The 57,671-nt window shown below is 54.0% G+C and carries 49 protein-coding genes and 4 tRNA genes (2 of these 53 cut by a window edge); 13 read left to right on the top strand and 40 right to left on the bottom strand.

Features of this window, described 5'->3' with window-relative positions; all coding sequences use genetic code 11:
* The 5 genes from K0H63_RS05370 to torD form a co-directional block, all read left to right on the top strand.
* Positions 1–174: the end of a CBS domain-containing protein gene (locus K0H63_RS05370; RefSeq protein ID WP_220067050.1), read on the top strand. The gene continues 249 nt to the left of window position 1, outside the view; the window shows 174 of its 423 coding nt (coding positions 250–423); its start codon lies beyond the left edge, outside the window; it ends in the stop codon at positions 172–174.
* A gap of 111 nt (positions 175–285) precedes the next feature.
* Positions 286–450 (top strand): periplasmic nitrate reductase, NapE protein, encoded by a 165-nt coding sequence (locus K0H63_RS05365; RefSeq protein WP_220067049.1) that lies wholly within the window; start codon positions 286–288, stop codon positions 448–450.
* 18 nt (positions 451–468) lie between these two features.
* Entirely contained in the window at positions 469–1,644 is a 1,176-nt protein-coding gene (torC, locus tag K0H63_RS05360) for a pentaheme c-type cytochrome TorC (protein WP_220067048.1), read from the top strand.
* 14 nt (positions 1,645–1,658) lie between these two features.
* Positions 1,659–4,145, top strand: coding sequence for a trimethylamine-N-oxide reductase TorA (torA, locus tag K0H63_RS05355; RefSeq protein WP_220067047.1), 2,487 nt, complete (start codon positions 1,659–1,661; stop codon positions 4,143–4,145).
* 41 nt (positions 4,146–4,186) lie between these two features.
* Positions 4,187–4,870, top strand: coding sequence for a molecular chaperone TorD (torD, locus tag K0H63_RS05350; RefSeq protein ID WP_220067046.1), 684 nt, complete (start codon positions 4,187–4,189; stop codon positions 4,868–4,870).
* Positions 4,871–4,960: 90 nt separating this feature from the next.
* Here the strand turns inward: torD and torS are convergent, their stop codons facing one another.
* Positions 4,961–7,897 (bottom strand): TMAO reductase system sensor histidine kinase/response regulator TorS, encoded by a 2,937-nt coding sequence (gene torS / locus K0H63_RS05345; protein ID WP_220067045.1) that lies wholly within the window; start codon positions 7,895–7,897, stop codon positions 4,961–4,963.
* Between the two features lie 55 nt (positions 7,898–7,952).
* Here torS and torT point away from each other — a divergent pair, with 55 nt between their 5' ends.
* Complete coding sequence (gene torT, locus K0H63_RS05340) at positions 7,953–8,990, top strand: TMAO reductase system periplasmic protein TorT (protein ID WP_220067044.1); 1,038 nt, start codon at positions 7,953–7,955, stop codon at positions 8,988–8,990.
* Here the strand turns inward: torT and torR are convergent.
* Positions 8,980–9,690 (bottom strand): two-component system response regulator TorR, encoded by a 711-nt coding sequence (gene torR / locus K0H63_RS05335; RefSeq protein ID WP_220067043.1) that lies wholly within the window; start codon positions 9,688–9,690, stop codon positions 8,980–8,982. The two genes, torT and torR, sit on opposite strands and share 11 nt — an antisense overlap.
* 204 nt (positions 9,691–9,894) lie before the next feature.
* Here torR and K0H63_RS05330 point away from each other — a divergent pair, with 204 nt between their 5' ends.
* Entirely contained in the window at positions 9,895–10,266 is a 372-nt protein-coding gene (locus K0H63_RS05330) for a PilZ domain-containing protein (protein WP_220067042.1), read from the top strand.
* A 32-nt stretch (positions 10,267–10,298) separates the two neighbouring features.
* On the opposite strand, the gene radA is transcribed toward K0H63_RS05330, so the two are convergent.
* Positions 10,299–11,663, bottom strand: coding sequence for a DNA repair protein RadA (gene radA / locus K0H63_RS05325; RefSeq protein WP_220067041.1), 1,365 nt, complete (start codon positions 11,661–11,663; stop codon positions 10,299–10,301).
* A 104-nt stretch (positions 11,664–11,767) separates the two neighbouring features.
* Between radA and K0H63_RS05320 the strand changes: the two genes are divergently transcribed.
* Positions 11,768–14,146, top strand: coding sequence for a PilZ domain-containing protein (locus K0H63_RS05320; RefSeq protein WP_220067040.1), 2,379 nt, complete (start codon positions 11,768–11,770; stop codon positions 14,144–14,146).
* A gap of 8 nt (positions 14,147–14,154) precedes the next feature.
* On the opposite strand, the gene K0H63_RS05315 is transcribed toward K0H63_RS05320, so the two are convergent.
* Complete coding sequence (locus K0H63_RS05315; RefSeq protein ID WP_220067821.1) at positions 14,155–15,132, bottom strand: alpha/beta fold hydrolase; 978 nt, start codon at positions 15,130–15,132, stop codon at positions 14,155–14,157.
* Between the two features lie 92 nt (positions 15,133–15,224).
* Entirely contained in the window at positions 15,225–16,175 is a 951-nt protein-coding gene (gene serB, locus K0H63_RS05310; protein ID WP_220067039.1) for a phosphoserine phosphatase SerB, read from the bottom strand.
* Between the two features lie 78 nt (positions 16,176–16,253).
* Here serB and K0H63_RS05305 point away from each other — a divergent pair, with 78 nt between their 5' ends.
* Entirely contained in the window at positions 16,254–17,069 is an 816-nt protein-coding gene (locus K0H63_RS05305; protein ID WP_220067038.1) for an AhpA/YtjB family protein, read from the top strand.
* 138 nt (positions 17,070–17,207) lie between these two features.
* Here the strand turns inward: K0H63_RS05305 and deoD are convergent, their stop codons facing one another.
* The 11 genes from deoD to pnp all read right to left on the bottom strand — a co-directional run bounded on the left by deoD (position 17,208) and on the right by pnp (position 30,406).
* Entirely contained in the window at positions 17,208–17,918 is a 711-nt protein-coding gene (gene deoD / locus K0H63_RS05300) for a purine-nucleoside phosphorylase (protein ID WP_126166104.1), read from the bottom strand.
* A 92-nt stretch (positions 17,919–18,010) separates the two neighbouring features.
* The gene (locus K0H63_RS05295) at positions 18,011–19,234 is read right to left on the bottom strand and encodes a phosphopentomutase (RefSeq protein ID WP_220067037.1); all 1,224 of its coding nucleotides are present in this window, start codon (positions 19,232–19,234) and stop codon (positions 18,011–18,013) included.
* Between the two features lie 11 nt (positions 19,235–19,245).
* The gene (deoA, locus tag K0H63_RS05290; RefSeq protein ID WP_220067036.1) at positions 19,246–20,577 is read right to left on the bottom strand and encodes a thymidine phosphorylase; all 1,332 of its coding nucleotides are present in this window, start codon (positions 20,575–20,577) and stop codon (positions 19,246–19,248) included.
* A 147-nt stretch (positions 20,578–20,724) separates the two neighbouring features.
* A complete protein-coding gene (gene deoC / locus K0H63_RS05285) occupies positions 20,725–21,498 on the bottom strand; it encodes a deoxyribose-phosphate aldolase (protein ID WP_220067035.1) in 774 nt (257 codons plus the stop codon).
* Between the two features lie 345 nt (positions 21,499–21,843).
* Positions 21,844–22,653, bottom strand: coding sequence for a nucleoside-specific channel-forming Tsx family protein (locus K0H63_RS05280; protein WP_220067034.1), 810 nt, complete (start codon positions 22,651–22,653; stop codon positions 21,844–21,846).
* Positions 22,654–22,941: 288 nt separating this feature from the next.
* Positions 22,942–24,201 (bottom strand): NupC/NupG family nucleoside CNT transporter, encoded by a 1,260-nt coding sequence (locus tag K0H63_RS05275; RefSeq protein ID WP_220067033.1) that lies wholly within the window; start codon positions 24,199–24,201, stop codon positions 22,942–22,944.
* Between the two features lie 176 nt (positions 24,202–24,377).
* Positions 24,378–25,160, bottom strand: coding sequence for a TatD family hydrolase (locus K0H63_RS05270; protein ID WP_220067032.1), 783 nt, complete (start codon positions 25,158–25,160; stop codon positions 24,378–24,380).
* A 75-nt stretch (positions 25,161–25,235) separates the two neighbouring features.
* A complete protein-coding gene (locus K0H63_RS20280; protein WP_491573774.1) occupies positions 25,236–25,466 on the bottom strand; it encodes a DUF5363 family protein in 231 nt (76 codons plus the stop codon).
* A 61-nt stretch (positions 25,467–25,527) separates the two neighbouring features.
* Complete coding sequence (prfC, locus tag K0H63_RS05265; RefSeq protein ID WP_220067031.1) at positions 25,528–27,114, bottom strand: peptide chain release factor 3; 1,587 nt, start codon at positions 27,112–27,114, stop codon at positions 25,528–25,530.
* A 106-nt stretch (positions 27,115–27,220) separates the two neighbouring features.
* Positions 27,221–28,126: a lipoprotein NlpI gene (gene nlpI, locus K0H63_RS05260; protein ID WP_220067030.1), complete on the bottom strand. Its 906-nt coding sequence runs from the start codon at positions 28,124–28,126 to the stop codon at positions 27,221–27,223.
* A gap of 180 nt (positions 28,127–28,306) precedes the next feature.
* On the bottom strand, positions 28,307–30,406 hold the full coding sequence (gene pnp, locus K0H63_RS05255) for a polyribonucleotide nucleotidyltransferase (RefSeq protein WP_220067029.1): 2,100 nt from the start codon (positions 30,404–30,406) through the stop codon (positions 28,307–28,309).
* A 187-nt stretch (positions 30,407–30,593) separates the two neighbouring features.
* Between pnp and K0H63_RS05250 the strand changes: the two genes are divergently transcribed.
* The gene (locus K0H63_RS05250) at positions 30,594–32,636 is read left to right on the top strand and encodes a putative bifunctional diguanylate cyclase/phosphodiesterase (RefSeq protein ID WP_220067028.1); all 2,043 of its coding nucleotides are present in this window, start codon (positions 30,594–30,596) and stop codon (positions 32,634–32,636) included.
* Between the two features lie 67 nt (positions 32,637–32,703).
* Here K0H63_RS05250 and rpsO read toward each other — a convergent pair whose 3' ends face one another.
* The 14 genes from rpsO to rlmE all read right to left on the bottom strand — a co-directional run bounded on the left by rpsO (position 32,704) and on the right by rlmE (position 45,812).
* Positions 32,704–32,973, bottom strand: coding sequence for a 30S ribosomal protein S15 (gene rpsO, locus K0H63_RS05245; protein ID WP_011759080.1), 270 nt, complete (start codon positions 32,971–32,973; stop codon positions 32,704–32,706).
* A 98-nt stretch (positions 32,974–33,071) separates the two neighbouring features.
* On the bottom strand, positions 33,072–34,019 hold the full coding sequence (gene truB, locus K0H63_RS05240; protein ID WP_220067027.1) for a tRNA pseudouridine(55) synthase TruB: 948 nt from the start codon (positions 34,017–34,019) through the stop codon (positions 33,072–33,074).
* Positions 34,019–34,432 (bottom strand): 30S ribosome-binding factor RbfA, encoded by a 414-nt coding sequence (gene rbfA / locus K0H63_RS05235; protein ID WP_220067026.1) that lies wholly within the window; start codon positions 34,430–34,432, stop codon positions 34,019–34,021. The genes truB and rbfA overlap by 1 nt, the downstream gene beginning before the upstream one ends.
* Before the next feature lie 53 nt (positions 34,433–34,485).
* A complete protein-coding gene (infB, locus tag K0H63_RS05230; protein WP_220067025.1) occupies positions 34,486–37,164 on the bottom strand; it encodes a translation initiation factor IF-2 in 2,679 nt (892 codons plus the stop codon).
* 24 nt (positions 37,165–37,188) lie between these two features.
* Entirely contained in the window at positions 37,189–38,688 is a 1,500-nt protein-coding gene (gene nusA, locus K0H63_RS05225) for a transcription termination factor NusA (protein ID WP_220067024.1), read from the bottom strand.
* Between the two features lie 27 nt (positions 38,689–38,715).
* Positions 38,716–39,171: a ribosome maturation factor RimP gene (gene rimP, locus K0H63_RS05220; RefSeq protein WP_220067023.1), complete on the bottom strand. Its 456-nt coding sequence runs from the start codon at positions 39,169–39,171 to the stop codon at positions 38,716–38,718.
* A gap of 170 nt (positions 39,172–39,341) precedes the next feature.
* Positions 39,342–39,418 (bottom strand) — tRNA-Met (locus K0H63_RS05215).
* An 80-nt stretch (positions 39,419–39,498) separates the two neighbouring features.
* Positions 39,499–39,585: transfer RNA gene (locus K0H63_RS05210), tRNA-Leu, on the bottom strand.
* A gap of 12 nt (positions 39,586–39,597) precedes the next feature.
* Entirely contained in the window at positions 39,598–39,924 is a 327-nt protein-coding gene (gene secG / locus K0H63_RS05205; RefSeq protein WP_011759074.1) for a preprotein translocase subunit SecG, read from the bottom strand.
* Position 39,925: 1 nt separating this feature from the next.
* On the bottom strand, positions 39,926–40,708 hold the full coding sequence (gene tpiA, locus K0H63_RS05200; protein ID WP_220067022.1) for a triose-phosphate isomerase: 783 nt from the start codon (positions 40,706–40,708) through the stop codon (positions 39,926–39,928).
* A 169-nt stretch (positions 40,709–40,877) separates the two neighbouring features.
* Positions 40,878–42,215, bottom strand: coding sequence for a phosphoglucosamine mutase (glmM, locus tag K0H63_RS05195; RefSeq protein WP_220067021.1), 1,338 nt, complete (start codon positions 42,213–42,215; stop codon positions 40,878–40,880).
* 62 nt (positions 42,216–42,277) lie between these two features.
* Positions 42,278–43,117: a dihydropteroate synthase gene (gene folP, locus K0H63_RS05190; protein ID WP_220067020.1), complete on the bottom strand. Its 840-nt coding sequence runs from the start codon at positions 43,115–43,117 to the stop codon at positions 42,278–42,280.
* Positions 43,118–43,184: 67 nt separating this feature from the next.
* Positions 43,185–45,128, bottom strand: coding sequence for an ATP-dependent zinc metalloprotease FtsH (ftsH, locus tag K0H63_RS05185; RefSeq protein ID WP_258405659.1), 1,944 nt, complete (start codon positions 45,126–45,128; stop codon positions 43,185–43,187).
* Between the two features lie 54 nt (positions 45,129–45,182).
* The gene (gene rlmE, locus K0H63_RS05180; protein WP_220067018.1) at positions 45,183–45,812 is read right to left on the bottom strand and encodes a 23S rRNA (uridine(2552)-2'-O)-methyltransferase RlmE; all 630 of its coding nucleotides are present in this window, start codon (positions 45,810–45,812) and stop codon (positions 45,183–45,185) included.
* Positions 45,813–45,901: 89 nt separating this feature from the next.
* Here rlmE and yhbY point away from each other — a divergent pair, with 89 nt between their 5' ends.
* Positions 45,902–46,201 (top strand): ribosome assembly RNA-binding protein YhbY, encoded by a 300-nt coding sequence (gene yhbY / locus K0H63_RS05175; protein ID WP_011759068.1) that lies wholly within the window; start codon positions 45,902–45,904, stop codon positions 46,199–46,201.
* An 81-nt stretch (positions 46,202–46,282) separates the two neighbouring features.
* Here yhbY and greA read toward each other — a convergent pair whose 3' ends face one another.
* The 3 genes from greA to K0H63_RS05160 form a co-directional block, all read right to left on the bottom strand.
* Positions 46,283–46,759, bottom strand: coding sequence for a transcription elongation factor GreA (gene greA, locus K0H63_RS05170; RefSeq protein ID WP_011759067.1), 477 nt, complete (start codon positions 46,757–46,759; stop codon positions 46,283–46,285).
* A 169-nt stretch (positions 46,760–46,928) separates the two neighbouring features.
* Positions 46,929–47,501, bottom strand: a complete 573-nt coding sequence (locus K0H63_RS05165) for a YceI family protein (RefSeq protein ID WP_220067017.1) — start codon at positions 47,499–47,501, stop codon at positions 46,929–46,931.
* 2 nt (positions 47,502–47,503) lie between these two features.
* Complete coding sequence (locus K0H63_RS05160; protein ID WP_258405658.1) at positions 47,504–48,085, bottom strand: cytochrome b; 582 nt, start codon at positions 48,083–48,085, stop codon at positions 47,504–47,506.
* A 334-nt stretch (positions 48,086–48,419) separates the two neighbouring features.
* Here K0H63_RS05160 and K0H63_RS05155 point away from each other — a divergent pair.
* A tRNA-Phe gene (locus K0H63_RS05155) sits at positions 48,420–48,495 on the top strand.
* Between the two features lie 8 nt (positions 48,496–48,503).
* Positions 48,504–48,579 (top strand) — tRNA-Thr (locus tag K0H63_RS05150).
* 188 nt (positions 48,580–48,767) lie between these two features.
* Here the strand turns inward: K0H63_RS05150 and K0H63_RS05145 are convergent.
* The 7 genes from K0H63_RS05145 to K0H63_RS05115 form a co-directional block, all read right to left on the bottom strand.
* Positions 48,768–50,093, bottom strand: a complete 1,326-nt coding sequence (locus K0H63_RS05145; RefSeq protein WP_434086746.1) for a sugar MFS transporter — start codon at positions 50,091–50,093, stop codon at positions 48,768–48,770.
* 234 nt (positions 50,094–50,327) lie between these two features.
* Positions 50,328–51,464 carry a transmembrane glucosamine N-acetyltransferase NagX gene (nagX, locus tag K0H63_RS05140; protein WP_220067016.1) on the bottom strand — a complete coding sequence of 379 codons (1,137 nt, stop codon included), beginning with the start codon at positions 51,462–51,464 and terminating at the stop codon, positions 50,328–50,330.
* A gap of 109 nt (positions 51,465–51,573) precedes the next feature.
* On the bottom strand, positions 51,574–52,707 hold the full coding sequence (gene nagA / locus K0H63_RS05135; RefSeq protein WP_220067015.1) for an N-acetylglucosamine-6-phosphate deacetylase: 1,134 nt from the start codon (positions 52,705–52,707) through the stop codon (positions 51,574–51,576).
* Between the two features lie 19 nt (positions 52,708–52,726).
* On the bottom strand, positions 52,727–53,725 hold the full coding sequence (nagB-II, locus tag K0H63_RS05130) for a glucosamine-6-phosphate deaminase NagB-II (protein WP_220067014.1): 999 nt from the start codon (positions 53,723–53,725) through the stop codon (positions 52,727–52,729).
* 44 nt (positions 53,726–53,769) lie between these two features.
* A complete protein-coding gene (gene nagK, locus K0H63_RS05125; RefSeq protein ID WP_220067013.1) occupies positions 53,770–54,675 on the bottom strand; it encodes an N-acetylglucosamine kinase in 906 nt (301 codons plus the stop codon).
* Between the two features lie 219 nt (positions 54,676–54,894).
* Entirely contained in the window at positions 54,895–57,549 is a 2,655-nt protein-coding gene (locus tag K0H63_RS05120) for a beta-N-acetylhexosaminidase (RefSeq protein ID WP_220067012.1), read from the bottom strand.
* 30 nt (positions 57,550–57,579) lie between these two features.
* Positions 57,580–57,671, bottom strand: partial view of a methyl-accepting chemotaxis protein gene (locus K0H63_RS05115; RefSeq protein WP_220067011.1) — the 3' portion only. The gene runs 1,396 nt beyond the window's last position; the window shows 92 of its 1,488 coding nt (coding positions 1,397–1,488); its start codon lies beyond the right edge, outside the window; the stop codon is at positions 57,580–57,582.

Below are 57,671 nucleotides of genomic sequence, written 5' to 3'. Positions count from 1 at the left end.
ATGACCCGCGATCCTGTGACCATAGCCCCCCATAAATCATTGGATGACGCCAGTTTACTGATGCTGGAGTTCGGCATTGGTTCGCTGCCGGTGCTGGAAGACGGCAAGCTCGTCGGCATCATCACCTGGAGGGATTTGCTCAGGGCCTACAGCCACCTTGGTCACCGCCCCTGAGCATTCTGTTCATATTTTTACATAATTTATCAAAAGCCATTCACGCCCGCCCGCAAGGCCATTCACAACCTTTTTTTATAGTGGACGCATCAAAGAAACGGAGATGCGTCCATGTCACACCCCACTCAATCCCCCAAGGAGAGCAGAAGCCGGGAGCTTAACGGCTTAGGCTTTATTGTTTTTCTGCTTTTTCCGGCACTTACCGTCACCTTCATCAGCCTCTACGGTTTGGCGCTCTGGATTTACCAGGCCGTCACCGGCGTTGCGCCCCACTGATTTTCGAGGATATTGCATATGAAATGGTTCTCTTCTATCCGGCAAACCCTCGGTAAGCCCGCACTCAGCCTGAGTCTGGGCTTTATTGCCATCAGCGCCTTTATCATGGGTATCGTGTTCTGGGGCGGCTTTAACACCGCACTGGAAGCCACCAATACCGAAGAGTTTTGTATCAGCTGCCACAGCATGGAAAGCAAGCCGTATCAGGAGCTGCAACAAACTGTGCATTGGTCAAATCACTCCGGCGTGCGTGCCACCTGCCCCGACTGCCACGTGCCCCACGACTGGAGCCGTAAAATCGCCCGCAAGATGGAAGCGTCCCACGATGTGTGGGGCTGGCTGTTCCAGACCGTGAGTACCGACGAAAAGTTTGAGGCCAAGCGTCTTGAGATGGCGAGCCGTGAGTGGAAACGTTTCGATAGAGACAACAGCCTTGCCTGTAAAAACTGTCACAACTACAAGTCGATGAAGTGGGACACCATGTCACCGCTGGCGCAAAAGCAGATGAAACGCGCCGCCGAAATAGACCAGTCCTGTATCGATTGCCACAAAGGTATCGCCCACAAGCTGCCAGATATGGGCACCGCCCGCGCCCCTGAGCTGATTGCCGAAGTGGGCAGTGGCGTCACCCCAAGTGTGGGCGAAAGCTACTTCAGCGCCCTGACCAAGCCTTTGTATCTGGATGCCACCACCGCCGAAGAAGCGGGCACCCTGAACGTGGCCACCAGGGTCAAGGTGCTGGAAACCAGCGGCAAGCGCGTAAAAGTGGCCATCGAAGGCTGGCGCAAGCGCGTGGGCGCAGGCCGGGTGATTTACTTCGACTTTGGGGTGAATATCCTCTCGGCTCAGCTGTCGCTGGATGCCGCCAAAACGCCAGACCTTATCCGCACATTTGAAGAAAAACAGGACCCCATGACGGGCCTGATGTGGGAGCGGGTTGAAGCCGACATCTGGACCGACGCCGACTACCTGCTTGGCGACATTGCCCCGCTGTGGAGCTACGCCAAAACCACCTACAGCAGCAGCTGCAGCGTGTGCCACACCCAGCCAGACGAAGCGCACTTCGATGCCAACACCTGGCCGGGCATGTTCCAGGGCATGTTGGCCTTCGTCAACATGGATCAGGACACCCAGGCACTGGTACAGAAGTACCTGCAGGAACACTCAGCCACCTTTAACAAAGATGCCCACTAAGGGGAGACAGTCAGATGAAAAGACGTGATTTTTTGAAAGGCCTGATGTCAGCCTCCTGTATGGCCATTGGCGGCAGCAGCCTGCTGAGCCCATTGAACGCACTGGCCGCGCCCCGCGGCCGTGACGAGTGGCTCACCACCGGCAGTCACTTCGGCGCCTTTAAAATTCGCCGTAAAAACGGCGTGATTGCCGAGGTCAAACCCTTCGAGCTCGATAAGTATCCAACGGATATGATTAAGGGTATCAAGGGCTTGGTGTACAACCCATCCCGTATTCGCTACCCCATGGTCAGGCTCGACTTTTACAAGAACGGCCACAAGAGCAATACCGCCGAGCGGGGCGACTTCCGCTTTGTGCGGGTGACCTGGGATGAAGCGCTGCAGCTCTTTAAAGAGTCGCTGGATGAAATCCAGACCAAATACGGCCCAAGCGGCCTGCATGCCGGCCAAACCGGCTGGCGCGCCACCGGCCAGCTGCACTCGTCCACCAGCCATATGCAGCGTGCTGTGAGCATGCACGGTAACTTCGTCAAAAAGGTAGGCGACTACTCCACCGGCGCAGGCCAAACCATTCTGCCTTATGTGCTGGGCTCCACCGAGGTGTATGCCCAGGGTACCTCCTGGCCACTTATTCTTAAAAACACCAAGACCCTGATTTTGTGGTCAAACGATCCGGTGAAAAACCTGCAGGTGGGCTGGAACGCCGAGACCCATGAATCCTTCGGCTATCTGGCTGAGCTGAAAGAAAAAGTCGCCAAGGGGGAAATTCGGGTCATCAGCATCGACCCTGTTGAAACCAAGACTCAGGCCTACCTTGGCTGCGAGCGGCTGTATATCAACCCCCAGACCGACGTGGCCATGATGCTCGCCATCGCTTACGAGCTGTATCAGCAAAAGCTGTACGACGCCGAATTTGTTAAGAGCTACAGCCTGGGCTTTGAGGACTTTTTGCCTTACCTGCTTGGCAAAACCGACAACACCCCCAAGACGCCTGAGTGGGCCGAAGCTATTTGCGGCGTGAGCGCGGCAACCATTCGCGACCTCGCCAGGGTGATGGTGAAAGACCGCACCCAAATCATGATGGGCTGGTGTATCCAGCGCCAGCAGCACGGTGAGCAGCCTTACTGGATGGCGGCGGTGCTGGCCACCATGATTGGCCAAATTGGTCTGCCCGGCGGCGGCATCAGCTATGGTCACCACTACTCCAGCATCGGCGTGCCTGCCACCTCGGCGGCAGCCCCCGGCGCCTTCCCCCGTAACCTCGATGAAGGCAAAAAGCCGCTGTTTGACAGCAACGACTTCAAAGGCGCCAGCAGCACCATTCCGGTGGCGCGCTGGGTGGATGCCATCCTTGAGCCTGGCAAAACCATCGACGCCAACGGCAGCCGGGTAACTTACCCCCATATCAAGATGATGGTGTTCTCGGGCAACAACCCCTGGAACCACCACCAGGATAGAAACCGCATGAAGCAGGCGTTCCAGAAACTGGAAGCCGTGGTCACCATAGATGTTAACTGGACCGCCACCGCCCGCTTCAGTGATATAGTGCTGCCCGCCTGCACCACGCTGGAGCGCAACGATATCGACGTCTACGGCAGCTACGCCAACCGCGGGATTCTGGCGATGCACAAGATGGTGGAGCCGCTGTTCGACAGTCTGTCCGACTTTGAAATATTCACCCGCTTCGCCGCCATCCTCGGCCGCGAGCAGGAATACACCCGCGGCATGAACGAAATGCAGTGGATTGAGCACCTGTACAACGACTGTCGTGAGGCCAACAAAGCCAACTACCCTATGCCGGATTTCGCGACTTTCTGGAAAGAAGGCTATGTGCACTTTGGTGAAGGTGAAGAGTGGACCCGTCATGCGGATTTCCGCGCCGACCCGGAAATCAACCCGCTGGGCACGCCATCGGGCCTGATTGAGATTTTCAGCCGCAAGATTGCCGCCTTTAACTACGATGACTGCCCCGGCCACCCCATGTGGATGGAGAAAAAGGAGCGCAGCCATGGTGGCCCCGGCAGCGACAAGCATCCGCTTTGGCTGCAATCCTGTCACCCGGATCAGCGCCTGCACTCACAAATGTGCGAAAGCGAAGCGTACCGCGCCACTTACACAGTCAAGAGCCGCGAGCCGGTGTACATCAGCCCCGAGGATGCCAGGGCCCGTGGCGTACAAGACGGTGATATAGTGCGGGTATTCAATGACCGCGGCCAGCTGCTCGCCGGTGCGGTGATTTCCAAGCGCTTCCCCAAAGGCGTTATCCGCATCCACGAAGGCGCCTGGTACGGCCCGGTGGGCAAGGATGGCAGCAAAGAAGGCGGCAGCGAAATCGGCGCCCTGTGCTCCTACGGTGACCCAAACACCCTGACCATGGACATTGGCACTTCCAAACTGGCGCAGGCCTGTGCGGCCTACACCTGTCTGGTGGACTTTGAGAAGTTTGAAGGCAAACTGCCCGAAGTCAGTTCGTTCACAGGCCCTGTGGAGGTAACACTGTAATGAAAACGTCTCACTCTTCGCTTGTAGAAACAGATGACGGCATGGCCGCGCACGATATGGCTGCTAATGAAATGAATGCCGTGCGTGCCTCTGTGTGGCAGCTTCTAAGCTCACTCTTTGCCAAAGAGTTAAGTGCTGAGCGCATCACTGAACTTGCCGGCGCTGACCTTTGGCAGGCATTTGCCGGGGAAGCCGAGCTTGAGGCGGCCGCCGCGCAAATCCAGAACGCCCTGATTGAAGCCAGCCAGGCTCAGGACAACAATGCCCGTCTCGAGCTTGCCGCGGATTTCTGCAGCGCCTTTTTGCAAAATGCCGAGCACTGCGCCGCGCCCTACGCAAGCCTGTATCTTGGTAATGCTGGCGAAAAAGCGGAGAATGAGACGGATGGTCATGATAAAGCTGCCCAGGCTAAAACCGAGCGCAGCCTCTACGGCGAGAAGCATCAGCTGATGAGTGATTATCTGCGCTCGGCAGGTCTTGGGCTTGCGGATGATTTTCGTGAGCCAAGCGACCACCTGGCGGTGATCCTTGCCTTAATGGCGCACCTTTGTGAGCAGGCAAGTGCTGAAAGCCAGCGGGCGTTTCTTGAAAGTGCCATTTTAAGCTGGCTGCCAGAGTTTAATGCAAGACTTGGCAAGCTTAAGCTTGTAAGCCCGCTCTACGGTGCCCTTGGCGACTTTACCCTCGCCTGGGCAAAGCTCGATGCTGAGATTTTGCGGGGCTGAACCGCATATCCCTGTTCAGTCGCGGTGGTCTGCCGCTGACCATTGAGTCAGTCGCTGATCACTGAGCCAGTCGCTGATCACTGAGCTTAATCAATTGATGGCGTTGAGCCAATCGACCAACGCCTGCAACGACGCCTGCCAAAGCTCCCTGAGTTCTGGCAGGCGATTTTCTTGCCACTCACTTTCCGTTATCTCGCTGCGCTGGAGCGCCTTTTCCTGATCAGCCGTCGCCAGTGCCAGCGCCTCCAAACCCATGCTGGCACTGGCGCCTTTTAGCGCATGCAGGCGTGTTTGACACTCATGCAAAGCCACGCCCCGTTCAAAGGCCGCAAACTGCTCTTCACTTGATGAGTGAAACTGCTGCGCCATTTCATCCAGGGTCTCGCGGCCGAGAATATCCAAATCGAGCTTAAGCTGCTCGGTGTTTAGCAAATCGCAGCTCAACGCCTCAGAGCCAGTGGTCAAGGCTTGCGCCCCGCTGACAGGTGGCGCTTGCATCTGCTTCACTTGTGTCTGCTTCACTTGTGTCAGTGACGCTTGCGTCTGTGAGGCATCCCCCAGCCAATTGCCCAGCGCCGCCAGATTAAGCGGCTTGGCAAGCACTGTCTCTATGCCCGCCTGCTGATAGCCTGCCACCGCATCAATATCAACCTGAGCGGTAAAAGCCGCGACCCAAATGCCCTCTGGCAGCGATGGTAACAGGCTCTGACCATTACCATCGGGAAGTTGCATATCCAGCATCAGGGCATCGAAACGCTCCGATGCAAGCAGTCGCCGCGCCTCGGCCAAATCCCACGCCCAGCATGCCTCGTGGCCAAGGGTGGTGAGATAACCTCGGGCCACCAGCGCATTCACCTGATTGTCTTCCACCAGCAGCACCCGCCTGGGCGATGCCGCCTCAAAGGACTGAACCACCGCCTCGGCCGGGGCTGCACTGTGAACCAACGGCAAACTGAAACTGAAGCGACTGCCAACGCCCAGCTCACTTTCAACCCGAATACCACCCTCATTGCTGCTGCCAGGCTCCTGGTCCGCTGCGGACATCAGCCATACCAGTTCACGGCTGATGGCAAGTCCAAGGCCGGTACCTCGGACCCTGCCCTGCACATCACCGGTTTCATAGGGGATAAAAAGCCGTTGCCGGGTCGCATCATCCATCCCCACACCTGTGTCGGTCACACTGAAATGAAGCCTTTGCCCCTCGGTGCTCACCCGTAACACAACAGTTCCACGCTGAGTAAACTTAATGGCATTGCCAAGCAGGTTTAACAGCACCTGCCTGAGTTTTGGGCCATCGAGGCTCACGTATTGCGGCACATCGGGCGCCAACAACTCGAGCCTGAGCCCGGCAAGGCTGGCACCGGCCAGCATCACACTCATCACCTCATCCAGCAGCCGGGGTAAATCCACAGGCGAGGGCTGAGCCTTAAGCTCACCTTTTTCAAGCCGCGAGAAATCGAGAATGTCTGATAATAGGGTCTGCAGCAGCACCGCGCTGTAACGCGACAGCCCCAGTAACTGATGCTGTGGCTCGGTAAGGCTTTTATCCTTATCGAGCAGCTCCAGAGTGCCCATTAACCCATTAAGCGGCGTGCGAATTTCATGGCTCATGGTGGCAAGGAAGCGGCTCTTGGCCTGACTAGCACTCTCCGCCGCCTCCCGGGCACTGGCAAGCTCGGCGGTGCGCTCTATCACCTTCACTTCCAGCGCCGCCTTATGGCTGGCAAGCTCACGGGCACTTTCCCGCAGTTCGCCCGCCAGTTCCTGATTACGAATGGTTTTGGTTTTAAAGGCCTCTATGGCTTCTGCCATGGCGGTCAGCTCATCGTCGCCGTGGGGGTCGAGACTGATATCGGTATTGCCCCGCGCCAAACTGTGCATGGCGGCAGTGGCTTCCCCGAGGCGCACTGCTATGCCTTTGTAAATCACCCGGTACGACACCAGCAGAATAAGCAGCAACATGGCAAGGCCGGTTCCCCACAGCCCAATGCCCGCCCAGGACAGCTGACGCAGATAGTCTTTGCGGGCCTCCAGCGCTTTGGCACTCTGGGTTTGCAGCGCCCTATCGAGGCGCTGACTGAGACCAAACAGCTTATCCTGCAGCAGCTGTTGCAATGAGTTAACCGAGCGGCTGGCGGTCAGAAACTCGGCTCTGAGTTTCAGCATCTCACCCACCTCCAGCAAACGCCGGGTTTCTTCTTCGAGCGACGCCTGACGTACAGGGTCGCGCACCAGCTGACTGACCCGCTTAAGCGGCCAGAGGCTGTTTTCTACTGCACCATCGCTTGTCCCCTCCCCCAGAATATCGCCAAGGGGCAGGCCCGAGTCTGTGCCCTCATCGGCAAGCTCGGCCACCAGAGCTATGCGGTTAATGAGCGATAAAGCGCGCTGCAACTGGCTTTGAATGTCGAGTTCCGTCTCTATGATGTCATCCAGTAAGCGGGCGCTGCGGCCCTGACCGGCCTGCTGCGGGTACGCCTGACTGAGTTTCGCCAGAATGGCGGCATCCACTACCGCAAGCTCTGCCTGTACCAGCTCACGGGCATGGGCGCTGGCAAGGGCGAGGGTCTTGGCCTGCAGGGTCAGGGTGTCGTGCAGCTCAAGCTTTCGCCCGACCCTGTTGCCAAGCTCGGCAAGGGCCGACACAATTTCACCCGAGTCACGCCCCAGGGTACTGGGGGCGTCCACGGCGGTATCTACCCCAAGGCTTTTAAGCGTCTCGGCGGCGCCCAGCAGATTGCTGGTCTCAATGGACAGCTTGCGGCCAATTAACTCCCGCTGATTTTCTTCGCTGACTCTGGCCAGCAGCTGGGTGTTTTCGGTGAGCGCCGCGGCAGACTGTGCCAACTCCCTCGCCGCATCTGATGCAGGTAACGAGCGCTCGTAGAGCATATGGTCGGCCTGTTTTACCCATTGCAGGCTCACCGAGCCTAAACTCACCAGTAACAGCAACAAGGCGGCCAGCAGCACGAAGGCCAGAATGAGGCGTCCGGACAGACTGGAGAAGGACAATGAAGGAGGGGTCACAGGCTCACCTATAGCTGGTACACTTCGGCTGTGATCATCTTACGGAACTCTTGCCGTGAACATAAGCCCCAGGATCCTTTTACTCTTGATAGCGCTGGGAATTTCGCCCGCCAAGGCCACCCCATGGCCACTAGAGCAGCGCACGCCCTTCAACGCCATCGAACAGCAAAGCAAGGCGCTGATGCTAACGCCCCTTGACCGCGCCCAATCGCCCTGGAAGCTGTGTGTGCTGGTGCCCCACTTAAAGGATGCCTATTGGATTGGCATTAACTATGGCCTCGCGACTCAGGCCAAGAAACTCGGTGTCAGCTTTGAGATGTTCGAAGCCGGAGGCTATCCCAATCACGACCGCCAGCAGACCCAGTTGGCGCATTGTTTACGGGGCGAGTTTGATGCCGTGCTGCTGGGCGCCGTTACCCCTCATTTGCTCAAAGGCTTGCCCGGCGAACTGAATAAACCGGTGCTGGCGCTGGTGAACAAGCTGGATGATCCCCGGGTGGGCACTCATATCGGCGTGAACTGGTATCAAATGGGCAGCCTTATCGGCAATGCCATCAAAAGCCAGTTCACATCAGAGGCCAGTCTGGCGCTGCTCGCCGGCCCCGAGTCTGTGGGCGGAACCGACCTGGTTGAGCAGGGCATTGGGCAGAGTATCAGTGGCAGCAAGCTCAGTATCGGCGCCATTCGCCACGCCGACAACAACCGCCATCTGCAGCGGGAACAACTGCAGCAACTGCTGGAATCGAGCCGTCCCGACGCCATTGTGGGCAGCGCCGTGGCCATTGAAGTAGCGGTCAATCAGTTCGGCCAATCCCCGCCATCCTATCCCATAGTGCTGGGAGCTAGTTATTTCTCTCCGGCCATTGCCCGCGCGCTGCAGCGCAGCAAAATCGTTGCGGCCTGTGACGACAAGGTGGTATTGCAGGGCATGGTGGCGGTGGAATTGGCGGTTAGGCAATTGCAGGGCGAATCTGCCTTTGGCGATATAGGGCCGGCGATTGTGGTCAGAACCGTCGACAACAGCGATGCAGCAGCGCTGACGGATTCATTGCCCCCAGCCGAGTTCTATCCGGTTTACCGCTTTAATCCCTGACGCTGGCAGCAAAGAGATAGCCTTCACCGTGAACAGTCACAAACAGCTCTGGGGTCAGCTTGCCACGCAGGCGGCGGATAATCACATCTATGGTGCGGTCGTTGGCATCCTCGCTGCGATGGCTGGTTTGCTGCATTAAACGCTCCCGCGACAACACCTGCCGTGGGTGCAGCGCAAAGGCCACCAGCAGCTCGAATTCCGCCTTGGTGAGCTTGATAACTTCGTCTCCCCGGGACAACTTGCGACTGCCAAGCTCAAGCACATAATCGTCGAACTCGATTCTGTCGTCGCCCTCATCCATGGCGGCCACGGCCTGCTGTTTTGCCTTGGTGACCAGGGAAATACGCCACAGCAGATTTTTCACCCGCACCAACAATTCTCTCAGCTCAAAGGGCTTGGTGACATAGTCATCGGCGCCCATTTCAAGGCCCACGATTCTATCGACGGTTTCATCCCGGCCACTCACCAGAATGATGCCCACCTCAGAGCGACTTCTCAGCTCACGGGTCAGCGACAGACCGTCGGTTCCCGGCAGATTGATATCCAGCATAATCAAATCCACATGGGCCAGCGCCAGTTGCTGCCACATGTCATCGCCATCGGCGGCCTCCAGCACCCGATAACCTTCCTTGCTGAAATAGCCTTTGAGGCGGGTGCGAATAACCGCCTCATCATCGACGACCAAAACTGTGTAGGCCATGGGGTATCTCCGGAAACTTGAATGGCACCAGTATATTCATAATTTTTCATATTTCACATTCAGGGCGAAAGAACTGAGATCCCGCTTGCAACCCCAATGCTGAAATAACGGATATCATACGTAAAAGTGGGCTTGCACTTTTACAGCAAGTACCGCATGTTTTATGCTTAAACAAGTTTCAGCGGCCAGCCAAAAGGACACACCATGGACGAGAGGCGTAAGTTCTCCCGAATTCTGTTTGATACCGAGGCCCGGCTGTTTACCGATTCCCAGGTCTGGAAAACCCGCATTCTGGACTTGAGTCTCAATGGTGCTCTGGTCGTGTCACCCGATGATTTCTCCCCTCCGGGTAACAGTCTTTCACTGGCATTCTCGCTCCCTGAGTCAGATGTGGAAGTGCAGATGCAAACCCTTATCGCCCATCGAAAACCCGGGATGATTGGGCTTAAATGCGAACATATCGATGTGGAGAGTATCAGCCACCTAAGGCGCATGGTGGAGCTGAATCTGGGGGATGCATCCCTGCTCAACCGAGAGTTGGAACACTTTATCGAGAGCCATGAAAAAGGGGACTGATGTCCCCTTTTTCATATGATTTGCACTTCGGTTTAAAGGGCTGCCAAGGCTTCAGCGAGCTTTGATACGCCTATCACTTCCATGCCCTCGGGCGGCTTTTTCGGCATATTGGCTTTGGGCACTATCGCCCGTTTAAAGCCGTGTTTGGCCGCTTCCACCAATCGTTCCTGGCCGTTGGGCACGGGCCGAATTTCGCCCGAGAGCCCCACTTCACCAAAGGCCACCAGATCCCGAGGCAAGACTTCTCCACGGAAACTGGACACCATGGCCAGCAGCAAGGTCAGATCGGCACTGGTTTCAGTCACCTTCACACCGCCAACCACGTTCACAAACACGTCCTGATCCGACATCTGCAAGCCGCCATGGCGATGCATGACCGCCAATAACATGGCCAGACGGTTGGCATCCATCCCCACCGCCACCCGCCGCGGATTGGAGAGCGCCGAGTTGTCCACCAGCACCTGCAGTTCCACCAGCAGTGGCCGTGTGCCTTCCCACACCACCATGACCAGAGAGCCACTGGAAGCCTCTTCTCCGCGGGAGAGGAAAATTGCCGATGGGTTAGCCACTTCTTTAAGGCCCCGCTCAGTCATGGCGAATACCCCAAGCTCGTTGATGGCGCCAAAGCGGTTTTTATGGGATCGCAGGGTGCGGTAGCGGCTGTCGGAGTCACCTTCAAACATCACAGAGCAGTCGATACAGTGCTCAAGCACCTTGGGGCCGGCGAGACTGCCGTCTTTGGTGACGTGGCCGACCATGATAACGGCGATACCGTTTTGCTTGGCAAACCGGGTAAGGAATGAAGCTGATTCACGCACCTGTGCCACACTGCCCGGGGAGGACTGCACATCACTCATGTGCATCACCTGAATGGAGTCCACCACTATCAGCTTTGGCTGTTCTTTAAGGGCGATGTCACAGAGGGTTTCGACACTGGTTTCTGAGAGCATCTTTAATTTGGAGGTCGGCAGCCCCAGGCGATGGGCCCGCATGGCCACCTGCTGCAGCGACTCTTCGCCGGTAACATAGAGCGCCGGCATGACTTCCGCCAGCTGACACAGGGTCTGCAATAACAGCGTGCTCTTACCCGCCCCCGGATGGCCACCAATCAGGATGGCGCTGCCGGGCACTATGCCGCCGCCCAGAACCCGGTCAAATTCGGTAAAGGAGCTCGGGATTCGGGGCAGCTCATTCAAATCGATTTGGTCGAGGGTTTTAACCTCAGATGCCCCGGCGCCTGCATATCCGCTGAAACGGCTGCTGCGGGTCGTAGTGGCGGCGCCCAGTCGCACTTCGGTAATGGAATTCCATTCCAGACAGGCGCTGCACTGCCCCTGCCAGCGGGGAAAGTCCTGACCACACTCATTGCATACGTACGCGGTTTTATTTTTTGCCATAACTGCCTAAATTCTGTATAAAATTGAGTATAGAACCCAGAAAAGCTGCCGATAATAGACTAGCAATTCCTCTCTCCGATGGCACGGCAAAAAGACAAAGACCCATGAGCCTGACCGAACATTCAGCACTGATAGAACAGCTCAAACCCCTGATGTTGGAACCCAACTTCCCGCAGGTGTTCGAGCAATTGACTGCGGGAGAGTCCAACTCGACCCGCTTTTTGCTGAAGATGGAATTAAATCGCCTCGGCTCAGAGTGCACCCGTCTGATTGATTTGCGTGACAAGTCTGAACTCCCCTGCGAAGAATTGCGTGCAGGGCGTCAAACCCATTTCCTCGACGAGCCTGCCAAACAGATTTTCCAGCAGACTCTGGCCCTGTATCAGGGTAAATACACTCTGGGCGTGTATGAAGAGGTGATGAATGCCCATCGTAAGCGCCGGCAAAAATCCCAGGAAAATCCGTCAGCCGTTTCCCCTGCAGAATCTCAGCCTTTTACTGTGCCCGGTATAGTACTCGGCAACTATTTCAGCCGCACCGAAGAGCGGATGAATTACAGCATGAAAATTCTGGTATCGCAGCCGGGGCGAGGTGAAATCCCCGGGATCACGGCTGACCTGTCGGTGGGCGGTGCCCGCATACGATTGCCATCGAGACACCCGTTTTCCCTCGATATCCCCTTGAAGGTAAAACTGGTTGAACTGAGCCAGGAGTTTTATTACGAGGATCTGCAGCACGGGGTGGAATATCAGATAGTCAGTGCCGAAGGCAATGGCGAATTTACCTGGATGCGACTCAAGCGCCTTGGCGGCTCGGAAGGGCTGTCGGAGATGCTCGCCAATCTCATTCGTGGTTATAAGTTTCGCTATAAGGTCGATATCAACGACGTGCTGGTCACGGCCACAGGTCTCGGGTTTGAGCGCCATTACCTGCCTCATTTGCCACACTTGCCGCTGTTTCTGGACAACAGGGGCGATAAGCCCAGGTTGAGCCATCTACTGTTAAGCCCTGATAATCAGGCAATTTTGCATTACTTCCAGGATGAGAACGACATCAGCCAATTGGAAGGCATGTTGACCCCCGGCAGGCTTGCCATGGCCCTTCGCAATGCCGATGACGCCGAACACCGCACCTTTTTTTGCTTCACCCATAACGCCAACGGCAAACTGTTTTTCTATTCAGCGACCCTGGCTGAGCTTAAACACCGTAAAGAGCGGGAGCTCTTTTTTGGCTTCGGTGCGGGCAAACCCAGTTGGCGGGTGTTTAAGTTAACCCTGGATACCATAGATCACGGCAAGCGATACAAAAGTTCGGTGATCCCCGGAGACCCGGAAAACTATTCCGCCCTGACCGAGCAACAGCTCGCCAGCTTCAGCCACGTACTGCAGCTGATGGACCTGACCCATGACCCCGCGAAGTCGCAATATAAAGGCTGGTACAACAATGCCAACGCCAACGCGCTTAAAGTCTATGGCCAGAAGAAAACGGTTCAAAGCAGCATTAAACAGGTATCACTGGAATTCAGTGAGCGGCGCAGGGAGGCCAGGTTTGCCTTTAAAACCCTGGCAGAAATTCACCAGGGTGGTTTGAAGGTACAGGGACTGAGCAACGACATTTCCAGTCGTGGGCTACAGGTGGTGTTGGATAATGCCAGTGCCTTTGAAGAAGGCAAACCCGTGACCCTCTCACTGCCAAAGCTGCAGGCCATTGCCGGTAAAAGCCGCTTGGTTGACCTGCCCTATCGCCTGGTGAAATCCCGCAAGGACGGCATGGTACTGCACCTTGCAGCTATCATTGGCCATGAAGTACATCCCGGGGTCGAATTTCTCAACAAGCTGATTGTCCATAATCGGGAGAAGCTTACCCAGCTCAGCGAAAACAACAGTGACATTAAAGAGCTGTCGGACGGCCTGAAAAACCTGGTGATGCGCAAGCTTTACGGCGTGCCTTTCTTTATCGAAAAAACCGCCAAGACGCAGGTTGTCAGCTTCCTCGGCACCAGCGTGCAGGGCCATGACATAACCGACATGTTTGCTGCGCTGAGCAGCGAGCCTCAGCATTATAATCTGTCACCACTGCTTGGAAATGGCATACTGAAACAGGCGGTCCTGGACCCCATACGAAACCTGCGCCCCAACGATGAAATGAGCTACGTAGAGCTGTTTGTGCAGGTGATGCGGCAATCCAGAGGCGGCATACTGCTGAAGTTTGTACCTTCCGAAGAGCTGGGGTCAGTCGACACACAACTGAACTTTATCAACCAGAGTAATCAGGTGGGTAAGTTTATGGCTATCCGTCTTTACCGCGGCGCCACAGGTAAACCAGACAACAGCTGCATTCGCCGGGAACTCGAATACATACATATACACGCGCAGCACAAGGCCAAGCAACTTGAAGAACAGTTGTGGCGCATCGTTGGCGTGGGAGAGTTACTGGATGTCACGGACGAAGTTGTGCTTCGTTTCCCGGCGCTGGCCCAGTAAAAAGCGGCCTAGTTAACCGGGTCTTTCAGCGCCGTCACATCAAAGCCAAGCAACCAGTCAGCCACCTCCATAAAATGATCCGACGGGGCATCAAGGTGTGTCAGCATGCCTGCGTGGTCGTAGTCGTGGCGATATCCACTTTCCCGTGACAGCAAGGTATAGCGGGCATCGGCTGCGCAGCATTCTGCCATCATGTCTTTCACATCACTGGGGTTACCCAGCACAGTATCCCGGGCACCCGCAATAAACCAGGCCGGTGGCAGGCCATTGGCCCTGGCCGCGTTGGCATAGTCAAAACCGTCATCATGATCTATCCAGTCACCACGCACCCAGTCGATGCTCTCGCTGAGGGATCTGATACTCTCGTTATCCATCCCGAGTTTCAGGCTATCGGCCGGTAAATATCCGCGCTGTGTGGCGATGGCTGGGGCGAGCCGGTTCCAGAACATGTCCACCATCCACCATTTTTTAAGCGAGCGGGTTCGGATGGTTCTTTTGCTGCCAAAGGTCAGCAAAGACCGCACCCTGGCGGCCATGTCCGGGTATCTCACCAGGCTGCTTGCCATCAGAACTCCGCCCCAGGAGTGGCCACACCAGTGTACACCCTGCGTTAACGGATGGCGCTCGAGAATGAATGCCTGCACCAGAGGTAACTGCTCGCGGATAACCTTGCCCTGCCCCGGGTCAATACCTTTGGACAGCTTTGGGGTACTCAGGCCCCGTCCCGCCGTGTCCAGTACATACACTTCAAACCCCTGCCGGGCCAAAAAGCTCGCCAGTCCCCGCCCAGAGTCGCTGTAAAACACCCGGCCATTGGACATGGCACCGTGAAGCATCAGCAAGGGTGAGCGCGCAGTAGAAGGGGAAGCAGGACTGATATGCCTCAGGTGCAACTGACCGCCGTCGTAAGGTAAAAACAACGATTGCTGGGAAATAGTGTCTTTTTGCTGGGGGCTGAAAGAAGCTTGGGTCGAAAGCGCTGTCATGGTTATCAAGGTCTGTGCCTGGGCCTATATTCAATCAGGCTAAACCAGAGCACAGACAAAACTCAAGAGCAATTACTCAAACCTTCGGGATTTCAGGCTTGTAGCAAGAAGGGAAGCACCCTCAAATCCAGGGTTTGAATACGGGCATCGGCAGCTGCAGCCAGTTTGGGCTTGGCATGATAAGCGATACCAAAGTCGGCTCGCTGCACCATGGGAATATCGTTGGCACCATCACCAATGGCGAGGCGTTGACCGTCTTTAATACCGTATTCATCGCCGAGTCGACTGACTACATCGGCCTTGAAGTTGGCATCGACCACGGTACCTGTCACTTCGCCCACCAGCTTGCCATCGGCAATGACCAGCTCGTTGGCAAAGGCAGCGTCCAACCCAAGCGTGGCCTTGAGATGCCCCACAAACGGCGTGAATCCGCCAGAGGCCACCACCAGCTTCCAGCCATGGGCTTTTAGCTCGGCCAGCATCTCGGTCAACCCGTCCATCAGCGGCAGGCGGGCGCACAGGGTATCGATAATGCCTGAATCGGCACCGGCCAACTTTGCCACCCGTTGACGCAGGCTCTGCTCGAAATCAAGCTCTCCCTGCATGGCCCGCTCGGTAACTTCGGCGACGGCTTCACCAACACCCGCCATGGCAGCAAGCTCATCGATGCACTCAATCTTGATAGCTGTAGAGTCCATATCCATCACCAGCAGTCCCGGATGACGCAGTGAAGGCAGAGATTCGGTGACGGGAAAAACTTCCAGGCTGGCTACGCCATCAAATGCTTTCGGCAGATTGTCCTGTCCGTTGGATACCAACTCCAACCCTTTGAGGGCATTGCTTCTCACCAAGGGGGCGACCGCACAGTTAAGCTCTGCAAGGCGAGTAAAAATCAGCTCCTCAGTGGCTTTGGTTTCCCACACCAATCTCACCCGCTCTCCTTGTGGCGCTTGCCCTTCTTCATACAGGCTCAATTTGCCCTGGCGAGAAGTCGCCAAAGCGTGAAGACGGGTTTGCAGCACATACTCAGAGGTGTTTTCCATGGGTGAGAGTTCTCCGGCTATCCGCTTGATGCCTTATCCTTTATGATTAGCTCAAAGCGTCAATTTTTAAGGGTCAAGGTGTTGTATCTTAAAGGACTAAAGAAAAGCCAGAAAATCAGCCGACTGCTGCAGATTGCCATTGCACTGGCGCTGCTGGCGGGGCTTGTCCAGCTGTGGCAGTCAAGCCTACTACAAGGCCAGCAGCTTCTGAAGTCCCAAACCGAAAAGATGGCAAGATTGTTGGTACAACAGACGGCCTATGGCGCTGCACCGGCGTTGCTGTTACAGAACGATGAGCAGTTGCAGTGGCTGGCCACGGCCTTGGTGGAGGACCCCAAGGTAATGGCGGCGGCCATCTATGGCGAACAGGGCACTCGCCTCTCCTTCGCCCAAAGCTTGTCATCCGAATGGCTGGAGCCCGATTCTGAGGAACTGAAAGACCTGCTCGCCCCCTTTCCGCCCTATGTGGAACCCGTAATGCAGGGAGACAGAAACCTGGGTTATGTTGAGGTTCGCCTGGAACCCAAGTTGTTTTTGGCCGAGATTGAAGAAGCCCACAAACTCAATATGGAGCAGCAGCAAATCATGCTGTTGGTGGCGGGCTTGATTGGCATGCTGTTGTCTCGCTCTATGTCATTTAAGCGTGCCCACTTTGACAGGCGTAAGTTCAAAGCCAAACGACTGCTTGCCACCATGACGGGTGAAAAACCGGAAGAAGTGATGAGCCCGGTTGAGACACAGCCGGAGCAAGGTGAGTCAAAAACGGAGCAAGGTGAGTCAAAGACGGATAAAGCGCTTCAGGCCCCAGGCTCAGCTGAGATGATGAATTCAGAAATCCGCAACGCGATTAATACCGATGCCGATAAAGAGCATGATCGCGGTAAAGGCCGCTGAGAATAGCCGCCCACGCTGGACACATATCGATGCTGCAATCCAGCCAGATGCAACAGCATAAAAAGCACCGCTAACAAAAAGGCTCCCAAGGGAGCCTTTTTCGTGCCTGACAGGCCAAGGCCTGTCGCAGATTCAGCATCAGAGGTTGATGGCCGCATCCAGGGTCATGATGATCATGTCGTTGAAGGTAGTCTGACGCTCATCAGAGGTGGTCTTCTCACCGGTACGGATATGATCAGAGACAGTTACCACACACAGGGCGCGGGCACCGAACTCGTGGGCTACACCGTACAGACCGGCGGCTTCCATTTCTACGCCAAGCACGCCCATCTTTTCCATCACGTCGAACATTTCAGGATCGGGAGTGTAGAAAAGGTCGGCAGAGAATACGTTACCAACGCGGGTCTGGATACCGTGAGTCTTGGCAGACTCAACCACGGCGCTCAGCAGGCTGTAGTCGGCGATGGCGGCAAAGTCCTGGCCCTTGAAGCGCAGACGGTTAACCTGAGAATCGGTACAGGCGCCCATACCGATGATCACGTCACGAACCTTAACGTCAGTGCTGATGGCACCACAGGTACCTACGCGAATAAGGTTCTTCACGCCGTAATCTTTTACCAGCTCAGTGGCGTAGATAGAGCAGCTTGGGATACCCATGCCAGAGCCCATCACAGAGATGCGCTTGCCTTTATAAGTACCGGTGAAGCCCAGCATGTTACGCACATCGGTAACCTGCTCGACGTTTTCGAGGAAGGTTTCGGCAATGTACTTGGCACGCAGCGGGTCGCCCGGGAAAAGTACGGTTTCAGCAAATGCACCTTCTACAGCATTAATGTGTGGTGTAGCCATCTGTATAACCCCTGTATTTTTGATTAAGACTTAAGTCTTTGATAATAGGCGACTCAAAGGAAGTCGCCAAAACGAAACTTTTTCAGCCACCCTTAGCGGGCTGGCATGAATGACTCACCGTATTCCATTGCCGCCAAACCAAAGTAGCTGGCAATAGACTGACCTATATCCGCAAAGCTGCCGCGCTTACCCAGGGACCCCGCCTTGAGACCGGCACCATAAGCCAGCACAGGCACGAATTCACGGGTGTGGTCGGTACCTTGCCAGGTAGGGTCGCAGCCGTGGTCGGCGGTGAGCAGCAGCAGATCGCCTTCTTCCAGAAGCCCCATCAGCTCTGGCAGACGGGCATCGAAGTATTCCAGTGCCTTGGCATAACCGGATACGTCGCGGCGATGGCCGTAGTGGGAGTCAAAATCCACAAAGTTGGTGAACACTATAGTGTTGTCACCCGCCTGTTTGATTTGATCAAGCGTGGCATCGAACAAATCTTCAAGCCCTGATGCCTTCACCTTTTTGGTGATACCGCAGTGGGCGTAAATATCGGAAATCTTACCCACACTCACCACTTCACCACCGGCTTCTTTGAGCTTATCCAGCACGGTTTTTGATGGCGGCTCAACCGCGTAGTCGCGACGGTTGCCGGTGCGGGCAAAGTCGCTTGGACCTGTGCCTACAAATGGACGGGCAATCACACGGCCGATGTTGTAAGGCTCCAGCTCTTCCCGGGCGATTTCACACAGGCGATAGAGGTTCTCAAGCCCGAAGGTTTCTTCGTGGCAGGCAATCTGGAATACGCTGTCGGCAGAGGTGTAGAAAATCGGCTTGCCGGTTTTCATGTGCTCTTCGCCAAGCTCTTCCAAAATGGTGGTGCCAGAGGCGTGGCAGTTACCCAGGAACTCGGTTAAGCCCGCACGCTCAAGAATTTTATCGGTGAGCTCTTTTGGGAATGAGTTTTGATGCTCGCTGAAGTAACCCCACTCAAACAGCACAGGCACACCAGCCATTTCCCAGTGCCCACTGGGGGTGTCTTTACCTGAGCTCAGCTCCTGACAGTGACCGTAAGCGCCGATGATATCGACGTTGCCACCAAAGCCTGGGGCAAATGCACCGGTCGCTTCTTTGGCCGCATGGGCCAGACCCAGACGGCTTAAGTTTGGCAGCTTGAGTTCACCTTCACGGCCGTTGTTGGCTTTACCATCGGCGCACATTTGTGCGATATGACCAAAGGTGTCTGAACCTACGTCGCCGAACTTGTCTGCATCATCTGCAGCACCTATGCCGAAGGAGTCCAGCATCAAAATAATGGTACGTTTCATAACTCTTCCCCTTACAGATCTTCAGCACGGACGTACTGATAGATCTCAGGTGTTTTTTCAGGTTGCTTATCGCTGACCGTGATAGCCCCACGAACGGCCTTGGCGGCTTCTTCGAAAGCGGCCTCAGACTGCGCATGGATTACGGCAAGCGGCGTGTCTTTGTTTATCGACTGGCCAAGGGCACACACGTTGGACAAGCCCACACTGTAATCCAGCGCATCACCGGGCTTACGACGACCACCACCCAGAGTGACCACTGCAAGACCCAGCTCACGGGTCACCATACTATAGGCAAAGCCGTCACGTTCTGCGTACACGGGGCGTACTATGGATGCCTTGGGCAGATACTTATCGTAACTTTCAACAAAATCTGCAGGACCACCCAGGCCAGACACCATCTTGCCGAAAATCTCGGCAGCGCGGCCGTTATCCAGCACTGTGTTGAGCTTGACTCGGGCGTCGGCTTCATTGGCCGCCAGACCACCCAGCACCAACATCTCGGCGCACAGGCCCATGGTGACTTCATAGAGGCGGGGATTACGGTATTTACCGGTCAGGAAATCCACGGCTTCTTTCACTTCCAGCGCGTTACCGGCGCAGGAGGCCAGCACCTGATTCATGTCGGTGAGCAGCGCAGTGGTTTTGGTGCCGGCACCGTTAGCCACGGCGGTAATAGAGCGCGCCAGTTCCAACGAGGCTTCGTAAGTAGGCATAAAGGCGCCGCTGCCTACTTTCACGTCCATCGCCAGCGCATCCAGGCCAGCGGCCAGCTTCTTCGACAGAATCGATGCAGTGATAAGAGAGATAGACTCGACAGTGGCCGTGTTGTCGCGAATGGAATAGAAACGCTTGTCGGCAGGAACCAGATCGCCGGTTTGGCCGATAATGGCAACCCCGGCTTCTTTTACCACTTTGCGAAACAGCTCGCTGGAGGGCTCCGTTTGGTAACCGGGAATGGCGTCAAACTTATCCAGTGTGCCACCGGTATGACCCAGCCCGCGACCTGAAATCATGGGCACATAACCACCACAGGCTGCGGCCATGGGGCCAAGCATCAGCGAAATCACATCGCCGACACCGCCTGTGCTGTGCTTGTCGATGACAGGGCCGTTCAACCCCAGACTATCCCAGTTGAGTACGGTACCTGAATCACGCATGGCCGTGGTCAGCGCTATACGCTCGTCCATGGTCATGTCGTTGAAATATACCGCCATACCCAGCGCGGCAATCTGTCCTTCGGATACGCTGTTGTCGGTAATCCCTTTCACAAAGAATTGAATTTCTTCTTTGCTGAGAGCCTCTGCGTTGCGCTTTTTGCGAATAATCTCTTGTGCCAGAAACATACTGCTGTCTCCAAGAATGTCGGTAGCTTTCAGTTTCTACCGACAATTCGTCCTCTGGAACGTCGAAACTGTAAAAATATTACAGACTCATATTAGCCAAAGATGAAGCTGACCGTTTCGACGCGGATCACAAATCAGACCCCGGGCTCAGTAGCCCTGGGCGCCTTTTGGTGCTTCTGCCAGCTCCAGGGTGTGCAGCAGGCTGCTAAGCAAGCTGGAAGCACCGAAGCGGAAAGTACGTGGTGTCACCCAATCTTCACCGAGGATGCGAGCCGCAGTGCCAAGGAACTCGGCTGCCGCAGCGGCATCACGCACACCACCGGCAGGCTTGAAGCCTACAGCACGGTTCTTTTCGGCAATCACTGTCAGCATGATTTCGGCGGCTTCCAGAGTGGCGTTAACTGGTACTTTACCGGTGGAGGTCTTGATGAAATCAGCACCTGCATCAATAGAAATTTCAGAGGCCTTACGGATAAGGGCTGGATCTTTCAGCTCGCCGGACTCGATGATGACTTTAAGGAGCACATCGTCACCACAGGCTTCTTTACAGGCTTTAACCAGCTCGAAACCCACGGTTTCATCGCCTTCCATCAGGGCGCGGTATGGGAATACCACGTCCACTTCGTCAGCACCGTAAGCCACGGCCGCACGGGTTTCGAGCACAGCAATCGCGATATCGTCGTTACCGTGAGGGAAGTTGGTCACAGTGGCGATTTGGATATCTTCAGCATCAAGTTCAATCAGCGTCTTGCGGGCGATGGGAATAAAACGGGGATAGATGCAGATAGCGGCGGTATGACCGGCTGGAGTAACGGCTTTTTTGCAAAGCTCAATCACTTTTTCGGCTGTATCATCGTCGTTCAGCGTAGTGAGGTCCATCAACTCAATGGCACGCTGGGCTGCTTTTTTAAGATCGCTCATAGTTGTTCTCCGAGACGTAATTCAAATGAAACAGAAATCTAGTCCTGGGCAACGCCGTGAGGTGGCAGGTTGTTGGAATAATTATGGCCGGGCCTTCAGGCGATGCCAGATGTCATGACGACATAGCTACAGGTATTCAGTGTCGATAATGTTTACCACGACTTGAATCCTTGAAGACCGGAAAGGGGAAACAGCGAGTTTCTGCTTTCCGCGAAAAATCCCTTTTAACGCGAGAGCTCACAAACCTTACTTAAACATGCTCTTTGGGATAAAACCATGCTTGAGTAAAGATTAAGACCTAAGCATTAAGCATGGAGCCGTGCAACGCACGGCTCCACAGTACAATTAGAAGTTGTACTTGGCAGTGAAGATAGCCGCATCGTGGTAAGCAGCAGTGCCCAGCTTGTGATCAGCATAGCGATACTGCAGACCGAAGGTCAGCTCTTGAGTGGCGTTCCACCACAGAGATACTGCACCGTTCTGACCGGTAGACTTCAGAGTGTACTGAGTACCGTTGCCACGGAACTGGTCTTCACGGGCGAATTCAGTTTCGTGCCAGTTGGTAACCATGAACTTCTGGCCACCCAGTTCGAAGTTGTAACCCAGAACCCAACCAGCCATGTAGCCGTTGAAGCCTGAACCAGCGAAGGTTTGGTTCTCGTAGTGTACGCCCAGGAATGGCTTGATCCAGAAACCTGAATCAGTGAATACGTCGTAGCTCACACCCACAACCAGGTTCTGGTCGAAGAAACCTTCGCCGGCAACAGTCAGGCTGTACAGGTGAGAGTAAACGTTCCAGTTGCTGCTACCGATGTTGGCAGCGATAGAACCTTTGGCAGCGATACGGAAAGAGTCAGTAACTGGGTTACCGCTGAAGTCACGCTCGCTCTTGTTGATGTTTTCTGGGTTTTCCAGATCGACGAAGCCGTATACGTCACCCCAAGAGTAACCAGCACCGCCTTCGATTTCGAGGTATACGAAATCTTCTTTGGCGCCACCGTAACCGTTGTTAGAACGATCTTCTGCTTTAGCGGTCCAGTCCAGGTAGTTCACGGACATGTTAGAGAAGCCGTAGAACTGTTCAGCTTGAGCAGCACCGGTAGACAGAGCAGCAAAAGTAGCGGCGGCAACAGCCATCATTTTAACGTTTTTCATCATCAACCCCATTTATCTAGGTTTGCTGCTCGAGGCAGCGTTTTTATTTTGCCCGTGTATTCTACCTTGCCCGTGCGAAAGCACAATATTGGCGGCAGAAAACACGAACATTAAATTCTTATTTGTGAACAACGTCGTGAAACGACCCCTTAGCTCAATTAACCATTTTTACAATTGGTTTACATTAAGCCCCATCGCCGATTGTCTCAGTGATGGATAAGTTTCAGACGATTCGTTGGAAAATGGTTGTATTAACAGGAGCCCCGAAATCAGGGCCCCTCTGCGCGATTAAATCGCCAGGAACAGACCTGCGAGAGTCGCACTCATCAGGTTAGCCAGAGAGCCGGCGATAACAGCACGGATACCCAGCTTAGCCAGATCGTGGCGACGGTTAGGCGCCATGGCACCCAGACCACCCAGCAGAATGGCGATAGAAGACAGGTTAGCGAATCCACACAGAGCGAAAGAGATAATCGCTTTGGTACGGTCGGTCATGGCAGCGCCGGTTTCTGCAACCAGCATACCGCCGTCAGCGATGTCCTTCAGGTAAGGAGCAAAGTTCAGGTAGGCTACGAATTCGTTCACAACGATCTTCTGACCGATGAAAGAACCGGCAACCAGGGCTTCGTTCCATGGAACACCGATAAGGAATGCCAGTGGCATGAAGATGTAACCGAGGATCAGCTCGAGGGTCAGACCTTCAACACCGAACCAGCCACCTACACCACCGATGATACCGTTGATCATGGCAATCAGACCCACGAAAGCAATCAGCATCGCGCCTACGTTCAGGGCCAGGTGCATACCAGAAGAAGCACCGGCAGCGGCAGCGTCCAGAACGTTGGCTGGCTTGTCAGGATCTTCTGGCAGCTCATCCATTTCGTTCTTGGCGCTTTCAGTTTCTGGGTGCATCAGCTTGGCCATCAACAGACCACCTGGAGCAGCCATGAATGACGCAGCTACCAGATACTCAATCTTAACGCCCATAGAAGCGTAACCAGCCAGAACAGAACCCGCGATAGAAGCCAGACCGCCCACCATGATGGCGAACAGTTCAGACTGAGTCATGGTTGGGATGAATGGACGCACTACCAGAGGTGCTTCAGTCTGACCTACGAAGATGTTCGCAGTAGCAGACATAGACTCGGTACGGCTGGTGCCCAGGGCTTTTTGCAGAGCGCCACCGATGATACGGATAACCCACTGCATGATGCCCAGGTAGTACAGTACGGCAATCAGAGAAGAGAAGAAAATGATAACTGGCAGTACGTTGATGGCGAAAATGAAGCCAACTTTGAACTGAGCCAGATCACCGAACAGGAAGTTGATACCTTGCTGACCAAATCCGATCACTTTTGAAACGTAGTCTGAAGCACCCTTAAGGATATCTTTACCCCAAGGTACATACAGAACGAAGCCACCGAAGGCAGCCTGAATAGCCAGCGCACCGCCAACGGCACGTACACTGATCGCCTTTTTGTTATTGGAAAGGAGGAAACCTATTCCAAGTAGGACTGCAACGCCTACCAAGCTCATTAATATACTCATTAACCATCACCCTTTTGTTAACACTTTTTAGTTATGTTGTTAACCAACCTATTTCCGAGCAAGATTATACCTTAGCCCTTGCTGAAAATCGTCGTTTTGATCAAATTTTTGAACTTAAATTTCAACTGCTTAGCAACAACAAACATTGCGACAAACACCTGTTTAAGTGAAAAAACCTATAGCTCAAACAGTTGCGCCACATTGCTTAACAGTCGTTCTGATATTAGAACATTGGATTTTTTTTGCAAATGGGCCATTTTGGTGACAATTTGACCAATTAAGAGGGGGGAATTACGACTTCCTCTAGCACTTTTGGGTGCCATTGCAGGCGAATCTGTCTCGCAAATGAAACTTTCTATCGGTAATGTCTCAATAACTTTATGCAGCTTTTTCGCATCATCATTCAATAACAAGCCGCCGATACCCAAACGATATCCCAGCTCAATATAGCGCTTGGCTACTTCAACGCTGCCATAAAAACCATGTATCACCCCTCGGCGGGGTAACGAATGACTGGAAAGCAGGGAAATCAGGGGTTCGTGGGATTTAACACTGTGAAGAATAACCGGCAATTGATGTTTGCCGGCAAGCAACAACTGGGCTTCTAACGCCTGCTGCTGCCAGTGCCAGTTCCCATCCCGGATCCTATCCAGACCACATTCCCCCACAGCAACCAACTTCTTATCACTGCGGTGGCTGTCCAATCGTTCGGATAAATCATCTATGGCACTCTGCCAATTGGCGTCCACATACCAGGGATGCAGACCCAGCCCATAGGGACAGGCATATTGGTGGGCAACCTGAAGCTGCCTGTCCCAATGGGCAGGAGAAACGCCGGGAATAATGCAGGTCGAGATGTTAGCCTTTGCCATGGCCGCAAACACTGCGTCTCGGTCGGGGTCAAACTCAGGAAAATCCAGATGTGCATGGCTGTCAATGAGCCTCAGGGATGCCGACAAAGGTTTTTCCTCCGATACTCATGATGAAGAGTTGCTTGTATTCAGGATAAATGCACTAAATCAGCCCATCGAGCCTCATTGTCTGTGTTTGTCGCTCTCTGGGGAATTTGTTGTCAGGCGCTCGTCAGATGCGACCGTTGCATGGGGCATCCCTGAATGATCTGCCCCGGTATGCCTTGAGCACTTTGACTCGAGTTCGGGCTCTTCCAACCTGGGGGCACAGCAGCGTCGATTTTCCGGTGTCAGTCCCATGCGGTCACACCAATCCGTGTAGGCTTTCCAACCAAGCTTTATCCAGGACAACATGCTTCACCTCCGTACAACAGGCAATAAAAAAGGCGGGTATCCCCGCCCTTTGGCTCCGCGATTAATGCTCGCGGGTCTTGGCAAACTGAATGTCGGGATAACGTTCCATCGACAGATTCAGGTTAACCATGGTGGGGGCAATGTAAGTGAGGTTGTCACCACCATCCAATGCCAGGTTGGTGGAACACTTACGTTTGAATTCTTCCAGTTTACGCCCATCTTCACAATAGACCCAACGTGCCGTCGCCACGTTGACCGCCTCATAGATGGCTTCAACGTTATATTCAGACTTAAGGCGGGCAACTACCACCTCAAACTGCAGCACGCCCACAGCGCCCACGATAAGATCGTTGGTGTCCAGCGGGCGGAACACCTGCACAGCACCTTCTTCTGAAAGCTGTACCAGGCCCTTTAGCAGCTGCTTTTGCTTTAGAGGGTCTTTCAGGCGAATACGGCGGAACATTTCAGGTGCAAAGTTGGGAATACCAGTGAACTTGAGATCCTCACCCTGTGTGAAGGTATCACCAATCTGGATGGTACCGTGGTTATGCAGACCGATAATATCGCCCGCAAAGGCTTCTTCGGCGCGCTCACGGTCACCGGCCATAAAGGTCACGGCATCTGAGATGTTCACGGTTTTACCGATGCGCACGTGCTTCATCTTCATGCCCTGGGTGTACTTACCCGAGACTATACGCATAAAGGCGATACGGTCACGGTGCTTGGGATCCATATTGGCCTGAATTTTAAACACGAAGCCAGAGAACTTGTCTTCACCCGCTTCCACGGTGCGCTCGCTGGTCTCTCGTGGCATAGGAGCAGGTGCCCACTGCGTCAGGCCATCGAGCATATGGTCTACACCAAAGTTCCCCAGAGCTGTACCGAAATAGACGGGTGTCAGCTCACCACTCAAAAACAATTCCTTGTCGAACTCGTTGGAGGCGCCGCGTACCAGCTCCAGCTCTTCACGCAGCTGCTCGGCAAAGTCACTGCCGACCGCAGCATCCAGCTCAGGATTATCCAGGCCTTTTACAATGCGCAGTTCCTGAATGGTATGGCCATGACCTGTCTGATACAGGATGGTTTCATCACGATGCAGGTGATAAACGCCCTTGAAAAGCTTACCGCAGCCAATGGGCCAGGTGATGGGAGCGCAGAGGATGTTAAGCTCTGTCTCCACCTCGTCGAGCAGCTCCATGGGATCGCGAATGTCACGGTCGAGCTTGTTCATAAAGGTCACAATGGGAGTATCACGCAGACGGGTGACTTCCATCAGCTTACGGGTACGGTCTTCTACACCCTTTGCGGCGTCAATCACCATCAAACAGGAATCCACCGCCGTGAGGGTGCGGTAGGTATCTTCCGAGAAGTCTTCGTGACCGGGAGTATCGAGCAGGTTCACCAGACAGCTGTTGTATGGAAACTGCATCACAGAGGTGGTAACCGAAATACCACGCTCTTTTTCCATCTCCATCCAGTCAGACTTGGCATGCTGACCGCTGCCCCGCCCCTTTACAGTACCGGCGCTTTGGATAGCGCGGCCGTGCAACAGCACCTTTTCGGTAATGGTGGTTTTACCGGCGTCCGGGTGAGAAATAATGGCGAAGGTGCGGCGTGAAGCCACTTCGGCAAGCAATGTATTTGACATGGATAGCTTTCTTTCAAGTAGCGTCGCCGCCCGAAGGCGGCGACTCGAATGGCACTAAATTGGGGGGTATTTTCGCCTAAATTGGCCTTGAGTACAACGACAGCGCTTAAGGCTTGTCGATTGTTGCCTGAGCTTGTTCTGCCATACGGGCCAGTTCGACCCTGGCATACCTGTGCTCAACAAAGTCGTAGATGTTGGTGGCCAGCGCCAAACGGAAGTAGTTGGCAGCAGCATCTTTGTTGCCCAGCGACTCTTCCGCCTTGGCAACATAGAAGTAAGCCTCACACAGCCGTTCGGCGTATTCACGGGGATGATTAAGGCCAAGTTTCGCCTTTTCAAACAGGGCTTTTTTGCTCACATTACCCAGATAAAAATCGGCAATGGCGGCCGCCCAGTCGTCTTTCAGCAACTGCCTGTGCTCGGCCAGATTCTTCAGTGCATTCTGCCGGTCAAGCTTGGTATCGATTAAATAATACCAAAGCGCCCGATAACCATCGGAGGGGTCGCGTCTCAGGAACATGTCCATATCACTGACGGCCAAATCGCTGCGCTCACCGTAGTAAAGGGCGATACCACGGTTCAGATAGGCATAGTCATAATTGGGTTCAAGCTCGAGGACCGCATCAAAGGCTTCGTAAGCGTTATCGAAATCGCCTTCCTGGGTGTAATAAATGCCCAGAAAATTATAAGCATCGGCGATATTGGGCAGGATTTTCAGCGCTTGATGGAAATCGAGTCGCGCCATCAATCTCAGCCCCAGGGTGTCGTAAAGCACACCGCGCTCGTAATAGACCCGCGCCAATTGCTCTTCGTTGAGGTCCATGGTGGCAAGCACTTCGTTAAGCCGTGCCAGGCTGACTTCATGCTTGTAGTCCGGCAATAATGGCGCCACAACCAAGCGACCATCTGCATCATTGAGCGAGGTGTTGCCACTGGTCGACGCACAGCCGCCAGACATCATACTTGCCCCAATCAGGACCGACACCAACAATGTTCTGAGTTTTAGCTCCATCCAACTCTCACCTTTCGACCTGCGAAACCCTAATGGGCCCTGTGTCGCTCCATCATAGCAATCCATACTGTCACCCGCCATCAGCCATTGATATTTATTATAAATTGTCGGCCTGGTTTTCACTGTTCAATAAAAAAGGAGACCCAAAGGTCTCCTTTTATTAACCGTTATGGCTATCTGTTATTCGGCAGCAGGTTCTTTAACCTGAGCTTCTTTGATAGACAGACGCACACGACCCTGACGATCCACTTCCATTACCTTCACGGTCACTTCCTGGTTCAGTTGCAGGTGGTCAGATACGTTGGCTACACGCTCATCGCTGATTTGCGAGATGTGTACCAGACCATCTTTGCCAGGCAGGATGTTCACAAAGGCACCGAAGTCAACGATACGGATAACCTTACCAGTGTACAGACGGCCCACTTCCACTTCAGAGGTGATTTCCTCGATGCGGCGGATAGCTTCGCGGGTCGCGTCGCCATTGTTGGAGGCAATCTTCACAGTACCGTCGTCTTCCAGCTCGATGGTGGTACCGGTTTCTTCGGTCAGCGCACGGATAACGGCGCCGCCTTTACCGATAACATCACGGATCTTCTCTGGGTTGATCTTGATGGTGGTGATGCGAGGAGCGAAGTCAGAGATATCTGGACGGGCGCTGCCGATGGCCTGGTCCATTACGTTCAGGATGTGAACGCGGGCGCCATAAGCCTGCTGCAGAGCGATTTCCATGATTTCTTTGGTGATACCTTCGATTTTGATGTCCATCTGCAGTGCAGTAACACCATCACGGGTACCGGCTACTTTGAAGTCCATGTCGCCCAGATGATCTTCGTCACCCAGGATGTCAGACAGAACTACGAAGTTGTCGCCTTCTTTCACCAGACCCATGGCAATACCGGCCACGGAAGTCTTGATAGGTACACCGGCGTCCATCAGCGCCAGAGAGGTACCGCACACAGAGGCCATGGAAGAAGAACCGTTGGACTCGGTGATTTCAGATACCACACGTACAGAGTATGGGAACTCTTCGGCAGACGGCATTACCGCGTTGATACCACGCCATGCCAGCTTGCCGTGACCGATTTCGCGGCGCTTTGGCGAGCCAACCATACCGGTTTCACCCACAGAGTATGGAGGGAAGTTGTAGTGCAGCATGAAGCGGTTGGTGCGCTCGCCCATGATGGAGTCAATCTTCTGAGCATCACGCTCGGTACCCAGAGTACAGGTTACCAGCGCCTGGGTTTCACCGCGGGTGAACAGCGCGCTGCCGTGGGTACGTGGCAGTACACCGGCCATCACAGACAGGGCACGGATCATGTCTGGCTCACGGCCATCGATACGTGGCATGCCAGCGATAATGCGGCTGCGAACCACGTTCTTCTCGAGGCTGCCCAGCAGATCGGCGGCTTCACGTACGTTCACTTCAGGATTGGCTTCCTGCAGCTTGGCGATGGTGGCTTTCTTCACTTCACCAACGGCTTCGTAACGCTCTTGCTTGGCCATGATCTGGTAAGCGGCTGTCAGACCTTCTTCGGCCAGTTCTTTGATTTGTGCAACCAGAGTTTCGTTCTTAACAGGTGCAGTCCAATCCCAACGTGGCTTGCCGGCTTCGGCAGCAAACTCGTTGATGGCATTGATAACAACCTGCTGCTGGTCGTGGCCGTAAACCACGGCGCCCAGCATCACTTCTTCTGGCAGAGATTTGGCTTCAGATTCAACCATCAGTACGGCGCTCTGGGTACCGGCAACCACCAGATCCAGTTCGCTGCCAGCCAGTTCAGCGGCACCTGGGTTCAGCACGTATTCGCCATTCACATAACCTACGCGGGCAGCGCCCAGTGGACCATTGAATGGAATACCTGAAATCGCCAGGGCAGCAGAAGTACCGATCATAGAAACAATGTCCGGCTCAATCTGAGGGTCTACCGATACCACTGTGATGATGACCTGTACTTCGTTGGTAAAGTCATCAGGGAACAGGGGGCGGATTGGACGATCGATCAATCGGGCAATCAGAGTTTCGTCTTCAGATGGACGGCCTTCACGCTTAAAGAAGCCACCTGGGATCTTACCAGCTGCGTAAGTTTTTTCCTGGTAGTTTACGGTAAGTGGGAAGAAGTCACGGCCTGGGTCTGCTTCCTTCTTGCCCACAACGGTAACCAGTACAGTTGTGTCGCCCATGCTTGCCATTACGGCACCATCGGCTTGACGAGCGATTACGCCTGTTTCCAGAGTGACTGTATGCTGACCATACTCAAAACTTTTTACGATAGGATTCACGTGACCCATTCCTTAATTAATGACCTTGAAATACGCGCGTAAGTATACTGCAAGTCAAGTAGATAGTTAAAGAGTGGAATCTGGTGACAAATCTTTAACTTTTCACTACAGTGGCTTTTATCGGACTGGCGAAATCCGTCCCGGAACGGACCTGCCCTAACGCTTCTATTAGCCCGGAAACTGATTGATGGCGATTCGGTTCAAATCACTTACCTGGAAACAAACCAACCTCGTTGTCTTCACAGCGCTGTTTTTTGCTGTTGCGATTTTTATCATCGAGCTGGCTCTGATGGTAATGTCAACCCGGGAAGCCTTGACTTCCAGCCAGCAGGAACTGCTTGATTCGGTTGAACAACCTGCTGCCAATGCCGTGTGGGCTCTGGATGATAACCTCGCCCGTCAAACCCTTGAAGGGGTGCTTAAAGTCGAGCATGTGGGCGCCTCGGTTATCGAGCTGGATGATGGTTCGCTGTTTGTCTCGGTCACCAACGGCAAAAACACCTACTCAAATTTTTTTAATAGTTTAAGTGAAGAACTCTTCGGGGATTTACGTGAAATCTCCCGTCCTTTGTACCGCCCTTTTTACTTTGAAGGCTCCAGGCAACAGCAGCTGATTGGCAGCCTGACTATTTTTTATGATACCCAGGAACTGGCAAATACCCTCTTCGGCCAGCTAAAAGTGGGTTTTATGGCGACCCTGGCGCGGGCGCTGTTTCTGACGCTGGTGTTGTCCATCGTGTTTCACCGCTTTCTCACTCAGCCGATTGCCCGCATAAGTGAAGCCATCGACAAGATTGAGCCAGAGTCACCGGATGAAAACCTGCTCCCCATTTCCGATGCCCACAAAGACGATGAGTTGGGCTTGGTAACCACCAAACTCAATCAAATCCTGCTGCAATTTGGCCAGACCCAGAGCAAACTGCGCAAGATGGCCACCAGAGACCCTCTCACCGGCCTGCCAAACCGCACCTTGCTGCTTGAGACCATAGCTGTGACAATACAGCGCGCCCGGGTTCACAAGCGTTCATTCACCCTGCTGTTTATCGACCTCGACCGCTTTAAAAACGTCAACGACTCCCTGGGCCATGCACTGGGCGATCAGTTCCTTGCCCGTATCGCGCGGCTGCTTGAACGGGTAGTGGGCGATAAGGGCACGGTTGCACGCCTCGGTGGTGATGAGTTCGTTATCCTGGCGGATGAAATCCACTGTGCCGATATGGCAGCAGACTTTGTCGATAAACTATTGGTACAGCTGAACAATCCCATTCAGCTTGGGGACCACTCTATCCATCCCGCAGCCTCTGTGGGCATCTCCCTCTACCCAGAGGATGGCAACAGCGCCGAAGACCTTATCCGACACGCCGATATCGCCATGTACAGCGCCAAGGCCTCGGGCTCGAACCAGTGGGCCTTCTTTAAGCAGCAAATGACAGAACGCGCGGCCGTGCGTTTACGCACCGAAGCGTCTTTGCACGATGCACTCAAAAACGACGAGTTCGTACTGCACTTTCAGCCCAAGCTGGATTTGACCACAGGCAAGGTCATGGGCTGCGAGGCGCTTATCCGCTGGCAAAAAGATGGCCGTCTGATAAGCCCCATGTCTTTTATTCCGGTCGCAGAAGAAACCGGCATCATAGTTCCCATCGGCCGCTGGGTATTGGAGCAAAGCTGTAAAACACTGCGCCACTGGCAAAAGCAGTACAACTTCGCCATTCCCATTGCGGTCAATGTGGCATCACAGCAATTTGCCGATGCCAGCCTGGTGCCTGATATCAAGCAGATGGCGCTGCGCTATCAGATATCGCCGGATTTATTGGAAGTCGAAATCACCGAAACTTCATTGATGAGCGACGTAGAAACGGCCATCAGCAAACTGGAACAGCTTAAAAATGCCGGTTTTGGTATTGCGGTAGATGACTTTGGCACCGGCTATTCCTCGCTGTCTTATCTGCGACATCTGCCGATTACCACCATGAAGATTGACCGCTGTTTCGTGACTGACCTGCCCAACGACAGCGCCATCGCATCGACCATTCTGATGTTGGGGAAACAGCTGGATCTGCGGATTGTCGCGGAAGGTATTGAGAATGAGCAGCAGCTGCAGTGGCTCAAAAATGCCGGTTGCGGTATCGGTCAGGGCTTTTACTTCAGTCCGCCGTTACCCATGGAAGAGTTTGAAGAGAAATACATCCGCTCACAAACGGCTGAAATACAAAACCTCCACGGTTAACCAATAAAAGCCGATTCCAGAAACGAAAAAAGGAGGCAAATGCCTCCTTTTTTCTTGCTTCGCTGGATTAGCGACGCAGACCCAGCTTCTGGATCAGAGCGTTGTAACGCTCATTCTCGGTACGCTGCAGGTAAGACAGCAGCTTACGACGAGAGCTAACCATACGCAGCAGACCACGACGTGAGTGGTGATCGTGAATATGAGTCTTGAAGTGATCCTGCAGGTGGTTGATCTGAGCAGTCAGCAGAGCTACCTGAACTTCAGTTGAACCAGTGTCGTTTTCACCACGGCCAAACTCAGCCAGGATTTTTGCTTTAGCTTCAGTACTTAGTGACATGAATATCTCCAAAATATCAGTAAATTGTCTCAGCCGATCACTAACTCAGCCAAGAAGACGCGATATTTTAGCCACATTCGACTGCCGTAGCAACCGCTTTAGGCTTCATCATCGTAAAAGACAACAAGGCGCTTGGGCGCCAGCAGGCCATCTTCATTGATGGCACCCACACCAACAAACCGTCGGGCCTCACCAAGGGTAATGCGCATCAGGCTGTCGCAGGCCACACCTGCAACGCGCACCGGGTTTCCGTTCATCAGATAAGGGGCAACCGCATCCGGAATATTGACCTCCGGAAAATCGGCCACCGCAGTATCCATCGGCAGCAACAGAGGGTCGAGCAAGGTCCTCGGCTCAACGCCCTCCTGCTCTGCCTGAGAGAGCAATGCTTCGAGAGCTTCGATGGTCACCATGCGCTCATAAGGATAACCGGCGACAGCGGTACGCCTGAGCATAATCACATGGGCGCCACAGCCAAGCTTTTCACCGAGGTCGTCGATGATGGTACGGATATAGGTACCCTTGGAGCAGTGAATATCCAACGTCAGCTCATCGCCTTCAAGCTTGATAAAGTTAAGCTCGAATACTGTGATGGGCCTGGCTTCACGTGGTACTTCCTTACCTTCACGGGCGTACTTGTACAGGGGCTGGCCCTGATACTTGAGCGCCGAAAACATCGAAGGTACCTGCAGGGTATCGCCACGGAAACTGTCCAGGGCTGAATCCAATTGCTCCTGAGTGAAGTTCAGGGGTCTTTCGCTGACCACTTCGCCGTCGGAATCACTGGTGTCAGTGCGCTGACCAAGCTTGGCGGTAACCAGATAACGCTTATCCGCATCCAGCAGGTGCTGGGAAAACTTGGTCGCCTCACCGAGGCACACTGGCAACATGCCGGTCGCCAGAGGATCGAGCGCGCCTGTATGGCCGGCTTTGGACGCATTGTAAATGCGCTTGACCCGCTGCAGGGCATGATTGGAACTCATGCCTGTGGGCTTGTCCAGCAGGACGATACCGTCGATATTGCGCCCTTTGGTGCGTCTTGCCATCAGTCTTCCTCGCGCTGTCCTTCCTGGGGTTCATCGCCGCTGTGACCTTTCTTGGCCTCATCGTCTCGAATGACCTTACTCACCAGGTTTGACATGCGCATACCTTCAACCAGAGACGCATCGTAGATAAAGCGCAGCTCAGGCATCACCCTAAGCTTCATGCGACCGGCCACCAGGGTTCGGGCATAAGGTGCGGCCGTATTGAGGGCAGCCAGTTTGGCTTCGATAACCTGAGGATCTTCCTCGAAAAAGGTCACGTACACTTTGGCGTGGCTCAGATCGCGGGATACATCCACGTCATTGACGGTTACCATGCCGATGCGAGGATCTTTCATGTCCCGCTGCAGTACAAAGGCCAGCTCCTGTTGCAGCTGCTGACCGATGCGGCGGGTACGACTAAATTCTCTTGCCATGATTACTTACCATAAAATCAACAAGGGCGGCCTGAGCCGCCCTTTTTTGGTTGTTAGAGTGTCCGTGCGACTTCGATAGTTTCGAACACTTCAATTTGATCGCCTACGCGAACATCATTGTAGTTCTTAACGCCGATACCACACTCCATGCCGTTGCGGACTTCGTTCACGTCGTCCTTGAAGCGGCGCAGAGACTCCAGCTCACCTTCATAGATTACCACGTTCTCACGCAGTACGCGGATTGGCGCGCTGCGCTTCACGATACCTTCAATCACCATACAGCCGGCGATAGCGCCAAGCTTAGGCGACTTGAACACGTCACGCACTTCGGCCAGACCAATGATCTGCTGCTTGAACTCAGGTGACAGCATACCGCTCATGGCAGACTTCACTTCGTCAATCAGGTCGTAGATCACGCTGTAGTAGCGCAGATCAACGGCTTCAGATTCGATGGTCTTACGGGCCTGAGCGTCGGCACGTACGTTAAAGCCAACCATGATGGCGTTGGAGGCGGCAGCCAGAGTCGCGTCGGTTTCGGTCAGAGCACCTACACCGGAAGCGATGATGTTCACCTTCACTTCATCGGTAGACAGCTTGCGCAGCGAGTCGGTGATGGCTTCCAGAGAACCCTGTACGTCGGCCTTGAGGACGATGTTGAGTTCCTGTACTTCGCCTTCGGTCATGTTGGCAAACATGTTCTCGAGCTTGGACTTCTGCTGACGCGCCAGTTTCACATCACGGAACTTGCCTTGACGATACAGGGCCACTTCACGGGCTTTACGCTCGTCACGCACCACAGTCGCTTCGTCACCGGCAGAAGGCACACCTGACAGACCAAGGATCTCTACAGGAATAGATGGACCGGCTTCCATAATTGGGCGACCGTTTTCATCTTTCATGGCACGAATTTTACCGTACTCGAGACCACACAGAACGATGTCGCCCTGACGCAGCGTACCTTCCTGAACCAGAACGGTCGCTACCGGACCACGGCCCTTGTCGAGCTGAGATTCGATAACCACACCGGCGGCCATACCATCACGTACAGCTTTGAGTTCCAGAACTTCGGCCTGAAGCAGGATAGCTTCCAGCAGTTCATCAACGCCCTGACCAGTCTTGGCAGACACGTAACAGAACATGTTCTCGCCACCCCAGTCTTCTGACATTACGCCATGCTGAGACAGTTCGTTCTTCACACGATCGATATCGGCTTCTGGCTTGTCCATCTTGTTCACAGCCACAATCAAAGGCACGTTACCGGCCTTGGCGTGCTGGATAGCTTCGATGGTCTGTGGCATTACGCCGTCGTCGGCGGCCACAACCAGAATAACGATGTCAGTTGCCTTGGCGCCACGGGCACGCATTGCGGTAAAGGCCGCGTGACCAGGGGTATCCAGGAAGGTGATCATGCCGTTGTCGGTTTCTACGTGGTAGGCACCGATGTGCTGGGTAATACCACCGGCTTCACCGGCCGCCACCTTGGTGCGACGGATGTAGTCGAGCAGCGAGGTCTTACCATGGTCAACGTGACCCATGATGGTTACCACAGGAGCGCGAGGCTCAAGCTTGGTGGTGCCTTCATCGTCACGATCCGCCAGAACCTGATGCTCCAGCTCGTTTTCACGCAGCAGTACAACCTTGTGGCCCATTTCCTCAGCAACCAGCTGGGCAGTTTCCTGATCCAGTACCTGGTTGATGGTTACCATGGATCCCATCTTCATCATGGCTTTGATGATTTCAGTGGCTTTAACTGCCATCTTCTGTGCCAGCTCGGCCACAGTCACAGTCTCGCCAATGCGCACGTCACGGGTCACAGCTGCCACGGGCTTGTTAAAGCCGTGTGCCATGGACTCGGGAGTGCTCTTGTACTTCATATGCTTCTCACGACCTTCGCGAGCGTCTTTACCACCACGCTTGCTCTTGGTCTGAGTCTTGTTGCGGTTGCGACGACCGCGTTTTTCATCATCCAGATCGGCACTGTCTTCGGCAGCACGGGCTACCTTGGACGTGGTCACATGGTGATCGCCATAACGCTCAGCCTCGATACGACGTCGCTCTTCTTCAGCCCAACGAGCGGCGTTTTCTTCAGCCAGCAGACGCGCTTTTTCTTTGGCAGCGGCTTCTTCCTGAGTAGCCTTGCTCTTGGCAGCTTCTTCCTGCTGCGCCTTCAGGCGAGCAGCTTCAGCCTTGGCTTCTTCAGACTCAACAGGCTTTGGCTGTTCTTTGGCAGCACTGACGCTAGCTTTTGCTTTGGCTTTGGCTTCCGCTTCGGCCTTGGCTTTTGCCTTGGCTTCAGCTTCGGCTTTTGCCTTGGCTTCGGCTTTTGCCTTGGCTTCGGCTTCTGCTCTCGCTTTGGCTTCTGCTTCAGCTTTTGCCTTGGCTTCGGCTTCAGCCTGAGCACGGGCCTCTTCTTCGGCCTTCAGGGCTGCTTCGTTGCCGTCACGCTTCACGAAAGTACGCTTCTTACGCACTTCCACTTTCACGTCTTTAGACTGACCACCACCGCTGGACACGCTCAGCGTAGACACAGTCTTACGCTGCAGTGTCATTTTGGTTGGCTGAGCGTCGCCGCCGTGTTGTTTCTTCAAAAAGTCCAGCAGTTGCTGTTTTTCTGATTCAGACACAGTGTCAACTTTAGCCTTCTTGATACCGGCCTGGGCAAACTGTTCAATAAGTCTATCAACAGTTTTACCGACTTCTGTGGCTAGTTTCTCTACCGTAATTTCCGTCATAGGTTACCTCCCCTGTTGATCGACTTAAGACTCTTCGCCAAACCAACAGATGTTACGGGCAGCCATGATCAGCGCACCGGCTTTCTCTTCTGTCAATTCTTCTATTTCGATCAAATCATCAATGCCTTGTTCGGCCAAATCTTCCAGCGTCACTACACCACGGCTTGCAAGTACAAACGCGAGGTGGCGCTCCATGCCTTCCAGATTCAGCAATTCTTCACTCGGCTCTGCACCGTCCAGCGCTTCTTCAGACGCCAACGCACGGGTAGAAATGGCCGCTTTGGCGCGCTCACGCAGCGCTTCAACGATATCCTCGTCAAAGCCATCGATTGCCAAGAGTTCGGCAACCGGTACATAAGCCACTTCTTCCAGTGAGGTGAAGCCTTCATCGGCCAGCACCTGAGCAAAATCTTCATCTACATCCAGTGACTCCATAAACAGCGCAACCACCTTGGCACTTTCGGCCTGGTGCTTGGCATTCATGTCTGCCACTGTCATCACGTTCAGCTCCCAACCGGTCAGTTGAGTGGCCAAACGCACGTTCTGACCGTTACGGCCAATGGCCTGGGCCAGAGAATCAGCTTCCACGGCGATATCCATGGAGTGGTTATCTTCATCCACGATGATAGAAGCCACATCGGCTGGTGCCATGGCGTTGATAACAAATTGCGCTGGGTTATCGTCCCACAGCACAATATCCACGCGCTCACCACCGAGTTCGTTGGACACGGCCTGAACACGGGCACCACGCATACCCACACAGGCGCCGATAGGATCGATGCGACGGTCGTTAGACTTCACAGCAATCTTGGCGCGGCTGCCTGGGTCACGGGCAGCACCCATCACCTCGATCATCTCGTCAGCGATTTCGGGCACTTCCACGCGGAAGAGCTCGATCAGCATTTCAGGCTTGGTACGGGTAAGGTACAACTGAGCACCACGGGCCTCGGGACGTACTGCGTAGAGCAGTGCGCGAACGCGGTCGCCTGGGCGGAAGGATTCGCGGGCAATCAGGTCTTCTTTGTACAACACGCCATCGGCGTTGTTACCAAGGTCAACGATGACACTGTCACGATTGCTCTTCTTCACCACACCAGTGATGATTTCGCCTTCTTTATCGTAAAACTGTTCAACTACCTGAGCACGCTCGGCCTCGCGCACTTTTTGCACGATAACCTGCTTGGCAGTTTGGGTTGTGATACGGTCGAAAACCACGGACTCGATTTCGTCCTCGATAAACTCACCCACCTGAATTTCAGGTTCTTCATAGCGGGCGGCTTCGAGCGTGATCTCACGGTAAGGGTTTTCCAGCGCTTCGCCGTTGTCCTCAACCACCATCCAGCGACGGAAGGTTTCATAGTCACCGGTCTTGCGATCGATGGCCACACGAACGTCGATATCACCTTCGTACTTTTTCTTGGTTGCCGTGGCCAGAGCTGTCTCCAGCGCCTCGAAAATCTTTTCACGCGGAACGGCTTTTTCGTTTGAAACCGCCTCAGCGACCAGCAGAATCTCTTTATTCATCGTCTTGCCTCGTTCACCTTGAAACCATCAAAACTTCGCAATAATGTTGCCTTTGCGGATATTGTCCAGGGCAACGACCAATGTCTTGCCATCGACTATGATGGTCAGCATCTGGCCTTCAACCTTGTCGATAACACCTTTCAAGTTCCGACTGCCTTCCACAGGCATGGTCAGTTGTACTTTTACATCCTCACCCAGATAACGGGCGTATTGGGCTGCGTTGAACAGCGGTCTGTCCAGCCCAGGCGAAGACACTTCGAGAGTGTATTCGTTGGAAATTGGGTCTTCCACATCGAGGATTGCACTGATTTGGCGACTGGCTTCAGCACAGTCGTCAACGGAAATACCCTGCTCGCTGTCGATATAAACACGCAGGATTGAATGCTTTCCTGCCTGCACGTATTCAATGCCCCACACCACATAGCCAGCGGCTTCGACAGCCGGTGTCAGCATTTCTGCCAGTCTGGTTTCCAATGTCGCCAAAGTGACCCCCGAAAAAACAAAAAAGGGCTATAAAGCCCCAGTAACTGTACCGCAAAACACTGCGGTGGATCTGAAAGTCCATATAACAAAAAACCCCGTAATAACGAGGCCATTGCTTATAAGAACCTGTTTACAGTAGCGAATTCTTCCATAAACTCGAAACTGGGAGCTGGTTGCGGGGGCCGGATTTGAACCGACGACCTTCGGGTTATGAGCCCGACGAGCTACCATGCTGCTCCACCCCGCGTCAACTGCTGCAAGTATATTGACTTAACAACTTACTTGCAATGATTGCTACCTGTTTGACCTGGTTACAATCATTTTAATTGGTGCCGAGAGCGGGACTTGAACCCGCACGTCCGTTAGGACACAGCCACCTCAAGGCTGCGCGTCTACCAATTTCACCACCTCGGCTAATCGTGCTTTTTAGTCAGGAATTTTGGTTTCTGACTTTTCGGTCTGCTGAACTTCCTCTGCGGTAGGTTCAGAACCGATGTTGTTCCATTTATCTTCCTGCTTGATGTGGTTCGCACTCAGGTTGCCTATGATCAGGCTCAGAGTGAAGAATGCCACAGCCAGGATTGCAGTGGAACGGGTCAAAAAGTTGCCTGAACCACTCGAACCAAACAGGGTGCCTGATGCGCCTGCGCCAAATGACGCACCCATGTCGGCTCCTTTACCTTGCTGGATGAGAACCAGGCCAATCAGACCCAATGCGACCAACAAGTAGATAACTATCAGTACTTCGTACATATTATGCGCTCATTGCTATGGAACACAGAGTTAAAAACTCGGACGAGTTTAAACTGGCTCCGCCAATCAGTCCACCGTCAACATCAGGTTGGGCGAATAAATCTGCCGCGTTGCTTGGCGTTACACTTCCGCCATACAAAATCCTGACATTCTCCCCGATGAAGGGGGAAACTTCAGAGAGCCTTCTGCGAATAAACGCATGAACTTCCTGGGCTTGCTCTGGTGTAGCGCTTTTACCTGTCCCTACTGCCCAAAGGGGCTCATAGGCGATAATGGCGTTATCAAAAGCCATGGTACCGTTCTTTTCGATTACCACGTCCAGCTCTTCTGCTATCACCTCGAAGGTTCTTCTAGCTTCTCGAGCTGGGCCTGATTCACCAACACAGAGTATTGGAGTCAAGCCGTGCTTTTGGGCGGCGGCGAACTTTTCTGCGACTATATCGCTGGTTTCACCATACATTCTTCGCCGCTCTGAATGCCCGACAATTACATATCGGCATCCGGAATCTTTCAGCATCTGCCCGGAAATCTCTCCGGTATACGCACCGAAGTCATGTTGACTCAAGTTTTGAGCCCCCATTCGAACCAGGCTACCATTTAAGGCTTCCTTATTCGCTTCGAGCAACTGCCTGACGCTCTCGAGGTAAATTGTCGGCGGACACAAGACAACTTCCGCTGAATCATTTTGGAGCTTAACGGCAAACTTTTTGAAGAGTTCCTGTGCCAGCGCTGCGCTGCCATTCATCTTCCAGTTGCCTGCTACCATTGGACGTCTGAGTGCCATCTCCATCTCCTCTGAAAGCGGAGCGAATAATAGCGAACCGCGTTTTAAGTTACAACACCTATTTTCGACTTTTTGGCAAAAACAGGCCCGACTGTTGCTTTTTTATTCCAGCGAGCCTATTTTTGCTTAAAATGCGCGCTAAGCCACTAAAATTTATACATTAACTCTTTTAAGCGGCCGCTTTTACTGCATCGGCAATGGCGTTGGCGAGACGCGTCACAGTCTCTTTATCTTCACCCTCAACCATCACCCTCAGCAGCGGCTCTGTACCGGATTTACGCAGCAACACCCGGCCCCGTTCACCGAGCTCGCGTTCCACTTCAGCTACCTTGGCAGTAACACTTTCCGCTTCCAGCGGATTTTTATCGCCTTCAAAGCGCACATTCACAAGCACCTGTGGGAACATCTTGAGCTTGGCAATCAGCTGTTGCAGATCTTTTCCGCTGCGACGCATTGCCGCAAGCACCAGAATGCCGGCCACTATACCGTCACCGGTAGTCCCGTGGTCGAGGTTGAGAATGTGCCCGGAATTTTCTCCACCGATGCGCCAACCCAGTTCTTTGAGAAGCTCCATCACATAGCGGTCGCCCACCTTGGAGCGGGCGAAGGGAATATCCTCGTCTTTAAGTGCCAGTTCAAGGCCCAGATTTGCCATTTGGGTGCCCACGACACCGCCCTTTAACAGACCGCGCTCTTTTGCATCCAGTGCCAGTATGTAGAGAATTTGGTCGCCATCAATAATGTCACCGTCTCCGGTTACCATCATGATCCGGTCACCATCACCATCCAGAGCGATCCCAAGGTCGGCGTTGACTTCGAGTACCTTCTCGCGGATGGCCCCCATCGAGGTCGCACCGCACTTATCGTTGATGTTCATGCCATTGGGCTCAACCCCAATAGCTACTACCTCAGCACCGAGCTCACGAAATACTGCCGGGGCTATGTGGTAAGTTGCACCATGGGCACAATCCACCACAATTTTCAGGCCACTCAAGGTTTGGTCTGCCGGGAAGTTCCCTTTGCAATATTCGATATAACGGCCACGGGCATCATCGATGCGGGATACCTTGCCCAAAAACTGGGACTCGGCGCAGATCAGCGGTTTTTCCAATTCGGCTTCAATGGCAAGCTCAATTTCATCATCCAGCTTACTGCCATCATTGGAAAAGAACTTAATACCGTTGTCGTAATATGGGTTATGGGAAGCGCTGATAACGACACCGGCTTCTGCCCGGAAAGTGCGGGTAAGATAAGCGACTGCAGGTGTAGGCATGGGCCCCATTAACAACACGTTAAGCCCAGCGGAAGAAAAGCCAGCCTCCAACGCCGACTCGAACATGTACCCGGAGATACGGGTATCTTTTCCGATGATGACCTTTTTGGTGCCAGTTCTTGCCAGCACCCTGCCTGCGGCCCACCCGAGTTTCAATGCCAATTCGGGCGTCATCTGATCCGCGCCCACTTTGCCGCGGATCCCATCGGTTCCAAAAAATTTACGTTGTGACACTCTCTACCCCATTCACATCCACGCTCAATGATGAGCGTTTGTTGGTCCCTGCTCCAATTACATTACAGGTTTTTATATTCCCGGGTGGCCTCAAACACCTTGAGGACATCTATCGTCTCTGCAACATCATGCACCCTGATTATGTTTGCGCCCTGCTGCGCCGACAATAAGGCACCAGCGAGACTGCCTGCAAGGCGTGAAGTTGCATCACGGCCAAGCAAATTGCCCAGCATACTCTTTCGGGACAAGCCTGCCAGCAGCGGTAAACCAAATCGCTCAAACTCTGCAAATCGGGCAAGCAGCTCATAGTTGTGCGAAAGTGTTTTACCGAATCCAAATCCGGGATCAAGGATAATCTGCGCCTGTGGGATCCCCGCGTCAACACAAGCAGCGACGCGATGTTCAAAAAACGTGCAAACATCTTCTATTAAATTGTCATATTCCGGGCTTTGTTGCATGGTGCGCGGCTGCCCCTGCATATGCATTAAGCATACGGCTAATCCCGAAGCCGCCGCGGCTTCGAGCGCCCCCGGCTCCATCAGTGCACGCACATCATTGATCAAGTGGGCACCGGCCTTGGCGGCTTCACTCATCACACCGGCTTTACTGGTATCCACCGAAATCCATACATCGTGGGTCTTGCTGACATACTCTACCAGTGGGATCACACGGCTGAGCTCTTCATCCAGCGATACCTCGGCAGCACCGGGGCGGGTAGACTCGCCACCTATATCAATAATGGCCGCACCTTCTGTTACCAACTGGTCAGCATGTTCACAGGCACGCTCAAACGCGGTGAACTGGCCTCCATCAGAAAACGAATCCGGAGTCACGTTCAAAATTCCCATCACCACGGGGCGGCTAAGGTCGAGAGTTTTCTCTCTGGCAGTCAGCGTAAACACGGGTACTCCTTAAACAAGAAAACCCCGGGTTCGGGGTTTTCTCAGTGACATCAATCGTTAAGCGCTATCAATGTTTGGTCACAGGTTCATCTGGGTTCAGGTCTGTAGGCTCTGCTGGCTCATTGTCTTGAGCGGCAGCTTCCACGCCTTTATTACCCTTATCCCCTTTATCACCATTTTGTTCATCCTTCTGCCAGTCGACAGGCATACGCACTTCACGGCGCTCCATCAAATCTTCAATCTGACGGGAGTCGATAGTCTCGTACTTCATCAGCGCGTCTTTCATGGCATGGAGGATGTCCATGTTATCAACCAGTAGCTGATTGGCACGCTCATAGTTACGGTCGATGATGACTTTCACTTCGGCGTCGATAAGCGCAGCCGTTTCGTCGGACATGTGCTTGGCCTTGGCCATAGAGCGGCCGAGGAACACTTCGCCTTCTTCATCGGCATAGAGCAGCGGGCCAAGCTTGTCGGAGAAGCCCCACTGGGTCACCATGTTACGGGCAATGGATGTTGCATATTTGATGTCCTGCGACGCCCCAGTGGATACCTGCTCGGTACCATAAATCAGCTCTTCGGCCAGACGACCACCGTAGGCAACCGAGATTTTACTCTCAAGTTTACGGCGACTCTGACTGATGGCATCCGCCTCAGGCAGGAAGAAGGTTACACCCAGCGCGCGACCACGGGGGATGATAGTAACCTTGTGCACAGGGTCGTGCTCAGGTACCAGATAACCCACAATGGCGTGACCCGCCTCGTGGTAGGCAGTCATTTCCTTTTCGGCTTCCGACATCACCATGGAGCGGCGCTCGGCGCCCATCATGATCTTGTCTTTGGCGCGCTCAAACTCTTCCATACTCACCACGCGGCGGTTACCACGGGCGGCAAAGAGAGCGGCTTCGTTGACCAGGTTAGCCAGGTCGGCACCGGAGAAACCGGGCGTACCACGGGCAATCACACTGGCTTTTACATCTTCAGCCAAAGGCACTTTGCGCATATGCACTTTAAGGATTTGCTCACGACCACGCACGTCTGGCAGACCTACCACCACCTGGCGATCGAAACGGCCGGGACGCAAAAGCGCCGCATCCAGTACATCAGGACGGTTGGTGGCGGCAATCACGATAATACCTTCGTTGCCTTCGAAACCATCCATCTCAACCAGCATCTGGTTCAGGGTTTGCTCACGCTCATCGTGACCACCACCGAGACCGGCGCCGCGCTGGCGACCTACGGCATCGATCTCGTCGATGAAGATGATACAAGGGGCTGACTTTTTGGCCTGGTCGAACATGTCGCGCACACGGGACGCGCCCACACCCACAAACATTTCGACGAAGTCTGAACCTGAAATGGTAAAGAAAGGTACCTTGGCTTCACCGGCAATGGCTTTCGCCAGCAGGGTTTTACCCGTACCTGGAGGGCCAACCATCAGTACACCGGTAGGAATGCGGCCACCCAGTTTCTGGAACTTGGTCGGGTCGCGCAGATAGTCCACCATTTCCTTCACTTCTTCTTTGGCTTCATCACAGCCGGCCACATCGGCGAAGGTGGTTTTAATCTGATCTTCGCTCATCAGCTTGGCTTTACTCTTGCCGAAGGACATAGCGCCCTTTCCGCCGCCGCCCTGCATCTGACGCATGAAGAAAATCCACACGCCGATAAGCAGCAGCATGGGGAACCAGGAGATGAATATTTGAGTCAGGAAACTGGATTCCTGCGCTTCTTCCCCTTTGATGACAACACCTTTACGTACCAGGTCATTGATCAGGTCCTGGTCGTACATGGGCATGATAGTCGTGAACTTTTCACCACTGCGCTTTTGCCCTTCAATGGTGCGTTGGTCGCTCTTGAACTCAACCGACAGGATCTGATCGGCTTTGTTTTCTTCGAGGAACGTGGAATATTCCATCTTCTGCGATGAGGAAGAAGAGGGGGAGTAGCCCTGGAATACCGACATCAGCACAACGGCGATGACGACCCAGAGAATGAGATTTTTTGCCATATCACTCAAATTAATAGACCTCTTTAAAGTCTGTCGAAGCTAAGCGTTAGGGTACTACAACTTATACCCGGTCGCCACCAGATAGACCTCACGGGAACGCGCCCGTGATGAGTCCGGTTTACGGGTCTTAACGACCTTAAACGCCTCTCTGACCGCTTTCATGTACTCGTCAAAGCCCTCCCCCTGAAAGACTTTGACGGCAAAGCTGCCATTGGACGCCAATACCTGATGACACATATCCAGTGCCAATTCCACCAGATACATGGCACGGGGCTGATCAACCCCATCAGAACCACTCATATTGGGTGCCATATCAGACAGCACCACATCTACCTTCTCATCACCAACCCGCTCGAGCAGTGCGTTGAGCACGGCATCTTCGCGGAAGTCACCCTGCAGAAAATCAACGCCAACTATGGGGTCCATAGGCAGGATATCACAGGCTATCACCTTCCCCCTATCACCCACGAGTTTGACCGCAACCTGAGACCAGCCCCCCGGGGCCGCTCCCAAATCCACCACCGTCATGCCGGGCTTTATCAGATGATCCTTTTCCTGCAATTCTTCGAGCTTGAAGGCGGCGCGGGAGCGTAAGCCCCGTTTTTGTGCCAATTTCACATAGTGATCATCAAAATGCTCCTGCATCCAACGGGTGGAGCTGGCCGAACGTTTTTTAGCTGTCATTAAAAATCCGCGACAATGAGAGTTACACAAGGGCTATATAAGGGTAGAATACCCAACTTTCAACAGTAACTCAGCAAAAGTTGGTACAAATGAATCTGACCACCAAACAAAAACAGCATCTCAAAGGACTGGCGCACGATTTAAAGCCGGTGGTGCTGCTCGGGGCCAATGGCCTGACCGAGGGAGTGCTGGCTGAAATCGACGGAGCCCTGAGTCACCATGAACTTATCAAGGTGAAAGTGGCCAGCAGCGATCGTGAAATGAAAAACGCCATCGTTGACGCCATTGTACGTGAAACCCAAGCCGCCAAGGTGCAGCTTATCGGTCACGTGCTGGTGCTGTATCGCCAGTCCGAAGAACAAAAGATTGCCCTGCCAAAGGCGCGATAATCTTTCGCTCTTTTTAATGAAGAGCATCAACAAAAAAGCCGCTTAACAGCGGCTTTTTTGTTTAGTCGGCACCGAAAGCAATCAGATGTATTGCACTTCCACCACTTCATAAGCGGTCACGCCGGCAGGGGTGGTGATATTAACTTCGTCACCCAGGTTTTTACCCACCAGACCACGGGCAATGGGGGAGTTCACCGAAATCAGGTTTTCTTTGATGTTGGCTTCATCGTCGCCCACGATGCGATAGGTCACTTCAGCATCGGTATCCAGATTCAAAATAGTGACAGTCGCGCCGAAGATAATGCGGCCATTGTTGGCCATCTTGGTGACATCAATGATTTGGGCATTGGACAGCTTGCCTTCAATATCACGAATACGGGCTTCGCAGATCCCCTGCTCTTCACGGGCAGCGTGATACTCGGCATTTTCCTTCAGATCGCCGAGTTCTCTTGCCGCAGCGATGGCCTCAGTGATTTTAGGGCGGCGGTCAAACTTCAAAATATCCAGTTCTTTGCGGAGCTGCTCGGCTCCAACCACCGTCATAGGCACCTTATTCATAGTGTCTTTCGTCTCCTTAAAACAAAAGCAACCTGATGCCGGTAATCTACCAGCACAGGAAAACGATGCATGAAATTGGCGCTAGTGTACCCTGAAATCCGTCGCCGATGCACGACAATTCCCCATGAAAAACGCCCCTTTCGGGGCGTCTTAACTGGTGATTTGCGCGTTATTTACGAATGCCTTCAACTACCAGGTCCAGGGTCACATGAGTAGAGGCTGGCCCCAAATCATAGTTGATGTTGTAATCCTTGAGGGCAAAGCTGGTACTGCCGGTAAAGCCCGCGCGGTAACCACCCCATGGGTCGCTGCCTTCACCGATGGCAACGGCATCGATAGTTAACGGCTTGGTCACGCCGTTAAGGGTAAAGTTACCTTCGATAACCAAAGTGCCATCGCTGCCCACCTTCACTGATGTAGACTCAAATACGGCCTCAGGATACTTACCCGCATTGATAAAGTCGGCACTCTTTAAGTGCTTATCACGCTCGGCGTGATTGGAGTCCAGGCTTTGGGTGTTCACTGTCACCTTTACTTTTGCGGCTTCAGGTGACTTGCCATCAAAGCTGAATTCGCCACCGAAGTCGTTAAAGCGGCCGACCACAAAGCTGTAGCCCAGATGATTTACTTTAAAGTTGATGGAAGCATGTGCTCCCTGAGTATCAATCACATAGTCTGCAGCCAAGGCTGGAACGGCGATAAATGAGGTAACAAACAGGGCCGAAAGCAGAGTCTTTTTCATGTTCAGATTTCCTTTTGGGGTCTTAGAATTCGTAATAAAGTGGCATTTCTATTAATAACGTGGTGTTTGATGGCGGCCAGCGCATGGGCACTCACCAGGGCGATTAATAGCCATGCAAGCACACTGTGGATTTGTCCGGCCGAGTCTTCCTGTCCGGGAAATGACACAAGCGATGGAATAGATACCAGCTCAAATAGCTCCAGGGCCCGGCCATCGGCTGTCGAAATAAGGTAGCCACTTATCACCAGTCCCAGTGGCAACAGGTAAAGCGCGAGATGCACTATTTTGGCAAGTACCACTTCGGTGCCCTTGCCCAACGCGCTCGGCTGTTGATCCCCTAAGCGTATCGCCAGCCTCAGTAGCAGTAACGCAAACACCACGCCGCCCAAGCCTTTGTGCCAATATGGGGCGACGCGGTACCACTGGCTGTAATAGTTAAGTTCTACCATCCACAACCCCAAGGCGAAGAGTCCCAGGATCAGCACCGCCATCACCCAATGAATACCGATGGCAAACCAGCCATAACCTGACGCGCGATTTCGCCACATATCATCAACACACCATCTAACGAGAATGCTTTTCATCTTAATTGCTACACCAAATAATAAAATCGCTAAAAATCGCCCATTTGGTTCGATTTTTTAGAAATAAGAAAGGAAGAGACAAGCGTTTCAGAGGACCAAAGAGTTAAACCGCCGTGAATCAGCAAGGGAGTAGCGCTGCAACGCCGTCATTTTGTTGGTTAATTCGGCAATAATGTGCCTTTTTGATGGGATTTGGTGATTCTCTGGCCAGACACGCCGCAACTCAGGAAAAAGCGCTTGCAGGAAAAAAACGACCGCTATATGATACGCGCACTCCAGACGAGACGGGCACATTAACCCGGTCTGCAGTAGACGACTAACGCTCAGTTTAGTTGCCCGAATAGCTCAGTCGGTAGAGCAGCGGATTGAAAATCCGCGTGTCCCTGGTTCGATTCCGGGTTCGGGCACCATATTTAAGGCCGGCATAGCTCAGTTGGTAGAGCAACTGACTTGTAATCAGTAGGTCCCGAGTTCGACTCTTGGTGCCGGCACCATAAAAAGTTTAAAGCCACTCTTTGAGTGGCTTTTTTCATTTTGGTATTCCCAATTCACTCCCATTACATTTATAACATTAAAATCAGATACTTAAACTCAGGCGCTTTTCAGTTCCAGGGGAAAACTCACCCATAAAAAAGGAGGCCTTAGCCTCCTTTTAACCCAAAAGATTTTAGATACTCAGCTATTAATTCCAGCTGCGCATCTTATGCCCTTTCACCGCATAGAAGAGGATAAACAGGTAGCATGGCAGGCCAACCCAGTAACCGAGCTGAGTATCCCCGCTGAAGTGAGCCACCTTGCCAAAGAGCAGCGGCAGAATAGCGCCACCGGAAATGCCCATGATCAGCAGCGCCGAGCCCTGGGCGGTGAATTTGCCCAGCCCATCCAGTGCCAAAGGCCAAACCGCTGGCCACACCAGCGCGTGGGCCATCCCCATCATGGCCACAAATACCACTGAGTTTGGCACCAGAGGTACGCCCATCCATCCCCATAGGGCTGAGGCCAGGGCGGTGCTTTCGGTAGAGCCGAATACGGCACCGAGTACACACAGACCACCGGCAATAGCGGAGGCAAGCAACGCCTTTTCCTGGCTGATAAAGCGAGGAATACAGAGCACACCTATGGCATAACCAATCACCATAAACACCATGGTATAAGAGGTTAGCGATGCGAAGTTCGCTACGCCCAGGGACTGACCGTACAGACCAATGGTGTCACCGGCAATGACCTCAATCCCCACATAGGCAAAGAGCGCGATGGCGCCCAGAATAACCTGAGGGAACTGGGTGATACTGCCCTTCTCACCTTCGGCGGATTCGGTTTCTTCAAACTCGATTTCCGGCAGACCTGAGAACTTTACCAGCGCAATCAGTGCAAGCAGCGCCACTGCCATATAGATGTAAGGCATCACCAGGCGGCTTGAGAGCTCGGTTATCTGTACCGTACGTTCGGCTTCGCTCAGGGCAGACAGGTGGGCTTCATCGAAGTTTTCAAGCCCGGAGAGAACCAGTGCAGTAAACAGCAGGGGTACCACTACACCGGCAAGCTTGTTGATGATCCCCATGATGGAGATACGCATAGCGGCACTCTCTTTCGGACCGATATGCACCACATAAGGGTTGGATGCCGTTTGCAGGATAGTCAGGCCGGTACCCAGAATAAACAGGGCGCCCAAAAACAGCAGGAAGTTGGCGCTGTAAGCGGCAGGAATAAATGCCAGACTACCCACAACCATGATGGCCAAACCAATGGCCATTCCATTGCGGTAACCGGTACGGCGCAAGATGGACGACATGGGCAAGGCCATTACCGTGTAGGCTATGTAGAAGGCAAAAGTGACAAACAGTGCCTGAAACTCGTTCAGCTCACAGATAACCTTCAGAAAAGGGATCAGTGAACCATTCAGCCAGGTCACAAATCCAAAGATGAAGAAGAGTATGCCGATAATGGTCATCGGCAGTACGCTGCTTCTGCGGCTCACCTGAGCCTCGCTCGCAACTGTCATGTTCATATGCCTGCTTCTTTGTAATCGTTTGTTATCAAGATCAGGTTAAGCCCAATCCCATCCATCCAACGGCACTTGTTATATCACCCCACCATTGTGCCAAGCTGGTGTGGTTTTTCGCCTCATGTTTCACCGATGTTAAAACACAAAGCCCAAAAAGACAACGCTGTCATTTTATTAAAAAGCTTCTAACAGGGTCACCTGAAGCGCCCCTGAGCGCCGCAGGCTACCAGTTCTGACTTAAATCCGGATGAATATGCCTTTACGGTACATCCAATAAAGCAGTGCCCACTGCACCACCAAAAAGCCGATGGCTGCCGCCAGTGCCTGAGCTGGCATGGGTAACGCATTGATAAGCCCACCAAAGAGACTCTTACTGAGGTAATCCCAGTTCATCAGGCTGGATGCCAGATAAATAATGATGGAGTTAACCCCAATCACCACAAAAGGGAATGCCAGTCGTTTGGCACCGAGCAAATCCACCAGCACATAAAAGAAGGCGAGGAACAGCAAGCTCCAGCCGGTGGTCACCAGTACAAAGCTTGAGGTCCACAAATCTTTGTTGACCGGCAGCACACTATCGAGGCCCCAGCCAAGCACCAGTGCCAACACCCCTGCCCCGGCCAATATGCCCGCTTTGGCCCAGTCGCCTTTGGCGTGGGGTTTCACAATAAAGCGCCCCACAAACACGCCTATCAGCGCATTCACTATGGCTGGCAGGGTGGAGAGAATGCCTTCAGGATCGTACGGACGATTTTGATAGGTGATCCCCGGCAGAAAATGGGTATCTACCCAGGCATTGATGGAACCGGCGGGTGTCAGCCAGCCAGCCTGACCACCGGGAACTGGCAGCCACAACTGAATAGCAGCGTATCCAAATAAAATAGCCACGGCGGCCACTATCTGAGTACGCAGGCTGGTATGCCACACCAAAAGCGCAGCAAAAAACCAGGCAAATGCAATGCGTCCCAGCACACTGGCATAACGTACTTCGTCTGGATGTGCCGGAATGCCAGTGCCCCAGCCGTGGTTATAGAGTACGCCCAGGGCCAGCAGCAAAAGCAAGCGCTTAACCGCGTGGCGATAAATCGGATTGCGCTCGGCAGGCGGCAGTTTATCGAGCCGCTTGGGCGACAACCCCAATGCCACGCCGGAGAGGAAAATAAACAGCGGGAAAATCAAATCGTAAAAAGTAAAACCATGCCACTGACTGTGGTGCATCTGGGCATCGGCGAGCTGCCAGAAAGACCATCCAGAGAGGGCAAAAAGCGCAATAAACAGCTTCTCGCCCCCCAAGATCCAGAACATGTCAAAGCCCCTCAGGGCATCCAGTGACATCAGCCTCGGCTTGTCGGCCTTGGTCTGTGTTGCTTGCATCGTTCTATCCTTTATTTTTGTTATGTTTTTAAGTGTTTCAGTTTTTTACAGATAAAAACAGGCCCCGGAGGAGCTGACTCTACCAGGGCCGGTGTTTGTTGTGGTTGGCTCACAGGCCAAACACCTGCTTGCCGCCAATCCAGGTACCACGGCAACGGCCGTTATCATCGAGCAGTACCATATCGGCTTGCTTACCGACAGCCAGGGTCCCCAGCCTGTTGTCGATGCCAAGGAACGCGGCGGGATAGAGTGACGCCATGCGAATGGCTTCGGCCTGCGGCAACCCCAACATATCGACAGTATTTTGCACCGCACCGGCCATATCCAGCACACAGCCGGCCAGCTCGCCGGTCAGGGCATTGAGCTTGTCGCCCTGACGCACCACCTGGATACCAAACAGGTCGAAGCTGGTGCTCTCATCCATACCCACAGGCGGCATGGCATCGGTCACCAGCATCACCTTACCGCGGGGCTTGGCTTTGATGGCAATACGGGCCGCCGCTGAATGCACGTGGTGACCATCAACAATCAAACCACACCAGGCATCATCGCTGTCGATGGCGGCGCCAACCACGCCCGGCTCACGGGAAGTAAGCGCCGACATGGCATTATAAAGGTGGGTAAAACCGGTAGCACCGGCTTCAAGCGCCGCGACAGTGGTGGCGTAATCAGCATTGGAGTGGCCCAAACAGACCTTAACCCCGACTTCCACCAAAGCTCGGATCACCTCGGGTGACACATTCTCTGGAGCCAGGGTTACAACCTTCAGTCCCAGATCCTGACGGGCAAAAATCTCCAGCTCGCGATCGCCGATGCGGCGAATGTGAGACTCGGGATGCACACCTTTTTTGGGTACCGACAGGTGCGGCCCCTCAAAGTGCACCCCAAGCACACCGGTGGAGCCTTTGGCGATAGCCGCTGCAGCAGCATCGGCAGCGCGGGCCATGATATCGACCCCATCGGTGATGAGCGTCGGCAAATACCCTGTGGTACCAAAGCGGGCATGGGCAGCGCCAATGGCTTCAATAGCGGCCACAGTTGGGGTGTCATTAAAGAGCACACCGCCCCCACCATTGACCTGCACATCGATAAAACCAGGCACCAGGGTGCCCTGCAATTTCACCTCGGCGCTGCCAGCTACGGTGTCGAGGGCCAGCACCTGGCCATCTTCCACAGTCACAGGCACATTGTGGTGAAACTGCTCGCCATCAAACAGGCGCTCGGCGATAAGGGTCGTTTTCATGCGCGCTCCGGGCAATAAATTACAGGGTCTGGGTAACCTTTTTCAGGCCTGCAGGTGCATCCGGGTCAATGCCACGGGCAACGGCTACGGCGGCCACATCAATGTAGAAGCGTTGCAGCAGTGCAAGTGGCGCCACCCGTGGGTGGATGTCGGTGGAGGTTTGGTTCAGGTGAACCAAATCGGCACCGCGGCTGCTGACGTTCTCAATCTGCTCGATATGGCTGGCATATGACTCATCGCCCACGCACACGTCCACAATGGTCAGCTTCTTCTCAACCAGGGTCACAGGACCATGGAGGAACTCGGCGCTGGAGAAGGCTTCTGCGTGAATAGAGCACACTTCTTTAAGCTTCAAAGCAATCTCTTTGGAGACGGCATAGCCAAGGCCACGGCCCAGTACCACCAGGTTACGCACGGCGCCAATGCCTTCGGCAGTGAGCTGAGGCTCAGCGTTTACTGCGGCGTCCAGCGCAGCAGGCATGGTATCAACGGCCTTGGCCAGCGACTCACTCTGGGTCCAGGCAGCTGCCAGTTGAATCAGAGCAGACAGAGTGCAAAGATAGCTCTTGGTGGCAGCAACGGCCTTTTCTTCACCGGCACGCAGCGGCAGCACAACATCCACGATATCTTTGATAGGCGCAGATTCATCGTTCACCAAGGCCACACAGAAGGCTCCGGCGTTTTTGGCCATACGGGCCTGGGCAAGGATATCAGGGCTGCGACCGGACTGGGAAATCACAATCACCAGCGCGCCTTCGAGTTTCAACGACTTCCCGTACACGCTGGCAACTGAAGGAGCGGCGGCAAAGGTAGGCACGCCTGTTTCGATTTCAAACAGATATTTACCGAATACACCGGCGTGATCTGAGCTGCCACGACCCACAATCATCACGAAGCGGGGGTTTAGCTCTCTCAGCTTTGCGCCGAGCTCGGCCGTGATCTGAGCGTTGGCAGCCAGCTGGGCCGCGATTTTGGCGGGAGCCGTACGGGCTTCCTGCTCCATGATGGTATTGGTCATCTGTGTCACCTTAAGTCTCGCAATTATGAATAACGTCGGCCGCCTCAGGCAGCCGTTTGTTTGTTATGTTGCTGAATGGCGAATAGCACTGCGCCCATTTCTGGTGCCGCCAGGGAAGGCTCCAGACGCGCAACCACGTCTGCATCGAGCCATTTTTGCAGCGGCTCGGCCAGCCCGCCAATCATGGAAAAGCGTGCAGGAGTCAGGGTAAAGAGCTTGCGTGCCATCTCACTGATGTAGGCCGCGCCCTCACGCAGTATGGCCTCGGCAACCTTATCCCCCTCATCGGCGGCAGCCAGCACCTCTCGGGCGAGGGTGGCGTAGCAGCTGGACGAGCGCCCGGCCAGGTTCTCAACAATGCCCAGGGCATCTGATACACCGAGATTGGCAAAGAGGCGTTCGGTCAACGCGGTTGGCTCAGCAAAACCATCGAGCTGCAATAGCACATGTTCAGCGGCTCTGAGCCCAAGCCAGGCGCCACTGCCTTTGTCGCCAAGGGCAAAACCATGGCCACCCAGGCTCAGACTGTCATCACCCACATGGACATAACCACAAGAGCCGGTTCCCGTAATGATCACGGCGCCGTCTCCGCCCTGATGGGCACCTATGCACGCGGTATGTAGATCAGAGGTCACATACATGGACTTGAAGGGATGCTGCCAAGCCTGCACATCGGCAAGCAGGCGCGGCACATTGACACCCGCAAGGCCGAGACCGGCCACCAGCGAACCTGCATCACTGAGGCTGAAGCCCGCATCTTTGAGCGCCAACTCGGTAGAAGCCAAAATCGACTCAAAGGTCTGCTCCAGACCAAACAAAGGGTTGGCTCGCCCGGCAACACCTGTGCCCAGCACGTCGAGTTTGTGGTTGTACAGGGTTGCTCGGCACTTACTGCCACCGCCATCTATACCCAGATACAACTGCCCTTCCAGGGTCTGGTCAAATGCCATGACTTTCCTCTTTGCACATTTGGATTTGGCCTGGAACCCTTGCCCACGACCTATGCATTTTCTAAGTTAACCTCATGTTACAGCAAAAATGACAGCGTTGTCATTTAAATTTTAAACTTGAACAAAAATCAACGTTCATGCCCGGAAACACTGGTCTGAGCGGAGAAAAAGAGGCCTGATTTTTCACTTTGAAATCAGGCCTCTTTTGTTATGTCTCGGTTATTTCACGTTCAAGGTTCTGCCCTTACGCTTACCGTCTGCTGCAATGCCTCGCACTTCAATCGGCAGCCTGGTCACGGCAACCGGCCCAAAATAGGTGGCCCACTCGCCACCGGCCTCGCGGTATTCGATGCCAAGGCCCGGGAAGGCGATATTGGCCGACAGCTTGCCATCTTCAATCCGGGCGCCAACTGTGGGTACACGGTAATGCACACCGGCCAAATCCAGCTTGGCCAGCTCTTTATGACCAAGGGTGTTGGCCATCTGCTGCCAATCGGCGGCCTGCAGCGCGCGGGCTTCGGCGCTGAAGCTGCCACTGCTCTGGTTATAGAGCGCGCCTTCGTGGTTGTAGGGCACTTCCCAACCCGGCTTGTGCCAGGCACGCTCCGCCAGCATCAGCAGGCGCGGGAAAATCATGTACTGGGCCTGCTCGTCACTGCGAATGGTCTCGCTCCACAATTGGCCCTGCACGCCATAAAAGGCCTTACCAGGCTGCATAGGCTCGCTGATAACCTTGCCAGCCTCATCCAGCTGTTTTGTGTCGTCGGCTTCGAAGGGGTTGTTCTCGATATCCAGCCACTGCTCGGCATTGGCCGGCAGGTTACCCGGCATAAAACCGAAAACCTTCTGGCTGTTGGTGGCGCGGCTCGCCCAGTAGTAGCCATGCTCCTTCGGGTCGGCCTCGTACGGGAAATCGAAATACAGCACCTCAGGGTTAGACAGTACGACTTCCCAACCGAGGTTAGCCTGCTTGTGGGCACGCTGATGACCCTTGTGAGCGACCACATCCCAGATGTTGCTCTGGTTCATGGCAGGCATTTTTTCCGGGCGGGTGTGACTCATGCCATCACTCCAACCAGCGGGCTCAATGCCCTTGTCGTTCAGCATGTTGGCCACCCGCTCGATAAAGTAAGCACCCAGCTCACTCTTGTCGGTCACGCCCTTGTCGTTATTGGCAATAAAGGCCTCACACTTGGGCGACTCGAGCCAGGCACCGGCAGTTTCATCGGCGCCGATGTGATAACGGGTCAGCGGCTGACCAGCTTCTTTGTGGAGCTTGGCAATTTCATCAATCACCTTTTCAACAAAGTGGTACGTCGACTCAATACACACGTTGAGGGTGTTGTCGTCGTAGTACTGAATAGAGCTGTAAACCGTCTTATCTTCCGGGTCGATAAGGCGATATTCTTCAGCGCCCTTGATATCGCCCACCTCGGCGAGACGACGATACCTGGCTTCCATGGCTTTGACCGCAGCGCGGCTGTGGCCTGGCATATCCATCGACGGTATCACCTGAATTTGTCTGGCGGAGGCGTATTTCAGGATCTCAATATAGTCAGCCTTGCTGTAGAAACCATTGACCTTCACATCGGCGTCCGGACCACTGCCAAGCTGCGGCAGCAGACAGGCGTCCTCAGCAAGGTCATGACAACGTTTGCTGCCAATCTCAGTCAGCTCCGGCAGACCATCAATCTCAAGGCGCCAGCCCTCATCATCGCCCATGTGCAGGTGCAACTTGTTGAGCTTATAGGCCGCCATCTGGTCAAGCAGGCTCAGCATAAACTCTTTGGAGTGGAAGTTACGGGACACATCCACGTGCATGCCGCGAAAGCCGTATCTTGGCGCATCTGTGATGGTTTGAGCGCTGATAACCGGCTTACCTGGCTGCACAAGCGCTGCCAGAGACGACAGGCCATAGGCAAAGCCGGCATCGGTGGCGGCTTTAATCTCGGCGCCCTCTGGGCGAATAAGGAGCTTATAAGCTTCTGCACCAAGTGAGTCATCACTTACCAGCTTGAGCTTGGCACCGTTCGCAGCCTCCTCAATACCGAGGCGGGCAAGACGTGCCAGCGCAGCATCGATGGCGGCTTTATCCAGTCCCTGTGGCAGTTCAACGGCAATACCACCGGACAAGTCCAGCGTACCAAGGTCCGCTTCCAAGGTTTGCGACAAAGGCGCAGGCACTATGCGCTGTGCCGCTGCGGCAGGGTCAGCTGCAAGCGACTGATTGGCCCCGAACAGCACTGGCGCCGTTGCCCACGGCAGTTTGTCATTGTCGGTACGACGATACTGCTTGTCGGCATCGGTAAAGGCTTCAACGTAGGGGCGCAGCTCAAGGCCGGTTTCGGCTTCGATGGCGAGCCTGGTGCTGGCAATTACCACAGGCTTAAGTCCTGGCGCGGTAATGTAATAATTGGGCATGGCATCGGTTTCAGACAGCTGCCACAGCTCACCGCGAAACGCCAGGGTCTGACTCTGGTTGGCCTTGAATCCGCCGAAATGTTCGGTTGGTTTGATGCGGTGCAAATCGCCTTTTACATGCTCAATCACAAAGTCTGTGCTTTGCACCGACTGCACCGGGCGCATCTGGCTGTAATAGATTTCAAAATCGCGGCCGTCGAAGTCGATGGGCGACGTCAGCACAATTTCGGCCTGAAAGCAGCGGCCTTCACCTGCGTCTTTTTTGCACTGTTCATCGGGTCTGTTGGTGATCACCCGATATTTCACGTCCAGCCCATCGGCGAAGGCCTGCAAACTGGCCTGACTAAGCACCGAAGGCTCGGCGGCAACGGCAGCGGGCTCGACCGGGGCTTGTGAGCACCCACTGACACCGAGGGCGAGAAGAATCGCAGATGCGGCTAAGGAAAATTTCATTGTTGTCCTCATTTTTCCTGTTTTTCAGGGCTACAACCTGAATGAGTTTACAAGTGCCCGCAATCTTTCCCCCTGTTGGAACAGGCGCTCACCGGACTGCGCCAACGAGGCGCTGTCTGCTG

It is taken from the genome of Shewanella zhangzhouensis, assembly GCF_019457615.1.
GTDB lineage: Bacteria > Pseudomonadota > Gammaproteobacteria > Enterobacterales > Shewanellaceae > Shewanella > Shewanella zhangzhouensis.
This window is presented reverse-complemented; position numbering and strand designations above follow the sequence as displayed.

Excerpts from the sequence above, each read along its gene's own strand:
- K0H63_RS05365 (WP_220067049.1), top strand. The coding sequence starts at position 286 with ATGTCACACCCCACTCAATCCCCCAAGGAGAGCAGAAGCCGGGAGCTT.
- torC (WP_220067048.1), top strand. The coding sequence starts at position 469 with ATGAAATGGTTCTCTTCTATCCGGCAAACCCTCGGTAAGCCCGCACTC.
- torA (WP_220067047.1), top strand. The coding sequence starts at position 1,659 with ATGAAAAGACGTGATTTTTTGAAAGGCCTGATGTCAGCCTCCTGTATG.
- torD (WP_220067046.1), top strand. The coding sequence starts at position 4,187 with ATGGCCGCGCACGATATGGCTGCTAATGAAATGAATGCCGTGCGTGCC.
- torR (WP_220067043.1), bottom strand. The coding sequence starts at position 9,690 with ATGGCCTACACAGTTTTGGTCGTCGATGATGAGGCGGTTATTCGCACC.
- K0H63_RS05330 (WP_220067042.1), top strand. The coding sequence starts at position 9,895 with ATGGACGAGAGGCGTAAGTTCTCCCGAATTCTGTTTGATACCGAGGCC.
- radA (WP_220067041.1), bottom strand. The coding sequence starts at position 11,663 with ATGGCAAAAAATAAAACCGCGTACGTATGCAATGAGTGTGGTCAGGAC.
- K0H63_RS05320 (WP_220067040.1), top strand. The coding sequence starts at position 11,768 with ATGAGCCTGACCGAACATTCAGCACTGATAGAACAGCTCAAACCCCTG.
- K0H63_RS05315 (WP_220067821.1), bottom strand. The coding sequence starts at position 15,132 with ATGACAGCGCTTTCGACCCAAGCTTCTTTCAGCCCCCAGCAAAAAGAC.
- serB (WP_220067039.1), bottom strand. The coding sequence starts at position 16,175 with ATGGAAAACACCTCTGAGTATGTGCTGCAAACCCGTCTTCACGCTTTG.
- deoD (WP_126166104.1), bottom strand. The coding sequence starts at position 17,918 with ATGGCTACACCACACATTAATGCTGTAGAAGGTGCATTTGCTGAAACC.
- K0H63_RS05295 (WP_220067037.1), bottom strand. The coding sequence starts at position 19,234 with ATGAAACGTACCATTATTTTGATGCTGGACTCCTTCGGCATAGGTGCT.
- deoA (WP_220067036.1), bottom strand. The coding sequence starts at position 20,577 with ATGTTTCTGGCACAAGAGATTATTCGCAAAAAGCGCAACGCAGAGGCT.
- deoC (WP_220067035.1), bottom strand. The coding sequence starts at position 21,498 with ATGAGCGATCTTAAAAAAGCAGCCCAGCGTGCCATTGAGTTGATGGAC.
- K0H63_RS05280 (WP_220067034.1), bottom strand. The coding sequence starts at position 22,653 with ATGAAAAACGTTAAAATGATGGCTGTTGCCGCCGCTACTTTTGCTGCT.
- K0H63_RS05275 (WP_220067033.1), bottom strand. The coding sequence starts at position 24,201 with ATGAGTATATTAATGAGCTTGGTAGGCGTTGCAGTCCTACTTGGAATA.
- K0H63_RS20280 (WP_491573774.1), bottom strand. The coding sequence starts at position 25,466 with ATGTTGTCCTGGATAAAGCTTGGTTGGAAAGCCTACACGGATTGGTGT.
- prfC (WP_220067031.1), bottom strand. The coding sequence starts at position 27,114 with ATGTCAAATACATTGCTTGCCGAAGTGGCTTCACGCCGCACCTTCGCC.
- nlpI (WP_220067030.1), bottom strand. The coding sequence starts at position 28,126 with ATGGAGCTAAAACTCAGAACATTGTTGGTGTCGGTCCTGATTGGGGCA.
- K0H63_RS05250 (WP_220067028.1), top strand. The coding sequence starts at position 30,594 with ATGGCGATTCGGTTCAAATCACTTACCTGGAAACAAACCAACCTCGTT.
- rpsO (WP_011759080.1), bottom strand. The coding sequence starts at position 32,973 with ATGTCACTAAGTACTGAAGCTAAAGCAAAAATCCTGGCTGAGTTTGGC.
- truB (WP_220067027.1), bottom strand. The coding sequence starts at position 34,019 with ATGGCAAGACGCACCAAAGGGCGCAATATCGACGGTATCGTCCTGCTG.
- rbfA (WP_220067026.1), bottom strand. The coding sequence starts at position 34,432 with ATGGCAAGAGAATTTAGTCGTACCCGCCGCATCGGTCAGCAGCTGCAA.
- infB (WP_220067025.1), bottom strand. The coding sequence starts at position 37,164 with ATGACGGAAATTACGGTAGAGAAACTAGCCACAGAAGTCGGTAAAACT.
- nusA (WP_220067024.1), bottom strand. The coding sequence starts at position 38,688 with ATGAATAAAGAGATTCTGCTGGTCGCTGAGGCGGTTTCAAACGAAAAA.
- secG (WP_011759074.1), bottom strand. The coding sequence starts at position 39,924 with ATGTACGAAGTACTGATAGTTATCTACTTGTTGGTCGCATTGGGTCTG.
- tpiA (WP_220067022.1), bottom strand. The coding sequence starts at position 40,708 with ATGGCACTCAGACGTCCAATGGTAGCAGGCAACTGGAAGATGAATGGC.
- ftsH (WP_258405659.1), bottom strand. The coding sequence starts at position 45,128 with ATGGCAAAAAATCTCATTCTCTGGGTCGTCATCGCCGTTGTGCTGATG.
- rlmE (WP_220067018.1), bottom strand. The coding sequence starts at position 45,812 with ATGACAGCTAAAAAACGTTCGGCCAGCTCCACCCGTTGGATGCAGGAG.
- yhbY (WP_011759068.1), top strand. The coding sequence starts at position 45,902 with ATGAATCTGACCACCAAACAAAAACAGCATCTCAAAGGACTGGCGCAC.
- greA (WP_011759067.1), bottom strand. The coding sequence starts at position 46,759 with ATGAATAAGGTGCCTATGACGGTGGTTGGAGCCGAGCAGCTCCGCAAA.
- K0H63_RS05165 (WP_220067017.1), bottom strand. The coding sequence starts at position 47,501 with ATGAAAAAGACTCTGCTTTCGGCCCTGTTTGTTACCTCATTTATCGCC.
- K0H63_RS05160 (WP_258405658.1), bottom strand. The coding sequence starts at position 48,085 with ATGAAAAGCATTCTCGTTAGATGGTGTGTTGATGATATGTGGCGAAAT.
- K0H63_RS05145 (WP_434086746.1), bottom strand. The coding sequence starts at position 50,093 with ATGAACATGACAGTTGCGAGCGAGGCTCAGGTGAGCCGCAGAAGCAGC.
- nagX (WP_220067016.1), bottom strand. The coding sequence starts at position 51,464 with ATGCAAGCAACACAGACCAAGGCCGACAAGCCGAGGCTGATGTCACTG.
- nagA (WP_220067015.1), bottom strand. The coding sequence starts at position 52,707 with ATGAAAACGACCCTTATCGCCGAGCGCCTGTTTGATGGCGAGCAGTTT.
- nagB-II (WP_220067014.1), bottom strand. The coding sequence starts at position 53,725 with ATGACCAATACCATCATGGAGCAGGAAGCCCGTACGGCTCCCGCCAAA.
- nagK (WP_220067013.1), bottom strand. The coding sequence starts at position 54,675 with ATGGCATTTGACCAGACCCTGGAAGGGCAGTTGTATCTGGGTATAGAT.
- K0H63_RS05120 (WP_220067012.1), bottom strand. The coding sequence starts at position 57,549 with ATGAAATTTTCCTTAGCCGCATCTGCGATTCTTCTCGCCCTCGGTGTC.